Origin of the sequence: Staphylococcus sp. FSL W8-1270, from assembly GCF_038007165.1 — a bacterium.
GTDB lineage: Bacteria > Bacillota > Bacilli > Staphylococcales > Staphylococcaceae > Staphylococcus > Staphylococcus hominis.
Map to the genome: position 1 here is coordinate 1,094,207 of NZ_JBBOWQ010000001.1, position 57,671 is coordinate 1,151,877.

A 57,671-nucleotide genomic window follows, 5' to 3' on the forward strand; every position below is an offset into this window, starting at 1 on the left:
TTATTTTTTGACATTCGTAAAATATCGTTCAGTCGTTATGACCAAAGGTTTATGCTAAAATATAATTAAACTCATTCTGGAGGTTTAAAATTTGAATAAATTAGTATTGATAGATGGCAATAGTTTAAGTTTTAGAGCTTTTTACGCATTGCCACTTTTATCTAATAAAGCAGGTATTCATACAAATGCGATTCTTGGGTTTGCCAAATTACTCGAAAAAATTATCAGAGAAGAACAACCTACACATTTCTTAGTAGCCTTTGACGCAGGTAAGACTACTTTTAGACATTCTAAATATAGTGAATACAAAGGTGGACGTCAAAAAACACCACCCGAATTAAGCGAACAATTCCCCTATATTCGACAATTGTTAGATGCTTATCATATTAAACATTATGAATTAGAAAACTACGAAGCAGATGACATTATTGGTACATTAAGTAAAGAAGCAGATCAAAATGATTTTGAAACTATTATTGTAACTGGAGATAGAGACTTAACACAGTTAGCAACTCAAAATGTGACTATTTATTATACTAAAAAAGGGGTCACAGACGTTGATCACTATACTCCAGAATTTATAGCAGAAAAATATAATGGTTTAAAACCAATACAAATTATTGATATGAAAGGTTTAATGGGAGATAGTTCAGACAATATCCCCGGTGTGGCTGGAGTAGGAGAAAAAACAGCAATTAAACTTTTAAATCAATTTGATTCTGTAGAAGGTGTCTATGAGAATATTGATAAAGTATCTGGTAAAAAATTAAAAGAAAAGCTTGAACTTAGTCATGAAGATGCATTAATGAGTAAAGAGCTTGCTACAATTAATCGACATAGTCCAATAGAAGTCACTTTAAATGATACGAAATTAAATGATATCAAGGATAATCATGAAAAAATTGAACTTTTCAAGAAATTAGAATTTAAACAATTATTAGCAGATATAGATAATGAAGCATCTGAATTTGAGCAAGAACAAAAACAAGTTTCTTTTGATATTTTGCCTACATTTGAATATGTTGATTTTAATCATCTTGATGAAGCAGTGATTCATTTCGAAATAGATGGTTCTAATTATTTAAAAGATGATATTTTAAAGTTTGGATTTTATGATAAAGAACGTTATATCGTAATTGATGCAGATAATATTAAAGATTATCCAGAACTTATTAAATGGTTGGAAAATGAAAATTCTAAAAAGGTAGTTTATGATGCAAAGAAAACATTTGTTATAGCACACAGATTAAATATTAACATTCAAAATATCGTTTTTGATACGATGTTAGCAAGCTACATTATTGATCCATCACGAACGATTGATGATGTCTATTCGGTTGTAACAAATTATCATCAAACTTATGTTAAGGAAGATGTGTCTATTTATGGGAAAGGTAAAAAGCGACAAGTTCCTAATGCTGAAATTTTAAATACGCATATTGCATCTATTACTAAATCTATTGATGCTGTTAAACCGTTAATGGAAAAAGAACTAGAATCACATCAACAAATGAATTTACTAAAAGATTTAGAACTTCCGCTAGCACGTATTTTAAGTAAAATGGAAGAAATTGGTATTTATACAGATGTAAATGATTTACAACGCATGCAACAAGAATTACAAGAGAAGTTAGAATTGTTAGTTCAGCGTATTCATGATGCAGCAGGTGAAGAATTTAACATTAATTCGCCTAAACAACTCGGTGTTGTTTTATTTGAAACATTAAAACTACCTGTCATTAAAAAAACAAAAACAGGTTATTCTACAGCAGTCGATGTTTTAGAACAGTTACAGAATGAACATCCTATCATTAATGATATTTTAGAATATCGTCAATTAGCTAAATTACAATCTACTTATGTGGAAGGTTTACAAAAAGTCATTAGTAATGATCAGCGTATACACACTCGTTTTAATCAAACATTAGCACAAACTGGACGATTATCTTCAGTTGATCCTAATTTACAAAATATACCGATTCGACTTGAAGAAGGGCGTAAAATACGTAAAGCATTTAAACCTTCATCTGAAGACAGTGTTATTTTATCTGCTGATTATTCTCAAATTGAATTACGTGTCTTAGCGCATATTACACAAGATGACAGTTTAAAAGAAGCATTTATTCATGGACAGGATATTCATACTGCTACAGCACGAAAAGTATTTGGTGTTGAAGCGGAGGAAGTCACTGATTTAATGCGTAGACAAGCCAAAGCTGTAAATTTTGGAATCGTTTATGGTATTAGTGATTATGGCTTAAGTCAAAGCTTAAATATAACTCGTAAAGAGGCAAAAATATTTATTGATGATTATTTAGCAAGTTTCCCTGGAGTTAAGCAATATATGAGTGACATTGTAAAGGATGCTAAAGCAAATGGCTACGTTGAAACATTATTGCATCGTAGACGTTATATTCCTGACATTACTAGTCGTAATTTTAATTTAAGAGGTTTTGCAGAACGAACAGCAATGAACACTCCAATTCAAGGAAGTGCAGCCGATATTATTAAACTTGCTATGGTGGAATTTGATAAGCAAGTTCAACATACGTCTTACAAAGCTAAATTACTTTTACAAGTACACGATGAATTAATATTTGAAGTACCTAAATCTGAAGTTGAAGAATTTAGTTTATTTGTTGAAGATATAATGGAGCATGCATTAGACCTAGATGTTCCATTAAAAGTAGACTCTAATTATGGTGCTACTTGGTATGATGCGAAATAGAAAGAGGAATGAATAATGCCAGAATTACCAGAAGTTGAACATGTTAAAAGGGGAATAGAACCTTTTATTGTAAATACTACAATTAAAAGTATTTCATTTTCTAAAAAAGTAATTGAAGGTAAAAGTCAGAATAAAGAAACGATTATCAAAGGAATGAATTTAGATGGTTTTCGTTTGAATTGCGAAGGCTATAAGATAATTAAAGTCGAACGAAGAAGTAAATATATTGTTTTTTATATTGAAAAGCATAATCGTAAACGTGTGTTACTTAGTCATTTAGGTATGGCTGGTGGATTTTTCATTGTCAATCACCTATCTGAGATAGCAATTCCCAACTATCGTAAACATTGGCACGTGATTTTTCATTTAAATAATGGAAAAAAATTAGTGTTTTCAGATATACGTCGATTTGGTGAGATTAGAAACCTAAATTCCTTTGAAGATTATCCTTCATTTTTAGAAATAGCGCCTGAGCCTTTTGACGAAGAAGCGTTACAACATTTTAATCACTATTTATCTCAAAAAAAAGTAGCCAATAAACCTATTAAACAGATGTTACTGGATCATAAAATCGTAGCAGGATGTGGAAATATCTATGCTTGTGAAGCGTTATTTAGAGCAGGTATCCATCCTGCTAGAAAAGTAAAAGATACGTCTCATCAAGAAAGACAAATGCTCTTTTATTATGTACAAGAAGTTTTAAAAGAGGGTATTGATAATGGTGGAACCAGTATTTCAGATTATCGTCATGCAGACGGAAAAACTGGACAAATGCAATTACATTTAAATGTATACAAACAAAAGACATGTAAAGTATGTGGCCATGATATTGAACAAAAGGTTATAGCATCTAGAAACAGTCATTTTTGCCCATATTGTCAGAAATAAATAAAGTGAGCGGTGATATAAATGCCTAAAGTAATTGGATTAACAGGTGGAATAGCTACCGGAAAGTCAACAGTTTCTAAATTATTATCAGAATATGGATTTAAAATTGTCGATGCAGATATAGCTTCAAGAAAAGCAGTAGAGAAAGGATCAACTGCTTTGGAACGAATAAAAGAAACGTTTGGCGATGAAGCAATCACAAGTGACGGAGAAATGAATCGACAATACATTGGAGAATTAGTATTTAATCATCCAGAAAAACGATTAGAACTTAATGAAATTATTCATCCTATTGTAAGAACGATTATGGAACAAGAAAAGGAACAGTATGTACAACAGGGATATGATGTGATTATGGATATTCCGCTTCTGTTTGAGAATGATTTACAAGATACTGTGGATGAAGTTTGGCTCGTCTACACATCAGAAAGTGTACAAATTGAACGTTTAATGAAACGTAACAATTTAGACTTGGTTCAAGCAAAAGCGAGAGTTCATAGTCAAATATCAATTGATAAAAAAAGCAGAATGGCTGATCATGTTATAGATAATTTAGGAAGTAAATCTGAATTAGAAACCCTTCTTAAACAACTATTGATTGAAAAAGGATACATTCATGAATAATATAAAAAAAGAGTTTAGGGCTTTATTTTAAGTCTTAAACTCTTTTTATTTATACAATAAAATATATTAGTTATATAAACTTAAAATGTAAAAGTAAAAAATATTACATTATTTTCGGTAAACGCTTTCAATAGAAATCTATTATGTTATACTAATTTTATAAAGTATAACATATAAAACAAGGGGTGCTTTAAATGTCAACAAATATTGCAATTAATGGAATGGGTAGAATAGGAAGAATGGTTTTAAGAATTGCATTACATAATGAAAATTTTAATGTGGTTGCGATTAATGCAAGCTATCCACCTGAAACAATTGCACATCTAATTAACTATGATACAACGCATGGACGTTATGATAAAAAAGTAGAACCAATTGATGATGGTATACGTGTTGATAACCATGACATTAAGTTAGTGTCAGATAGAAATCCTGAAAATTTACCATGGGAAGATTTAAATATAGATATCGTAATTGAAGCAACTGGAAAATTTAATCATGGTGATAAAGCAGTTGGACATATTCGTGCTGGAGCTAAAAAAGTATTACTAACTGGTCCATCTAAAGGTGGAGAAGTTCAAATGATTGTTAAAGGGGTAAATGATGACAAATTAGATGTTGAAAAGTATGACATTTTCAGTAATGCTTCATGTACGACAAATTGTATAGGACCAGTTGCTAAAGTTTTAAATGATCAATTTGGTATTGTCAATGGATTAATGACTACTGTTCATGCAATTACTAATGATCAAAAAAATATTGATAATCCTCATAAAGATTTACGTAGAGCACGTTCATGTAATGAAAGTATTATTCCAACTTCTACTGGAGCAGCAAAAGCATTAAAAGAAGTTTTACCAGAATTAGAAGGTAAACTTCATGGGTTAGCTTTACGTGTGCCTACAAAAAATGTTTCTTTAGTTGATTTAGTTGTAGATTTAGAAAAACCGGTAACTGTTGACGAAATTAATAATGCATTTCGTCATTCAGATTTAGATGGTGTTTTAGAAGTAGAACATGCACCTTTAGTGTCTGTCGATTTTAATACAAATCCACATTCAGCTATTATCGATGCTGAGAATACAATTGTAATGGATGATCATAAGGTGAAAGTGATTGCTTGGTATGATAATGAATGGGGTTATTCTAATAGAGTAGTAGAAGTAGCTGAAATGATTGGTGAACAACTAGTAGAAAAGTCTACTGTGACTGCAGTTTAAGCTTTTAATAAATAAAAGATTGTTAATTTTAGAGTTGATAGCCTAATCTAATGTCCTTGATTTTATAGATTAAAACATTATAAAAACATTAAATAATTTTTTTAATGAGTCATATATAGGAAAGTGAAAAAAGAATTTATATTGAATTCTATTTCACTTTCCTTTTTATATTCTATTATAGGTTTAGACAGCTAAGTTGTATCAATTTATTATCAATACATATGAGTTCTTTTGTCATAAATCGTTTTTATAGTATAATGGAGCATAATCTATTCAAGAGGGTGACAGATATGAAATGCCCAAAATGTAGTGCCACACATTCACGTGTGGTAGATTCAAGACATGCTGATGAAGCTAACGCAATACGTAGAAGACGTGAATGTGAGAATTGTGGGACAAGATTTACAACATTTGAACATATTGAAGTGAGTCCACTTATTGTGGTCAAAAAAGATGGAACACGTGAACAATTTTTAAGAGAAAAAATATTAAATGGTCTTGTAAGATCTTGTGAAAAAAGACCAGTTAGATATCAACAATTGGAAGACATTACTAATAAAGTAGAATGGCAATTACGCGATAAAGGTCATACAGAAATTTCATCTAGAGATATAGGTGAACATGTAATGAATTTGCTCATGCATGTAGATCAAGTCTCTTATGTACGATTTGCGTCAGTATATAAAGAGTTTAAAGATGTGGATCAATTATTAGCATCGATGCAAGGTATTTTGGATGATAACAAACGGAGTGATTCATAAATGAGTTTTAAATCTTATGAGTATGGTTTAAGTCCACACGATGGATTTAAAGTATATCGACATTTTTTCTTTAATCATCAACAATTAGAGATATTAAATCGATTGTACATACCGTTAATTGGCTTTAAAGCTATTGGTGTATATCATTTCATGAACCAATTTGTCGATGAAGTTGAAGATACCATTCTCACACATTACACTATCATGAATGAGCTTAAAATAAATTTATTAGAATTCCGTGAATATATGGATTTACTTGAAGGCATTGGGTTAATTAAAACATTTGTAAAACATGATAGTAATCAGTCTATGTTTATATATGAATTGATTCAACCTCCAACTGCATACCAATTTTTTAATGATCCAATGTTATCTATATACCTATACAATGAAGTTGATAATCGAAGATATAAAGATTTAAAAGCGTATTTTGAAAAAAATGAACCAGATTTAAACGCATTTCAACAAGTAACGCGCAAATTTACTGATGTATTCAAAGTTCCACATAAAAATATATCTATTGATGCTTCAACAATTCAAAAGGAAAATCATTCAGCTACTATAGATTTAGATAATGAATCATTTGACTTTGATATGTTGAGAGATATGTTACAACATCATTTTATAAGTGGAGAAATTATCACTAAAGAGGCAAAACAATTAATTTTACAATTGGCTACTTTATATGGGTTAACGCCTACTTCTATGAAACGAATCATTCTTAACTCTATCACACAAAATCAAACGTTATCATTTGAAGAGATGAGAAAACAAGCAAGGTCTCATTACTTAATTGAGCATCAACAACAGCTTCCTAAGTTACAAACTAAAGCTAATCCTTCTAATCATTTAGAACAATCACAGAGTCCAAATGAGACTACTGATGATATAAAGGAAAGTGATAGTTGGTTTAAGTTATTAGAAGACACAAGTCCTATCGATATGTTAGCGTCTTGGTCAGAATCAGAACCAACTTTACAACAAAAAAGAATGGTAGAAGAGTTAATAGAGCGTGAAAAACTGTCATTTGGTGTAATTAATATTTTATTACAATTTGTAATGCTTAAGAATGAAATGAAACTTCCTAAATCCTATATATTTGAAATCGCTTCAAATTGGAAAAAGTTAGGTATTAAAACTGCACAACAAGCATATGATTATGCGCTGAAAACAAATCAACAAATCAATGATAGTATAACTAAAAAAACAAAACGTCAGTATAAACAACGTGACGTTGCATCAATAGAAAAAACACCAAAATGGTTAAAAAATAAAAACCAACAAGATGAAAAACCAAACAATAATGATGCGCAATTTGAAAAAGATCGAGAAGCGTTTCGTGCTCAATTAGAACAAGATTGGGAGGATTAGATGAAACCATTTAGTAAACTTATAAAAAATCAAGATAATTTAAACAAAAGAATTGCTAAAATAAAAAATCAAGTCATTAATGATTCTGATGTTAAGCAATTTTTAAATCAACACCAGTCAGAACTTACTAATGAAATGATTGATAAAGATTTAAATGTACTTCAAGAATATAAAGATCAACAAAAACACTACGATGGTCACGATTATGCACACTGTCCAAACTTTGTTAAAGGTCATATTCCAGAATTATATATAGAAAATGAGCGTATTAAAGTTCGTTATCGATTATGTCCATGCAAAATTAAATACGATGAAGAACGTTTAAGTTCACAACTCATTACTGCCCATCACATGCAACGAGATACGTTGAATGCAAAAGTTAAAGATATCTATACCAACGATAGAAGTCGACTTGAAATAGCTATGGAAGTTAACGATATTTGTAAAAAGTTAGTTAACGGTGAACGCGTTAAGGGTCTTTATATACATGGCCCTTTTGGAACAGGCAAATCTTTTATTTTAGGAGCTATCGCAAACCAGCTTAAGTCAAAACATGTGCCATCTACAATAGTATATTTACCTGAATACATTCGTATACTCAAAGGTGGTTTTAAAGATGGAAGTTATAATGAAAAGTTAGAGCGTATACGAGAAGCAAATATTTTAATGTTAGATGATATCGGAGCTGAGGATGTCACAACGTGGGTAAGGGATGAAGTGATAGGTCCCTTATTACATTACCGTATGGTTCATGAGTTACCAACATTCTTTAGTTCAAATCTAAATTTGGAAGAATTAGAACATCATTTATCTATTTCAAACAAAGGGGCAGAAATAACGAAAGCTGCTCGAATTATCGAACGTATCAAAAGTTTAGCAAATGAATTTTATTTAGATGGGAAAAATTTACGAAATAATTGAAATTTACAATGTGTGATGTATAATAAAGATAAATCTAAATCGTTGAAATAAATGAAGATATGGTAATTTAATCTCTATCATACAGCAAGCCAACAATTGATGAGAATTTGGTTGATATATTAAATTATTACTCCTTCATATTTAGATGCTGGTAATCAGTATCCGGCTCAAGACCGTTATCTTATGAAGAGATATCTAGAATACATCTAGATAACTAGGGTGGTACCGCGACGAACTCGTCCCTTTTATAGGGAGGAGTTTTTTTATTTTCTTCAGCGATCATAGAATAAAATTTATGGAGGGTTTCGATATGGAACAAATTAATATTAAGTTTCCAGATGGCAATTCAAAATCATTTGACAAAGGAACTACTACAGAAGACATTGCACAATCAATTAGTCCTGGACTTCGAAAAAAAGCAGTAGCAGGAAAATTTAATAATCAACTCATTGATTTAACTCGTCCACTTGAAGAAGATGGGGCAATTGAAATTGTTACACCTGGTAGTGATGAAGCTCTAGAGGTATTACGTCATTCAACTGCTCATTTAATGGCTCAAGCATTAAAACGAATTTATGGAGATGTTAAATTCGGCGTTGGCCCAGTGATTGAAGGTGGTTTTTACTACGACTTTGATATGGATAAAAAAGTATCATCAGATGACTTTGAAAAAATCGAAAAAACAATGAAACAAATTGTTAACGAAAATTATAAAATTGAACGTAAAGTGGTTACTCGTGAAGAAGCAAAAGATTTCTTTAAAGATGATCCATATAAATTAGAATTAATTGATGCAATTCCTGAAGATGAGAATGTAACATTATACAGTCAAGGTGAATTTACAGATTTATGCCGTGGTGTTCATGTACCATCAACTTCAAAAATTAAAGAATTTAAACTACTTTCTACTGCAGGTGCATATTGGCGTGGAGATAGTGACAATAAAATGTTACAACGTATATATGGTACTGCTTTCTTTGATAAAAAAGATTTAAAAGCACATTTAGAAATGTTAGAGGAACGTCGTGAACGTGATCATCGTCGTATTGGTAAAGATTTAGAATTATTTACAAATAATCAACTTGTTGGTGCTGGTCTTCCACTATGGTTACCAAATGGTGCAACAATTCGCCGTGAAATTGAACGTTATATTGTAGATAAGGAAGTAAGCATGGGATATGATCATGTATATACTCCAGTTCTAGCTAACGTTGAACTTTATAAAACTTCAGGTCATTGGGATCACTATAGAGATGATATGTTCCCACCAATGAAATTAGATGAAACTGAAGAAATGGTATTACGTCCAATGAACTGTCCACATCATATGATGGTTTATAATAATAAACCACATTCTTATCGTGAATTACCAATTCGTATTGCTGAATTAGGTACTATGCATAGATATGAAGCAAGTGGTGCAGTATCAGGCTTACAACGTGTAAGAGGTATGACTTTAAATGATTCTCATATCTTTGTACGTCCTGACCAAATTAAAGATGAATTCAAACGCGTTGTTCATATGATACAAGATGTTTATGAAGACTTTGGTTTTGAAGATTACACTTTCAGATTAAGTTACAGAGATCCTGAAGATAAAGAAAAATATATGGATGATGATGACATGTGGAATAAAGCTGAGTCTATGCTTAAAGAAGCAGTAGACGAAATGGGCTTACCATATGTTGAAGCCATTGGAGAAGCAGCATTCTATGGTCCTAAATTAGATGTTCAAGTTAAAACTGCAATGGGTAAAGAAGAAACCCTTTCAACTGCACAACTTGATTTCTTACTACCTGAACGATTTGATTTATCTTATATTGGTAGTGATGGTGAAAATCACCGTCCTGTTGTTATTCATCGTGGCGTAGTTTCAACTATGGAACGTTTTGTAGCTTTCTTAACTGAAGAAACTAAAGGTGCTTTCCCAACATGGTTAGCTCCAAAACAAGTTGAGATTATTCCAGTAAATGTAGATTTACATTATGACTATGCGAGAAATTTACAAGATGAATTAAAATCTCAAGGTGTTCGTGTAGAAATTGATGATCGTAACGAAAAAATGGGCTATAAAATTCGTGAGGCACAAATGCAAAAAATTCCTTATCAAATTGTAGTAGGAGATAAAGAAGTTGAAAACAACGAAGTAAATGTTCGTAAGTATGGCTCACAAGATCAAGAAACAATGGAAAGAGATGAATTTATCTGGAACTTAGTAGATGAAATTCGTCTAAAAAAACGTAGATAGTCTTGATAAAATAATATCCTTAATGTATATTACAAAGTAGTTAAATAAAAATGAGTTAGAGGTTGCATCTTTAAAAAGTAATACTTCAGAAGTTGATATGGAACGTATGTTGAAAGTATGAAAGGTAAAGATGCCGAAACAAATGATAACCATACTTATGATTTGTTGGGACAGTTATCGAATAGAAACTGTACTGTCACAGTTTGTGATGTGCTACCGATATAGATTAAGTAATGGGTGCATATCTTAACGGTATGTACCTATTTTTTAATTTGTAATTTGATTTACATATCATTTATAAAAATTAAATATGTTAATTATCTTCACATAACAAATAAATACTTAGCTAACCTCTACATTAAGAAAGGGAGCTTATATGAGTAAAGTTGAAAATCAAGATAGTGGTATGAAGAGAGGGTTAAAAGATCGTCACATCTCCATGATTGCAATGGGAGGCTGTATTGGTACAGGCCTATTTATGACATCAGGTGGTGCTATTCACGATGCCGGTGCATTAGGTGCGCTTATTGCATATGCAATTATTGGCGCCATGGTATTCTTTTTAATGACTTCTTTAGGAGAAATGGCTACGTATTTACCTGTTTCGGGTTCATTTAGTACCTATGCAACACGATTTGTAGATCCATCATTAGGATTCGCATTAGGTTGGAACTATTGGTTTAACTGGGTAATTACTGTAGCGGCAGATGTAACTATTGCAGCGCAAGTCATTCAGTATTGGACACCTATGGCAGGGATACCAGCATGGGTATGGAGTTGTATCTTTATAGTTATTATTTTCGCATTAAACTCTTTATCTGTAAGAGTATATGGTGAAAGTGAATATTGGTTTGCACTTATAAAAGTCATTACAGTAATTATTTTTATAATTATTGGTATTTTAACTATATTAGGAATTATGGGTGGACATTTTGTAGGATTTGAGACATTTACTAAAGGTGATGGGCCAATCCTAGGTGGAAACCTTGGCGGTAGTTTACTTTCAATCCTAGGTGTATTCTTAGTTGCTGGTTTCTCATTCCAAGGTACTGAATTAATAGGTATTACTGCTGGAGAATCTGAGAATCCAGAACGTGCTGTCCCAAAAGCAATTAAACAAGTTTTCTGGAGAATATTACTATTTTACATTTTAGCCATCTTTGTTATTGGTATGTTAATTCCTTATAATAGTAATGCTTTAATGGGTGGAGATAACGATATTGCAACATCTCCATTTACGCTTGTCTTTAAAAATGCAGGATTAGCATTCGCTGCTTCATTTATGAATGCAGTTATTTTAACCTCAGTATTATCAGCTGGTAATTCAGGGATGTATGCATCAACACGTATGTTATATTCAATGAGTAAAGATAAATTAGCTTTCGCTTCATTTGGTAAAACGAATAAACACGGCGTGCCATATTTATCATTAATTGCTACTGGTGTACTTGTAGTCGTTATTTTCTTAGTACAAAAATTAAGCGGAAATGCTTATGAATATATTGTAGCTGCCAGTGGTATGACAGGGTTTATTGCTTGGGTAGGTATTGCAGTAAGTCATTATCGCTTTAGACGAGCATTTAATGTTCAGCATCATCGTAAATCAGAATTGAAATATAAAGCGAAATGGTTCCCATTCGGTCCAATATTTGCAGGTATATTGTGTGTGATTGTGATTGTTGGACAAGATGTAGATTTCATTAAAACAGGGCACTTTGATCTTAATCGATTTATTATTACGTATATGGGTATTCCAGTATTTTTAGTATTCTTTATTTATCATAAATTAAGATATAAAACTAAAAAAATACCTCTTGAAGAAGTTGATTTAAGCCAAGATGTCTCAATGAATGAAGTAAAACATCACTAATTTTAAAAAACAATTGACATGCTTAATAAAACTTGATATGATTAGTATCGTTGATTACGAAACGAACCAAGTAGAAACACCCGTTTCTCACCTGTAGCGACGCAAAAAGCTGTTGGCAGGTTAATCATGTCACACAATTATTGTGTATGAGTGAAGAGCGGGCAAATATTGTCCGCTCTTTTTGCTTGGGAAAATTTCGTAAAATTTTGGGAGGTGTCAACCATAGCAAAAGATCAAACGCAAGTTAACGAAAAAATTCGCGCAAAAGAATTACGTTTAATTGGCCAAAATGGTGACCAAATTGGTGTTAAATCTAAAAGAGAAGCTCTTGAGATGGCTGAAAGAGTTGAATTAGATTTAGTAGTTGTTGCACCAAATGCTAAACCACCTGTTGCAAGAATTATGGATTATGGTAAATATAAATTCGAACAACAGAAAAAAGAAAAAGAAATGAAGAAAAAACAAAAAGTTATCAATGTTAAAGAAATTCGTTTAAGTCCAACTATTGAGGAACACGATTTCCAAACTAAGTTGAAAAATGGACGTAAATTCTTAACTAAAGGTGACAAATGTAAAGTTTCTATTCGTTTCAGAGGTCGTGCAATTACACACAAAGAAATTGGTCAACGTGTTTTAGAAAAATTTGCAGACGAATGTAAAGATATTGCCACTGTTGAACAAAAACCTAAAATGGAAGGGCGCCAAATGTTTATTATGTTAGCGCCTATAAACGAAAAATAATTTACTTTTATTAGGAGGAAATGAATCATGCCAAAAATGAAAACTCACCGTGGAGCAGCTAAACGTGTTAAAAGAACTGGTTCAGGTCAATTAAAACGTTCTAGAGCTTTCACATCTCACTTATTTGCAAATAAAAATACTAAACAAAAACGTAAATTACGTAAAGCTAAACTAGTATCTAAAAGCGATATGAAACGCGTAAAACAATTATTAGCTTACAAAAAATAATTAATATTACTTTCGAACGATGATAAAGCGATATATTTAAGGAGGAATTTAACATGCCACGAGTTAAAGGTGGAACAGTAACAAGAGCACGTCGTAAAAAAACGATTAAATTAGCTAAAGGTTACTTCGGTTCAAAACATACATTATATAAAGTAGCAAAACAACAAGTGATGAAATCAGGTCAATACGCATTCCGTGACCGTCGTCAACGTAAACGTGATTTCCGTAAATTATGGATTACACGTATTAATGCAGCTGCACGTCAACATGACATCAGCTATTCTCGTTTAATGAACGGTTTGAAAAAGGCTGACATTAACATTAACCGTAAAATGCTTTCTGAAATTGCTATTTCAGACGATAAAGCTTTCGGTGAATTAGTATCAAAAGCTAAAGATGCTTTAAAATAATTAATATTTAAAAGCCAATAAGGTAACTATAAAACCTTATTGGCTTTTTTATTTACTTTTATTCATCAAATATTCTTTAATAGAATTATGATAAGTAAACGAACCAGTTAAATATCATTGTGATTTAAATCATTGGTTTGTTAAACTATTAAAAAAGAATATTAATTTCAAGGAGTTAACTATGTCTAAATTTGATGAACAAATCATCGTCGTATCAAGAGAATTATTATTTGATAATGAAAAAAATGCATTTAATGGATTCTTATCGAAAAACGATGTTCAAGGTGAAGAAATATTTAATACGTTTAAAAACTATGAAGTAAAAAGACGTGGAGATATGGAAGAAGATCCATCTTATAAACAACTTATTTCATATTGTCTTTTAGAAAATGAAAATGATGAAATCTTAGTATATCAACGTTTAAGTGGTGGCGGAGAAGAACGCTTACACGGACAGTCTTCAGTGGGTGTTGGTGGACATATGAATAATGTTGTTGGTGCCGATTCAATTAATGAAGTTTTAAGAGTGAATGCACAAAGAGAACTTAATGAAGAAGTAGGATTATCTGAAGATAGATCTCAAAATATGGAATATATTGGTTTTATTAATGATGATACTAATGCAGTAGGTAAAGTTCATATAGGTGTTGTTTTCAAAATTAAGGTGAAATCTAGTGATGTAGAAGTTAGAGAAACTGACACTTTAAAAATTAATTGGGTATCACAAGATGAAATAAATGATTTAAATCATTTTGAATCATGGAGTGCGTTAATTTTAAAAGATTTAAAATAAAGGGGGCTCAATATGTCTGATATTATCCCTTTTCCTCAATCAAAGCAAAAATTATATCATAATATTTTAAATGCACAACAACAAAATAAATATAAAGAAATGTATCAATTGTTTGATATATATGAAGCCTCATTCGAGTTAGATAATCAATTATCTTTGATTAAATGTGACATGTTAAATGAATTAGGGTTATATTTAGAATTAAGAGAAGAAGCAATTATTTTCTTAAAAAAAGGTATACCTCATTACGACGAACTAATTATTTTCTATATTAAAGCATTAATAGGTTTAAATCAGAATTATGAAGCAATTGAAGTCATTAATCAAATCATTAACGAAGTGAAAGAACATAAAACTAGAATGGCACTCTTTCCATTAAAAGAATATGCCCAATCTAAATTAGATGAAGACAAGAAACTTTCTAGTCAATTATTATCAGAATTTACTAGTTTAGATTTAAATCGTCAAACTAAATTAATGATTAAACTCATTGATAACGGACATTATGAATTCAGAAAGACGGTTGCTTTTTTATTATCTAATCAAGTAGAATCTTATAATTTAAAAAGTCTCATGCTTGAGTATTTACGTTTTTCAAATTATGATAGTGAAATAAAAATTGAGAAGTATGGTTATGAAGTCAACATCCTCCCTACAACATTAAAAGGTTTAGAACACACAGATATGAAAACTACTGTTATTCCCAAAGTTCTCGATAGATTAGAAAATGGAGCTTTGAATATACAAAATGAAGCTCAGTATGTGATGAATAATCATTCAATAAAACTATATCCACTTGATATATTTTCACTTTTTAATGAAGAAGATTGGATAATAGCTTATGATGTTTATTTTAAGTCAATGATTGGTATAGAAGTAAGTGAAGCAAATCAAGAATTATTAACATTAATTTATCAGTTAGATAATTAAATGTGAGCAAATCATTTTAGTTTACTTAAATGATTCTGTAAAGTTGAATTACTATTTAAAATCCCCTATAAAACATTGTTTGTGTCCATATTGGACCTATGATATAATAGGGAAGTTGAAAAAATTAAAAATGTAAGCATGGAGGTATTTATACATGACAGCAACTTGGGAAAAAAAAGAAGGTAACGAAGGTTTATTAAAAGTTACTGTTCCAGCAGAAAAAGTAAATAAAGCATTAGATCAAGCATTTAAAAAAGTGGTTAAACAAATTAACGTGCCTGGTTTCCGTAAAGGTAAAGTGCCTCGTCCAATTTTCGAACAACGTTTTGGCGTTGAAGCATTATATCAAGATGCAGTAGATATTCTTTTACCTGAAGCTTATGGTGAAGCCATTGAAGAAACTAAAATCAATCCAGTCGCTCAACCTGAAATTAATGTAACTCAAATTGAAAAAGGTAAAGATTTCGAATTTGAAGCAACAGTGACTGTTGAACCTGAAGTTAAATTAGGAGATTATAAAGGTCTTGAAATTGAAAAACAAGATTCTGAATTAACTGATCAAGATTTACAAGATGAAATTGATCATAGTTTAGGTCATTTAGCTGATATGGTTGTTAAAGAAGATGGTGCAGTTGAAGAAGGAGACACTGTAAATATTGACTTTGATGGTTATGTAGATGGCGAACAATTTGAAGGTGGCCAAGCTGATGGTTATGATTTAGAAATCGGTTCAGGTTCATTTATTCCAGGATTTGAAGATCAATTAGTAGGCGTTAAAACTGGAGAAGAAAAAGACGTTGTTGTAACATTCCCAGAAGAATATCACGCTGAAGAATTAGCTGGTAAAGAAGCTACATTCAAAACTAAAGTAAATGAAATTAAATACAAAGAAGTACCCGAATTAACTGATGAAATTGCAAATGAATTAGATTCAGATGCTAATTCAGTAGATGAGTATAAAGAAAACTTACGCAAACGTTTATCAGAACAAAAAGCACAAGATGCTGAAAATGTGGAAAAAGAAGAAGCAATTAATAAAGTAACTGAAAATACAACAATTGATATTCCACAAGCTATGATTGACACTGAATTAGATCGTATGGTTCAAGAATTTGGTCAAAGAATCCAACAACAAGGTTTAGACTTACAAACTTACTTCCAAATTTCTGGTCAAGATGAATCTCAATTAAGAGAACAAATGAAAGATGATGCAGAGCAACGTGTTAAAACAAACTTAACATTATCAGCAATTGCAGATGAAGAAAATATCGAAGTCACAGATGAAGATATTGATAAAGAATTAGAAAAAATGAGCAGTCAATTTAATATCTCAGTAGAAGATATTAAACAAACTCTTGGTAATACTGATATCATTAAAAATGATGTACGTATTCAAAAAGTAATTGACTTATTAAGAGACAATGCTAAATATGTTGATTCAGCTAAAGAAGATAAAAAAGAAGACAAATAATAAACTTTTAAATTGATATAAAGTTTAAAAATAAGTAGCAGGTGCATCATTATATGTATCTGCTACTATATGTTTTAAGCATTTTAGTTGTTAACTATCAATTTGCATTGTAGAATGCTATCTAGTATAGTCGTTTAAGGATAGAGGTGTAAATGAATGTTTAAATTTAATGAAGATGAAGAAAATTTAAAATGTTCTTTCTGTGGTAAGGACCAAGATCAAGTTAAAAAATTAGTAGCAGGTAGTGGTGTATACATTTGTAATGAATGTATCGAACTATGTTCTGAAATTGTTGAAGAAGAATTAGCTCAAGCTACTTCAGAAGAATTTACTGAATTACCGACGCCTAAAGAAATTATGGACCATTTAAATGAATATGTTATTGGCCAAGAAAAAGCTAAAAAATCTTTAGCAGTGGCAGTTTACAATCATTACAAACGTATTCAACAATTGGGTCCAAATGAAGATGATGTTGAGTTACAAAAAAGTAATATCGCCTTAATTGGACCAACGGGTAGCGGTAAAACATTACTTGCACAAACACTTGCTAAAACATTGAATGTACCATTTGCTATTGCAGATGCAACAAGTTTAACTGAAGCAGGTTATGTTGGTGATGATGTTGAAAATATTTTATTACGTTTGATTCAAGCTGCTGATTTTGACATTGATAAAGCAGAAAAAGGAATTATTTATGTAGACGAAATTGATAAAATTGCTAGAAAATCTGAAAATACATCAATTACGCGTGATGTTTCTGGTGAAGGTGTACAACAAGCATTACTTAAAATCTTAGAAGGTACAACAGCAAGTGTACCACCTCAAGGTGGCCGTAAACATCCTAACCAAGAATTGATTCAAATTGACACAACTAATATTCTATTTATATTAGGTGGTGCGTTTGATGGTATTGATGAAGTCATTAAACGCCGTTTAGGTGAAAAAGTTATCGGTTTTGCTAGCAATGAAGCAGATAAGTATGATGAAGAAGCTTTATTAGCACAAATTCGTCCTGAAGATTTACAAGCATATGGTTTAATTCCAGAATTTATTGGACGTGTACCAATAGTTGCTAATTTAGAAACATTAGATGTTGAAGCGCTTAAAAATATTTTAACGCAACCTAAAAACGCGTTAGTTAAGCAATATACAAAAATGTTAGCTCTTGATAACGTTGAATTAGAATTTACTGAAGAAGCTTTGGCAGCAGTCAGTGAAAAAGCAATTGAACGAAAAACTGGAGCACGTGGATTACGATCAATTATAGAAGAATCTTTAATTGATATTATGTATGATGTACCTTCAACAAGTGATGTTGCTAAAGTTGTAGTAACTGCTCAAACAATTAATGAGGAAATCGAGCCTGAAATGTATGATTCAGAAGGTAATTTATTGAACGGTACTAAAACTTCAGCTTAATTATCAACCATATAATAAGGAAGTGGTGATAGAATTCATTTGAGTTCGAAACTGCTTCCTTATTTTTATACATATCATTTTTTTAAAATTTTAGATTTTTAAACATTTATATTATAATAAAGCAGCTATAATAATGAAGAGGTGTTTGAATATGAATATTAACCCAAATAATATAGAATTAATGATTAGTGCAGTGAAAGAAGAACAATATCCTGAAACCAATTTAACTGAAATCGCTTTAAGTGGACGTTCTAATGTGGGTAAGTCCTCTTTTATTAATAGTATGATTGGTAGAAAAAATATGGCTCGTACTTCACAACAGCCTGGAAAAACGCAAACTCTAAACTTCTATAATATTGATGAACAACTTATTTTTGTTGATGTTCCTGGATATGGATATGCAAAAGTAAGTAAATCACAGCGTGAAAAATTTGGGAAAATGATAGAAGAGTATTTAACTAAACGAGAAAATCTAGGTTTAGTCATTCAACTTGTAGATTTACGACATAATCCTACCGAAGATGATGTATTAATGTATAATTATTTAAAACATTTCGATCTGCCAACACTAGTCATTTGTACTAAGGAAGATAAAATTGCGAAAGGTAAAGTTCAAAAACATATAAAAAATATAAAACAAAAATTAGATTTAGATCCAAACGATACAATTATAAGTTACTCTTCTATTCAAAATTCTAAACAGCAATACATTTGGGATATTATTGCTAATTATATAAATTAAAAGAAATATCTTGTAATTAAGTGACGAAATTTTGACTTCACATTAGAATGTTTCTAATTTATTTGAGCATCAAACTTAAATTCATTCTAAAATGTGTTATACTAACGATATTGTTAGTATATGGAGGGCGTTATAAATGCATTTTATTGCTATTAGCATAAATCATCGTACTGCTGATGTAGCTTTAAGAGAGCAAGTTGCTTTTAGAGATGATGCCTTACGATTAGCCAATGAAGATTTATTCGAAACTAAAGCAATTTTAGAAAATGTAATATTATCGACATGTAATCGTACAGAAGTATATGCTGTAGTGGATCAAATTCATACAGGACGATATTATATTCAACGATTTTTAGCTCGTTCATTTGGATTTGAAGTAGATGATATTAAAGCAATGTCTGAAGTTAAAGTGGGGGACGAAGCAGTAGAACATCTATTGCGTGTAACTTCAGGTTTAGATTCAATTGTGTTAGGAGAAACACAAATTTTAGGCCAAATGCGTGATGCATTTTTCTTAGCGCAAGATTTAAAAACAACTGGAACTATCTTTAATCATCTATTTAAACAAGCAATTACTTTTGCTAAAAAAGCACATAATGAAACAGATATCGCAGATAATGCTGTAAGTGTTTCATATGCTGCTGTGGAATTATCAAAAAAAGTATTAGGTAAATTAAAAAATAAACATGCTGTTATTATTGGTGCAGGTGAAATGAGTGAATTGTCGTTATTAAATTTACTCGGCTCAGGCATTAATCATATTACAATTGTAAATCGAACAGAAAGTAAAGCTAGAATTTTAGCTGAAAAACATCAAGTTAGTTATGATAAGCTAGAATCTTTACCTAGTTTATTAACTTCAACTGATATTGTTATTAGTTCTACTAGTTCACCAGATTATATTATTACTAAAAGTATGATTAATCAGGCACTATCATATAGAAAATCTAAATTATTATTATTAGACATTGCAGTACCACGAGATATTGAACCATGTCATAATTTAAGTGATGACGTATTTAATTATGATGTAGATGATTTAAAAGGTTTAGTTGATGCTAATTTAAAAGAACGACAAATGGCGGCTGAAGCTATTTCTAATGAAATTCCTGCTGAAATTAAAGCACATAATGATTGGGTAAATATGTTGGGTGTAGTTCCTGTAATAAGAGCTTTACGTGAAAAAGCAATGACTATTCAAGCTGAAACAATGGATAGTATCGATAGAAAATTACCGAATCTATCTGAACGAGAACGAACAGTCATTTCTAAACATACTAAAAGTATTATTAATCAAATGTTGAAAGATCCAATTAAACAGGCTAAGGAATTGAGTAACGATAAAAAAAGTAATGAAAAATTAGAGCTATTTCAAAATATATTTGATATTGAAGCCGAAGATCCTTATAAAGCAGTGAAAGAACGAAAAAAAGAAAAGGAACTTTCAGTACGACATATCTTTAGTTTTGAATAAGCATATTAAAATGGTGATAATATGCAAGAAACGCTATTTATTAGATTTCATGAAATTATATTAATTGTATATTTAATTAGCATTCTTTGTTATTTTATAGACTTTGTTCGGAAGAGTCATAAGATTAGAGTACTTGGAATTTATGCCTTAGGGATTGTTTGGTTTTTACAAACAATCTCTTTGTCTATGTATATTACTTCGCATAGTGATGTATTGTTTAATTCCATATTTGATGTTTTTTTCTTCTTGTCATGGATGATTATTTCTATTTCTCTAGTTTTAAATATTATTAAAGTTCTAAGTTTTTCTGTGTTTTTTTTGAATGTAATTGGATTTATCTTATTAACGATGAATACATTTAGACCTGAACACTATACAAACAGTATACAAAAAGTACAAGTTATAAATGAATTATTACTTGTACATGTAGGGCTTGCAGTATTGAGTTATGCTTTTTTTGCACTTGCATTTGTAAATGCATTGCTATATATCATTCAATATAAAAACCTTAAAGAAAAAAACTTTAATCAGAAATATTTTAGAATTGGCAGTGTAGCAACTCTTGAAAAAATTATATTTTTTTCAACTTTGGGCGGTTTAGTAATATTAATATTGAGTGTAATTTTAATTGCTCAATGGGGAATCTATGCGGTTGGTATAGCAATATTTAAAGATCCGAAGGTTATGTTGTCTGTCATTATTACGCTTCTTTATACAGTATATATCGTTATGTATTTAAAAAAGAAAATCATCTCAATTAATTTAATTTATTTTAATATTATGATATTTTGCCTATGTATGGTGAATTTATTCTTCACTACTCATTTTAATTAAAAGAAAACTTATGTAGGAGGCCTTGTTTATGCGTAAATTAGTTGTGGGTTCACGTAGAAGTAAACTTGCTTTAACACAAAGTAAACAATTCATTGATAAATTAAAAGCCATTGATCCATCTTTAGAAATCGAAATTAAAGAGATTGTCACAAAGGGAGATCGAATTGTGAATCAACAACTATCTAAAGTTGGAGGAAAAGGCCTATTTGTTAAAGAGATTCAAAATGAACTATTTAACAACGATATCGATATGGCAATACACTCATTAAAAGATGTTCCTAGTATTATTCCAGAAGGTTTAACATTAGGTTGTATTCCTGATAGAGAAATACCATTTGATGCCTATATTGCCAAAAATCACGTACCATTAGAAGAACTTCCTAAGAATAGTATAGTTGGTACAAGTTCATTAAGAAGAGGTGCACAAATATTATCTAAATATCCTCATCTAAAAATTAAATGGATTCGTGGTAATATTGATACACGTTTAAATAAATTAGAAACAGAAGATTATGATGCGATTATTTTAGCAGCAGCAGGACTCAAACGTATGGGTTGGTCTGATGACGTAGTAACAACTTATTTAGATAAAGACACATTACTACCTGCAATCGGTCAAGGTGCTCTTGGCATTGAGTGCCGTAGTAACGATATTGAACTTCTCGAGTTACTTCAAAAAGTTCACAATAATGAAGTTGCAAATTGTGTAACGGCCGAACGAACATTTTTAGCTGCAATGGATGGAAGTTGTCAAGTTCCAATTGGTGGATATGCGAATTATAACAATAACAATGAAATTGAGTTTACAGGCTTAATCATGACACCAGATGGTAAGGAACGTTATGAACATACTGAAGTAGGAACTGACCCTGTAAAATTAGGGAACAGAGTAAGTGAGATACTTAAAGAACAAGGTGCGTATGAAATTATAAGAAAATTAAACGAAGAAGCATCACATTAATACTAAATCTTAGTAGAGGTGTTACAGTTAGATGAAACCAGTGATAGTTATGACGCAAACGAGTAAAGTACAGAGTGATATGGTAGAAGTCATTCATAAGCCATTTATTAAAATTCAATCACTTGAATTTGATACTCAACTCTTGCATGATAATTATGACTGGCTTATTTTTTCTTCAAAAAATGCCGTACATTTATTTTATAAATATTTAGAGTACGTGAATGTAAAACATATTGCAGTAGTAGGCGCTAAAACTGCGCAGTTATGTAAACAATTAGGTATAAATATAGATTTTATACCTAACGATTATTCTCAAGAAGGTTTATTAGAAGGATTAAATCTAGAAAAATCTTCTATTTTAATTCCGAGCAGTGCACAGGCAAGACCAAAATTGCAACAAACTCTCGCTGAACATAATAATGTTGTGAAAATTGACTTGTATACACCTATAGCGGATAGAGAGAATATTATTGAAGTTATCAATCTAATTCAACATAATCAAGTTGAAGCATTAACATTTTCAAGTTCATCTGCAGTGCGTTATTATTTTAGTGAGGCATTTCCTAAGCATTTTAAAAATTACTATGCTATAGGTCAACAAACTGCAAATAGCATTAGAGCCTATGGTTATGAACCTTATATTGCAGATAAACAAACTTCTGAAGCATTAATAAACACATTTTTAGAAAGTAGGAATAAATAATGAAATTCGATAGACATAGAAGATTACGCTCTTCAGCTACAATGAGAAGTTTAGTAAGAGAAAATCATGTTAGAAAAGAAGATTTAATTTATCCAATTTTTGTAGTAGAAAAAGATAATGTTAGAAGCGAAATTAAATCGTTACCTGGTGTATATCAAATAAGTTTAAATCTATTAGATGATGAAATTAATGAAGCATATGATTTAGGTATTAGAGCGATTATGTTCTTTGGCGTACCTAATGAAAAAGATGATGTGGGTTCTGGTGCATACGATCATAATGGCATTGTTCAAGAGGCAACACGTAGAGCAAAAAAACTTCATAAAGATTTATTAATCGTTGCTGATACTTGTTTATGTGAATATACGGATCATGGTCATTGCGGTATCATTGATGATCATACGCATGATGTTGATAATGACAAATCTTTACCATTATTAGTTAAAACAGCAATTTCTCAAGTCGAAGCTGGCGCTGACATTATTGCTCCAAGTAATATGATGGATGGTTTTGTTACCGAAATTCGACAAGGTTTAGATGAAGCTGGTTATTATAATATTCCAATTATGAGCTATGGCATTAAATATGCTTCTAGTTTCTTTGGACCATTTAGAGATGCTGCAGATTCAGCTCCTTCATTTGGAGATAGAAAAACGTATCAAATGGATCCAGCTAATCGTTTAGAAGCACTAAGAGAATTAGAAAGTGACTTAAAAGAAGGCGCAGACATGATGATTGTCAAACCAGCTTTAAGTTATTTAGATATTGTTAGAGATGTAAAAAATAACACTAATATTCCTGTTATTGCTTATAATGTTAGTGGTGAATATGCTATGACTAAAGCAGCATCTCAAAATGGTTGGATAGATGAAGAACGTGTGGTTATGGAACAAATGGTATCAATGAAACGTGCGGGCGCAGATATGATTATTACTTATTTCGCGAAAGATATTTGTCGTTACTTAGATAAATAATGGTTAAGGAGGAACAAGTTAATGACTTATGAAAAATCACAAGAAGCAATGCGCATTGCTGAAACACTTATGCCTGGTGGTGTCAATAGCCCTGTAAGAGCATTTAAATCAGTAGATACACCAGCAATTTTTATGGATCATGGTGAAGGTTCGAAAATTTATGATATAGATGGCAATGAATACATTGATTATGTATTAAGTTGGGGACCATTAATTTTAGGTCATAAAAATAAACAAGTCATTAGTAAATTACATGATGCTGTAGATAAAGGCACTAGTTTTGGTGCTTCAACACTAGAAGAAAATAAATTAGCTGAACTTGTTATTGAAAGAGTGCCTTCAATTGAAAAAGTAAGAATGGTTTCTTCAGGTACTGAAGCTACTTTAGCGGCATTAAGACTGGCTAGAGGTTACACTGGTAGAAATAAAATTGTTAAGTTTGAAGGATGCTATCACGGACATAGCGATTCATTGCTTATCAAAGCAGGTTCAGGTGTAGCAACTTTAGGTCTTCCAGATTCACCAGGAGTACCTGAAGGCACAGCTAAAAACACAATTACAGTACCTTATAATGATTTAGATGCGATTAAAGTAGCATTTGAAAATTATGGAGATGATATTGCTGGTGTGATAGTAGAACCAGTTGCAGGAAATATGGGTGTTGTACCCCCTAAAAAAGGTTTCTTAGAAGGATTAAGGGAAGTCACTAAAGAATATGGTTCTTTACTTATCTTTGATGAAGTCATGACAGGTTTCCGTGTAGGGTATAACTGTGCTCAAGGTTATTTTGGTGTGACACCAGATATCACATGCCTAGGAAAAGTGATTGGCGGTGGCTTACCTGTAGGTGCTTTTGGAGGCAAAAAAGAAATTATGGATAAAATTGCTCCAGTAGGTAATATTTATCAAGCGGGAACTCTATCTGGTAATCCTTTAGCAATGACAAGTGGTTATGAAACACTAAGTCAATTAACGCCTGAATCATATGAGTATTTCCAAGAATTAGGCGATATATTAGAAAAAGGACTTAAAGAGGTATTTGCTAAACACAATGTTCCTATTACAGTAAATAGAGCTGGTTCTATGATTGGTTATTTCTTAAATAAAGGACCTGTAACCAACTTTGAAGAAGCGAATCAAAGTGATTTAGAGTTATTTAGTAATATGTATAGAGAAATGGCTAAAGAAGGCATATTTTTACCACCTTCTCAATTTGAAGGAACATTCTTATCTACCGCACATACCAAAGAAGATATTGAAAAAACGATTCATGCTTTTGATAATGCATTAAGTAGAATTGTTTAATATTTAAAAGTTAATATAATAAAAGTGGAACAAAGATGAGATAATATCATCGTTCCACTTTTTTTAATTTAAATGCTTTTAATCTAGAAAGAAGTGATGATTTTTGAGGCGAATTTGGCTAAATAATATTATATTATTAATAATAGCGATGATCATGAGTTTAATATTAAAATTATCTCATATGCTTTTACCCTTTATGTTTGGGCCCATTATAGCCTCAATTATTGTGGTTAAAGTACTAAAACTAAATATTAAATGGCCTTTTTGGATTAGTCAGATTGGCTTAATATTACTTGGAGTACAAATAGGATCTACGTTTACGTCACAAGTCATTAATGATATCAAAAATGAGTGGTTAACCATTGTGACGGTGACTGTTTTACTCATCACGTTATCATTATTGATTGCTTATTTTTTCAAAAAAATTGCAAGAGTTAATACTGAAACTGCTATCTTGAGTGTAATACCTGGCGCTTTAAGTCAAATGTTAATTATGGCTGAAGAAGATAAAAAAGCGAATATCTTAGTAGTAAGTTTAACCCAAACTTCTAGAGTTATTTTTGTAGTCGTACTTGTACCACTTATTTCTTTTTTATTTAGCAATTCATCATCAAGTGAAGAGATGATTCATAAAGCTACACCATTAACAAGAGCTTTAAATGTGCCCCAAATTGCTTTAATTATGATTGCTATAGCTTTTGTTTATTTCTTAATGTCAAAAATAAATTTTCCAACAAAACAATTACTCGCTCCAATTGTCGTTTTAATTGTTTGGAATTTATCAACTCATCTGACTTTTACTTTAGATAATTATATTCTTGCTTTTGCACAAGTGATTTATATGAGTAGAATTGGTTTACAAATTGCACATTTATTAGGTGATTTAAAAGGTCGCATTGCTATAGCAATTATGTATCAAAATATAAGTTTAATTTTAGGATCATTTTTGATGGTCTTTATTGTTCATTTGTTTACTCATAATTCATTAAACGAATTATTTTTAGGTGGAGCTCCTGGAGGTATGAGTCAAATTGTACTAGTTGCCATAGCTACTGGTGCAGATGTTGCTAAGATATCAAGTTTTCATATCTTTAGGATATTTTTTATATTATTTTTAGTAGCACCAATAATTAATTACTTTTTAAAACGAAAAAAAAGTGATAATCAATCATAAGGAGTAGAACTACGAATTCAAAATAATCTGTTCTACTCCTTTTAATATTTAATGATTAGGTTTTGAAGGACATCCTTCTAAGTGAGCATCATATAGACCAGCCGCTTCCATAAACGAGAATACAGTCACAGGTCCTAAAAATTTAAAACCATAAGCTTTTAAATCTTTTGAAAGTTGTTTTGCTCTTTCATCAACTGTAATACGTTCTGAGGGAGTTTTATAGTGCAAGTCAATAGGATGTCCATCAACATATGACCATAAAAACTTACTGAAGCTACCATATTCTTTTTCAATTTGTAAATAACCCTTAGCTTGAGATACTATGGCTTCTAATTTCTTTCTATTATGTACGATATTTGGAAAGGTCATTAAAGCATTAATATCTTTCTCTGTCATTTTAGAAATTTTTATAGGATCAAATTGATGAAATGCTTTTTCATAAGCCTCTTTCTTTTTTAATATAGTTAACCAAGATAAACCAGCATGTTGAGATTCAAGTGCAAGTAATTTGAAAAGTGAAAGACTATTAAAATCTGGTTGTCCCCATACTTTATTATGATAATCTAAATAAATAGGGTCTGTAGTTCCAAAGGCACATGCGTTCATAAATATTCCTCCAAAAGATTGACTTATCATTGTTTTCTATTATACTATTAATTAGTAATTAAATATATTTTTTGGGAAGAGTACGTTTGATACTTATCAAAGAGAGCATATGGACGGTGTAAATATGTATAATGATCAAACTGAAGGTAGCCCACAAGTTCTTTTATTGAATACACATATAATAGTAGATAGAAGCGTGTATGAGCGTTAATCATAAATAAGTGCAAGAAGATATGGAGGTATCGTCTTGAATTTAGGTGGTACCACGGAGCATCCGTCCTATATATTAGGAAGGATGCTTTTTTATTTTAGGAGGTTATTTCAATGAAAATGGAATCAAAGTATAATCCTCGTGAAGTTGAAGCGGGGCGTTATGAAGAATGGGTAAAAAATGAATACTTTAAACCTCTAGAAGATGAATCTAGAGAAGCATATACAATTGTTATTCCGCCGCCGAATGTGACTGGTAAATTACATTTAGGACATGCTTGGGATACAACATTACAAGATATTATTACTCGAATGAAACGTATGCAAGGATACGATACGCTTTATTTACCTGGTATGGATCATGCGGGTATTGCAACACAAGCTAAAGTAGATGCTAAATTAAAAGAACAAGGTATTTCTCGTCATGATATAGGACGTGAAAAATTTTTAGAACATGCTTGGTCTTGGAAAGAAGAATATGCATCTTTTATTCGTAAACAATGGGCTAAATTAGGCTTAGGTCTTGATTATAGTAGAGAACGTTTTACTCTTGATGACGGCTTAAGTAAAGCGGTTAGAAAAGTATTTGTTGATTTATATAATAAAGGAATTATTTATCGTGGAGAGCGAATTATAAATTGGGATCCAGTCGCACGTACAGCATTGTCAGATATAGAAGTGATTCATGAAGATGTGCAAGGTCATTTTTATCATTTTAAATATCCTTATGCTGATGGTAATGGATATATTGAAATTGCCACAACTCGTCCTGAAACAATGTTAGGGGATACTGCTATAGTCGTTAATCCAAATGATGAACGTTATAAAGATGTCATAGGAAAAAAAGTGATTTTACCAATTATAGGTAGAGAATTACCAATTTTAGCAGATGAGTATGTTGATATTGAATTTGGTAGTGGAGCTATGAAAGTTACACCTGCACATGATCCTAATGACTTTGAAATTGGTCAGAGACATCATTTAGAAAACATTATTGTAATGGATGAAAATGGAAAAATGAATGACAATGCATCTCAGTATGCTGGTTTAGACCGTTTCGAATGTCGTAAAAAATTAGTAGAAGATTTAAAAGCTCAAGATTTAGTGATTAAAATTGAAGAACATATGCATTCTGTAGGTCATTCAGAACGTTCTGGTGCAGTAGTAGAACCTTATTTATCTACACAATGGTTTGTAAAAATGAAACCACTTGCGCAACAAGCACTAGATAATCAAAAAACAGATAATCGAATTGATTTTTATCCACCACGTTTTGAAAATACATTTAATCGTTGGATGGAAGAAATTAGAGATTGGACTATTTCTAGACAATTATGGTGGGGTCACCAAATTCCAGCTTGGTATCATAATGAAACAGGTGAAGTATATGTTGGAGAAGAAGCACCTGCTGATATCGAAAATTGGACTCAAGATGAAGATGTGTTAGATACATGGTTCTCAAGTGCGTTATGGCCATTCTCAACTTTAGGTTGGCCTAATGAAGAAGCAAAAGATTATCAACGTTACTATCCAACGAATGTTCTTGTAACCGGTTATGATATTATCTTCTTCTGGGTAGCAAGAATGATTTTCCAAGGATTAGAATTTACTGGTAAACGACCATTTAATGATGTACTTCTTCATGGTTTAGTAAGAGCTGAAGATGGTCGTAAAATGAGTAAATCACTTGGTAATGGTGTAGATCCAATGGATGTCATCGAAAAATACGGAGCAGATAGTTTACGCTACTTCTTAGCAACTGGTTCTTCTCCAGGTAATGACTTACGTTATTCTACCGAAAAAGTTGAATCTGTATGGAACTTTATTAATAAAATTTGGAATGGTGCTCGCTTTAGCTTGATGAATATTGGAGAAGACTTTAAAGTGGAAGACATTGATTTATCTGGTAATTTATCTTTAGCGGATAAATGGATTTTAACACGACTAAATGAAACAATAGAGACCGTTACTAATCTGAGTGAAAAATATGAATTTGGTGAAGTTGGACGTGCTTTATATAACTTTATTTGGGATGAATTCTGTGATTGGTATATTGAAATGAGTAAAATACCAATGAATGGTGAAGATGAAGCTCAAAAACAAACAACACGTTCTGTTCTAAGTTATACACTTGATCAAATAATGAGAATGCTACATCCATTTATGCCATTTGTAACTGAAAAAATTTGGCAAAGTTTACCGCATGAAGGAGAAACAATTGTAAAAGCAGCATGGCCGACAGTTAAAGAAGAGTTTGTGTTTGATGAAAGTAAACAGACAATGGAACAATTAGTTGAAATTATTAAATCTGTGAGACAATCACGCGTAGAAGTAAACACACCACTTTCTAAATCAATCCCTATTCTCATTCAAGCTAAAAATGAAGAAATTAAAACAATCTTAGAAAAAAATGCGGATTATATTCATAGATTTTGTAATCCAAGTGAATTAACCATCGATACAAATGTAGATATTCCTGAAAAAGCGATGACAGCGGTAGTAGTTGCTGGTAAAGTCATTTTACCGTTAGAAGGACTTATTGATATGGATAAAGAAATTGAACGTTTAGAGAAAGAGTTAGACAAACTTCAAAAAGAATTAGACCGTGTTGATAAAAAATTATCAAATGAGAATTTTGTTAATAAAGCACCTGAAAAAATTATAAATGAAGAGCGCGAAAAACAACAAAAATATCAAGAAAAATATAATGGTGTTAAAAACAGAATTGAACAATTAAAAGCATAGGAGAATTGTCAATGAATTACCTAGATAGCTTATATTGGATACATGAGCGCACTAAGTTTGGTATTAAACCTGGTGTTAAAAGAATGGAATGGATGCTTAACCACTTAAATAATCCTCAATTAAATATTCGCGGTATTCATGTGGGTGGAACAAATGGTAAAGGTTCTACAGTAGCTTATTTAAGAGCTGCATTAGTTGAGAATGGATATGAAGTTGGAACATTTACTTCTCCTTTTATTGAAACGTTTAATGAACGAATTAGTTTAAATGGTTATCCGATCTCAAATGACGAAATAGTTGAATTAGTAAAGCGAGTTAAACCAGTAAGTGAAGCGTTAGAACAAGAAACCGAACTCGGTTCTGCAACAGAATTTGAAATTATAACAACAATGATGTTTTTATATTTTGGAGAGATACATCCTGTAGATTTTGTTATTGTAGAAGCGGGACTAGGAATTAAAAATGATTCAACTAATGTGTTTACTCCTATTCTTTCAATTTTGACAAGTATAGGATTAGATCATACTGATATTTTAGGAAGTACGTATTTAGATATCGCAAAAGATAAAGGTGCTATCATAAAACCTAATGTACCCGTCATCTATGCAGTCAAAAATGAGGAAGCTTTAAAATACATTAGAGATTTAGCGGAAAATCAGAATGCAAAGCCAATTGAACTAGATAGAGAAATCATTATTGTATCTGAAGATGATGAATTTACTTATAGATATAAAGATTATGAGTTAGAAACAATCATCTTAGATATGATAGGTGATCATCAAAAAGAAAATGCTTCATTAGCTATTACAGCTTTAATAGAGTTGAACGAAGAAAATATTATTGAATTAGATTTTAATAAAATGATTGATGCTATTGAAAGTGTTTGTTGGACAGGACGTATTGAGCAAGTTAAAGAAAAACCTCTTATTATTATTGACGGAGCACATAATAATGAAAGTGTTGAAGCATTAGTTTCAACAATCAAAAATTATTATGATTTTGAGAAAATGGATGTTTTATTTTCAGCCATTAAAGGTAAACCTGTAAACGAAATGTTAAGTAAATTACAAAATTTAGCTGGTACATTTTATTTTACTGAATTTGATTTTCATAAAGCCTTATCTAAACAAGAATTACTTGAGAGTATAGATGCTGATAACATCGAATATATTGATGATTATGTAGATTTTATAAATCATTATGATGGTGAGGGCTTATTGATTACAGGCAGTTTATATTTTATAAGTGAAGTAAAATCGAAAGTTGAATTTAATTCATAATATATAGTATGTTAAATATCTAAATATAGCTATGAAGAAAGTTACAAATTAAACTTCTTCATAGCTTTTTTATTAGTTATATAATTGATAGATTAAGAGTGGACTGATTATTTTTAATAAAGGTTTTATTCATTTTATTGAATTTAAAATGCTTTAAAGAAGATATATTTATTTATTGAAATGAATTTAATCTAATCCTCGTTATTCCATTTACTTAGACCATATTTTAGTTATAATGAATGATATGAGGTGATCAGTATAATAGTATTATTAGCATTTACGTGTAGTGTAATATTTAGTTTTTTATATCAATTTTCAAGTATAGAGAAAGTGAATCTTCAATATTTCAAGCGACGATCACAATGTGATTATTGTCATACATCATTAAAGTGGTTTGATACTATACCATTATTAAGTTTCATATTCTTAAAAGGACGCTCGAGATGCTGTTCAAATCCTTTAAAACGCTCCTATATTATAGGTGAAATATTATCGTTTCTTATTGTCCCATATTTAATATTTATCGATATACATATAAATTATTCTCTCTTTATATTAACTTGTTTAATGTTGATAACGATGTCTCTAACCGATATTCAAACATTAACAATCAACAGTAACTTAATCCTCGTTTTTTTCTTTGTCGGTATCTATATTTCTTCATTACATTTGATTTCATTTATATTTATTTTCTTTCTATTACATACATTTTTTCTGTTAAATTCTAAAAGTATAGGGTACGGTGATATTTTATTACTTAGTATACTTTCTATATTTTATACTTATGAATTTATACTTCATCTAATATTATTAACTTGTGCAATTGGTCTTATGTTTTATATCATCTTGTTTCGTTTTAAGATACGTAAAATCCCACTTATTCCTTTTATTTCAATCTCATATATTTTATTAATTAATTTTTCCAACAATATTATGTAACTAATAAAGAAAAGGTGATGTTTTTGAAAATTAAAGATATGGCCAAAAGTGAGCTTCCTAAAGAGAGACTCATTCAATATGGTGAAAAAAGTTTGTCTAACAGTGAATTATTAGCAATTTTAATTAACACTGGACGACAAGGGGTTTCAAGTATTGATATTGCAAATGAAATGATTAATAAAGTAAATAATTTAAAAGAATTAAAATTACTTTCAATACATGATTTGTTAAAAATAAAAGGTATAGGATTGCATAAAGCAGTGACACTAAAAGCCGCTTTCGAATTGGGAGAAAGAATAAATAAACGTAATTCAATTGAAAAAGTAAAGATTAAATCTCCTAAAGATGTCGCAGATATGATGATGTCTAAAATGAAAGATTTAACTCAAGAGCATTTAGTTGCTTTATTTTTAAATACTAAAAATATAGTGATAAAAGAAGAAACTATATTTATAGGAACATTAAACTCTTCAGTGATACACCCAAGAGAAGTCTTTAATGCTGCCATTAGAGCTTCATGTAATGCAGTAATTGTGATTCATAATCATCCATCTGGAGATGTGACGCCTTCAAAAGAAGATATTGCTACTACCATTAGACTTAAAGAATGTGGACAAATTCTTGGCATTGAATTACTTGACCACATTATTATCGGTGATCAAAAATTTACTAGTTTAGTAGAGGAGGGGTATTTCGTATAAAAGATTAAAAATTATTTATAGTCTCATTGTTAAAATTTTAGTATAATAAGCCTTAATTATATATTTAGAGGTGTATGATGACTTTAATTTTAATCATAGGGGTGTTAATACCTATTATTTACATAATGAGATTGAATATTAAACAAAAAACAATTCGTTTAAAAGAAACGCTTAATACCGTGTTATTATCGATTGTTGGTATTACAATTTTTTCTTTTATTGGAGTATTCGTCAACCATACGCATACTCAATTATATATTTTACTCATTAGTGATATAGTAACTGGAACGATATTTGGGTTACTATTAGCAACAATATATAAAATTTATGAATACTTGTCTCAAAGCAATCGTAAATAAAGCTAGTTAACTTTTCATACAATACAATCATAAACGAATTAATAAAGGGTAGATTGTATTAATTACATTGAAAAGTAACTAGCTTTTTCATTATCTTATATAAGCTGAAAGCACATTAAAATTTTCTAAAATCCAAAGAACACCTTGATAGGCTAAATACAGTCCGAGAATAATAAAAGCAGCAGAGATTAAAAATCTTAAAAGTGCAAATCCTACTTTAAAAAGTATAACTGCAAGCAAGATAAGTAAAATAATTGTAAGAATGTTCATTTCTCACACTCCTCTAAATTTATTTTACGAGTGATATTAATTATTATAATATATTTTAAGAAAATGTTAATCAGTCTTAAGAATTTACTTAATTTACTTCTTTAGACCGATGGATAAAATCTATTTTATATTTATAATAATTTAGATTTAAAATTGGAGGGATTTTATTGCGAATGGTTTTTAGTATTTTTAAAAATATAGTAGCAGTTATTGCAATCCTTAGTATTGTTTATTTTGCATTAAAATATGCCCCGTTTTTAAGAGAACAGGACTGGAATCCTATGAATCAACCTACCAATAACCAATTCGAGCTCTTGCCAAGTAATCAAACATCAACACCAGTGCCTACTAATGGAAAAAGTTATACTATAGAAGAAAATCATTTACTTCAGAATATTCCTGCTAGTCAAACAAAAAATGTGTTTAAATTTATAGATAAAAAAGAATTTATGGAAGTTTCAGGTATAGTTAGAATGGGATATAATGATAATTACATTGTAGGGCAAAGAGATAATGAATTTATCATCTATAAATTCGGAAGTGATACGATTAAAGTCTTTAGTACGGAAATTGAAATGGAACAGGAATTAAATCGCCTAGGACAATCAATCACTTTAAAACCTCAGAATGAGTATTAAAAAATATAATTTGAAAAAAATAAATAAATGCGTTAATGTCTAAAATAGATACAATAATCTTTTGAAGGTTGGTGTAATGTATGTCTGAACAATCTAAAGAAAAACAGGCAAATGAACAAGCAAAAGCACAAAATTTATTTTCTAAATGGAGAAAAGACGAAACGCTCTATGAAGAAGATAAAAAAGATAAGCCGAATAAAGAATCGTAAAATTAAATAAGATGACATTTGATAGGAGCAAGTACTAGAATTCAATGAAGATTCTAACTTGTTCCTTTTTTTCTTTGAAGATAATATTTAATATTATTCTTTATTTCAATCCTAGAGTAATATAAAATAGAATATAATAATTTAAAATAAATAGTAGAGGTGTTATGAGTGTTAAATTTTTTTAAAAATAACAAGTTAATTGTTGTTTTTTGTGCAATAATTATTTTTATTGCATTGATTGGTTTGTCCATTCGTTCACAAACTCAATCACCTCCTGAGCAATATGTGGGGGACTCAGTGTCATTTGGTCAGAGAGTAATTAGTTACCCTGTCAATTTTGTGACTGGAGCTATAGGTAACTTCTTTCAATCTAACAAATCAAATCATAATGAAGTTAATCAATTAAAAGCAAAAAACGAAGCATTAGAAGCGGAAAATAAAAACTTAAAAAAAGAACTTGATATGACTGATGCTTCAAAATACGATGCAATTTCAGGTGCCATCATAGCACGTAATCCAGATCAATGGATGAATACTGTGATTATTGATAAAGGTAAAAAAGCTGGTGTAAGCAATAATATGGCAGTGTTTACTAGTGATGGTTTAATTGGAAGAGTAACTAGAGTGAATCAATTTTCTTCTCAAGTTGATTTACTTTCAACGAATACAAGAGCTGGAAAACTATCAGTCAATATTCAACATCACTCTAAAAATGTTTTTGGATTAATTGATCACTATGATAATAAAACTCAGGAATTAATTATTAGTAATATCAATAATAAGGATAAAATTTCAAAAGGTGACAAAGTAGTAACAAGTGGATTAGCCGATCAATTGCCAAGTGATTTATACATAGGAGAAGTGACGAAGGTAGAAAATGATGAATATGGTTTAGCAAAAGAAGTGAGGGTGAAAACTGGAGCAAATTTATCAGATATTCAACATGTATACATAGCGAAAAAAAGTAATAACACGGATTTCAATGAAAGAGAGACTCGATAATGAAAGCGTTCGTTTATATAATGATCGGTATCATCGTTTTTTATCTTGATACACTTATTGGTTTGGTTATTCCTTTTCATATAGGCAACCTAACATTTATCTTAGTTCCTCATTTAACTCTAATGTATTTATTACTTTTATCAATTTATAGACCATTTATGGTCACATTATTACTAAGCATTTTTTTAGGTATGATAACTGATATCTACTTTGGCAGTGTATATGGTTTATATTTGTTTGGTTATATATTCTTAATAACAATATTTAATAAGTTCTTGAAGATTTTTTACCGAGACTATATTATGGTATATTGGTTCAGTATCATTGGTGTAATGATTCTTGAAATATTTGTAGCAATTATATATTCTGTTATTAGCTATGTAGAATTTGATTTACTAAACTTTATATTACTACGTATTATCCCAACACTTATATTAAATATTATTTTATTAATTATTTTGATGCCTATATTCTTTAAATTCTTTAAAAAGCCAATATAATAGATTGACATTGAATATAAGTAATGGTAAGATGCAATAGTTGAGTAGTTTTATAGCTACATACAACCGCTCAAATACAGGTTTAAGCGTTAAAATGTTATATTTTATCACCTGTATATGGCGTGACTTATAATTATAGGAGGTGCAAGGTATGTTTGCTATTATCGAAACAGGCGGTAAACAAATTAAAGTAGAAGAAGGTCAAGAGATCTTCGTTGAAAAATTAGATGTTAATGAAGGTGATTCATTCACATTTGATAAAGTATTATTTGTAGGTGGAGATTCAGTTAAAGTTGGTGCTCCAACTGTTGAAGGAGCTACAGTAACTGCTACTGTGAACAAACAAGGTCGCGGTAAAAAAATTACTGTTTTCACTTACAAACGTCGTAAAGATTCAAAACGTAAAAAAGGTCATCGTCAGCCTTATACTAAATTAACAATTGATAAAATCAACGCTTAATTATGATTACTGTTGATATTTCAATTAATGATGAAGGTAAAGTAACAGACGTCATCATGGATGGCCATGCTAATCATGGTGATTATGGCTATGATATTGTTTGTGCAGGGGCTTCAGCTGTTCTTTTTGGAAGTGTGAATGCTATTTTAAGTTTAACTTCTGAAAATCCGGATATTGATTATGATGATGACGGTGGTCATTTTCACATTAGATCAGTAGACACTAACAATGAGCAAGCACAATTAATTCTTCAAGCAATGCTTGTGTCTTTACAAACGATTGAAGATGAATATAATGAAAATATAAGATTAAATTATAAGTGAGGTGTATCCCGATGTTAAAATTAAACTTACAATTCTTCGCATCTAAAAAAGGGGTAAGTTCTACAAAAAACGGTCGTGACTCAGAATCAAAACGTTTAGGTGCTAAACGTGCAGACGGTCAATTCGTAACAGGTGGCTCAATTTTATATCGTCAACGCGGTACTAAAATTTATGCTGGTGAAAATGTAGGTCGTGGTGGCGATGATACATTATTCGCTAAAATCGACGGCGTTGTTCGTTTCGAACGTAAAGGTCGCGACAAAAAACAAGTTTCTGTATATGCAGTAGCTGAATAATTTTTGTCTAATTAACACCAGAAGTGAAGACTTCTGGTGTTTTATTTTTGTTTAAAAATGATTATAATAGAATCTAACGTTTTAGAGTTAATGATATAATATTAGCGATGAATTAATAAAATATATAAAAAGAGGTGAGATATATGTTTGTCGATCAAGTAAAAATATCTCTAAAAGCAGGCGATGGAGGTAATGGTATTACTGCTTATCGTAGGGAAAAATATGTACCATTTGGTGGCCCTGCTGGTGGCGATGGAGGTAAAGGTGCTTCAGTCATTTTTGAAGTTGATGAAGGTTTAAGAACACTTTTAGACTTTAGATTTCAACGTCATTTTAAGGCTAAAAAAGGTGAAAATGGTCAAAGTAGTAATATGCATGGTAAAAATGCGGAAGACTTAGTTTTAAAAGTGCCTCCTGGTACCATTATTAAAAGTGTAGAAACTGAAGAAGTTTTAGCAGATTTAGTTGAAGAAGGTCAACGTGCAGTTATTGCTCGTGGAGGTCGTGGAGGTCGTGGAAATTCACGTTTTGCAACCCCTCGAAATCCAGCTCCAGACTTTAGTGAAAATGGAGAACCTGGAGAAGAACTAGATGTTACCTTAGAATTAAAGCTACTTGCTGATGTGGGACTCGTTGGATTCCCAAGTGTAGGGAAATCAACATTGTTATCTATTGTATCTAAGGCAAAACCTAAAATTGGAGCTTATCATTTTACAACAATTAAACCAAATTTAGGTGTGGTTTCAACACCTGATCATAGAAGTTTTGTGATGGCGGATTTACCAGGTTTAATTGAAGGAGCTTCAGAAGGAGTCGGTTTAGGTCATCAATTTTTACGTCATGTTGAAAGAACAAAAGTTATTGTTCATATGATAGATATGAGTGGTTCTGAAGGAAGAAATCCACTTGAAGATTATCAAATCATCAATAATGAACTGATAAATTATAAACAAAGATTAGAAGATAGACCTCAAATTATAGTGGCAAATAAAATGGATATACCGGAATCAAACGATAACCTAGAATTATTTAAAAAAGAAATTGATGAAGATGTAACTATTGTTCCAGTTTCTACAATTACAAGAGATAATATTGATCAATTACTATATACAATTGCTGATAAATTAGAAGAAGTAAAAGATATTGATTTTAGTGTAGAAGAAGACGAAGATGCAGGTGTTAATCGCGTATTATATAAACATACACCATCTCAAGATAAATTTACGATTACAAGAGATGATGATGGTGCCTATGTAGTAAGCGGTAATGCAATCGAACGCATGTTTAAAATGACAGACTTTAATAGTGATCCAGCAGTAAGACGTTTTGCACGTCAAATGCGCTCTATGGGTATTGATGATGCATTAAGAGAACGTGGATGTAGTAATGGTGATATTGTTAGAATACTTGGGGGAGAATTTGAATTCGTCGAATAGGAGGGCTTTTTAGTGGACAGCAAAGATTATAAAAAGTTTTATTTAATACGTGAAGACGTTTTACCAGAATCAGTGGTTAAAACGCTTAAAATTAAAGACGCTTTAAAAAATGATGCCACACTGTCCATTTATGAAGCAGTTAAGCAGTTTAATCTATCAAGAAGTGCTTTTTATAAATATAGAGATACTATTTTTCCTGTAGATGAAAAGATTTTTGAACACCGTGAATTCACCTTAATTCTCTATGTTAATGATATAGTAGGAATGCTTGCTCAAGTATTACAAACTATTTCAAAATTAGCGTTATCCGTTTTAACTATTCATCAAAGTGTTCCAATGGAAGAAAAAGCAACGATTACACTCTCTTTGAGTGCAAAAGATCAATCATTATCAATAGAAAAGGTCATGGGCACTTTGAGAAATATTCAACATGTTTATAAAGTTGAATTAATTAGTATGAGTATGTAAGGAAGGTATCTATGTACGCTTATATAAAAGGACATTTATCTCAATTGTTTCCAACACATATTGTTGTAGAAACGTCTAATGGTATCGGTTATGAAATTCAAACTCCAAATTCATATCGATTTCAAAAATATTTAAATCAAGAATGTAAAGTCTTTACTTCACTGATTGTAAGAGAAGACGCACAATTATTATATGGTTTTATTAGCGAAGAAGAAAAAGAGATGTTCTTAAGCTTAATAAAAGTTACAGGTATAGGCCCTAAATCAGCTTTAGCTATTCTAGCAACAAGTACACCTAACGAAGTTAAACGTGCAATTGAAAATGAAAATGATACTTATCTAACTAAATTTCCTGGTATAGGTAAAAAGACTGCACGACAAATTGTATTAGATTTAAAAGGTAAAGTTAAGATTACAGAAGAGACTAGTGAGACCTTATTACAGGTTGAGGGACAAGTTGAAGAAAATGACAATATAATTAAGGAAGCGTTATTAGCGCTTGCAGCTTTAGGATACTCTAAGAGAGAGCTTTCTAAAGTTGAGAAAGTGCTTAATAAAACATCCATCCACTCTGTTGATGAAGCAGTTAAGATTGGTTTAAAAACGCTTATATCTTAATATTATGAACGATAACTGGGGGGATAAATATGGATGATAGAATGGTAGATCAATCATTACACAATGAAGAATCTTCTTTTGAATTCTCACTCAGACCAACTAAATTAAAACAATATATTGGGCAATCATCAATAAAGAATAATTTAGAAGTTTTTATAAAAGCGGCTAAACTAAGGGATGAGCCATTAGATCATGTATTACTTTTTGGTCCTCCAGGATTAGGTAAAACAACACTTTCAAATATTATTGCTAATGAAATGGAAGTCAATATAAGAACTGTATCTGGTCCATCATTAGAGCGACCCGGAGATTTAGCGGCAATTTTATCAGGTTTACAGCCTGGAGATGTTTTATTTATTGATGAAATCCATCGCTTAAGTAGTGTAGTAGAAGAAGTTTTATACTCTGCTATGGAAGATTTTTTCTTAGATATTATTATCGGTAAAGGTGATGAAGCACGTAGTATACGTATTGATTTACCACCTTTTACTCTAGTAGGCGCGACAACACGTGCTGGAAGTCTAACAGGCCCTTTAAGAGATCGATTTGGTGTTCATTTAAGATTAGAGTACTATTCGGAATCAGATTTAAAAGAAATCATTATTCGAACTGCTGAAGTATTAGGTACAAAAATTGATGATGAAAGTGCAGTTGAGCTTGCTAAGCGTTCAAGAGGAACACCTCGTGTTGCAAATCGACTACTAAAAAGAGTAAGAGATTTTCAACAAGTAAATGAAGATGAACAAATTTATATCGAAACAACAAAGCAAGCTCTAAACTTATTACAAGTGGATGATGAAGGCTTAGATTACATTGATCATAAAATGATGAATTGTATTATTAATCAATATAATGGAGGTCCTGTGGGACTGGATACGATAGCAGTGTCAATTGGAGAAGAACGTATTACAATCGAAGATGTCTATGAACCCTTTTTAATACAAAAAGGATTTATAGAACGAACACCAAGAGGTAGAAAAGCGACACCATTTGCCTATGAACATTTCAAAAAAATTAAAGAATGAGGGAATAATATGAACGTTGAGGAGTTTGATTATCATTTACCTGAATCATTGATTGCTCAGACACCTTTAAAAAATAGAGATCAAAGTAGATTACTTGTGCTAGGTAGAAAGACCGGAAATATTGCACATAAACACTTTACAGATATTATGGATTATTTTGAACCTGGAGATACATTAGTATTAAATGATACACGTGTTATGCCAGCACGTTTATTCGGTTTAAAAGAAGAAACAGGTGCAAAGGTAGAAATGTTAATGCTTACTAGAATAGAGGACAATGACTGGGAAGTATTATTAAAACCAGCAAAACGTATTAAAGTAGGTAATACTTTATCATTTGGTAACGGCAAAATCATTGCTGAATGTATAAAAGAATTAGAACAAGGTGGGCGCATTATGCGTTTACATTATGAAGGTATTTTAGAAGAACGCTTAGATGAGTTAGGTGAAATGCCTTTACCACCTTATATTAAAGAACGTTTAGATGATCCGGATAGATATCAAACTGTGTATGCTAAAGAAAATGGTTCCGCTGCAGCGCCTACTGCAGGGTTACATTTTACAGATGAGCTTTTACAGAAAATAAAAGACAAAGGTGTCAATATTGCATTTATTACACTACATGTTGGCCTAGGTACCTTTAGACCAGTAAGTGTGGAGGATATTGATGATCATGAAATGCATAGTGAGTACTATCAAATGACTAAAGAAACGGCAGATATGCTGAATAAAACTAAAGAAAATGGGCATAGAATTATTTCTGTAGGTACGACGTCTACTAGAACGTTAGAAACAATTCGTCGTGATCATGAACAATTTGTCGCTACAAGTGGTTGGACAGATATATTTATTTATCCAGGGTTTGAATATAAAGCAATTGATGGGTTAATTACTAATTTTCATTTACCCAAATCAACATTAGTGATGTTAGTCTCTGCTTTTAGTAGTCGTGAATACATTTTGAATGCTTATAAAGAAGCGGTAAAACTTAAATATAGATTCTTTAGTTTTGGAGATGCAATGTTAATAATTTAATGAATGAGAGGTACAGATTATGCCAGCAGTAACTTATGAGCACATTAAAACATGTAAGCAATCAGGTGCACGTTTAGGGATTGTTCATACACCCCATGGCTCATTTGAAACACCCATGTTTATGCCAGTAGGTACGAAAGCAACAGTTAAAACAATGAGTCCAGAAGAGTTAAGACAAATTGAAGCTAGAATTATATTAGGAAATACGTATCATTTGTGGTTACAACCTGGAAATGATATTATCAAACAAGCTGGGGGCTTACATAAGTTCATGAATTGGGATGGCCCTATTCTTACAGATTCTGGTGGTTTCCAAGTGTTTAGTTTGAGTAATCTTAGAAAAATATCAGAAGAGGGTGTCGAATTTAGACATCATACAAATGGCTCTAAGTTGTTTTTAAGTCCAGAAAAATCAATGCAAATTCAAAATGACTTAGGTTCAGATATTATGATGGCATTTGATGAGTGTCCGCCTATGCCTGCCGAATATAAATACGTAAAAGATTCAATTGAACGTACAACAAGATGGGCTAAACGATGTCTTGAAGCACATCAACGTCCAGAGGACCAAGCATTATTTGGTATTATACAAGGTGGAGAGTACAAAGACTTAAGAGAACAAAGTGCTAAAGAACTTGTATCATTGGATTTTCCTGGATATGCTATTGGTGGTTTATCTGTAGGTGAACCAAAACCAGTGATGTACGATATGGTTGAACATACGGTTCAATTTATGCCAGAAGACAAACCAAGATACTTAATGGGAGTAGGATCACCTGATGCATTAATAGAATGTAGCATTCGCGGTATGGATATGTTTGATTGTGTGTTGCCAACACGCATAGCTAGAAATGGAACATGCATGACATCTCAAGGACGATTGGTTATAAAAAATGCTAAATATGCAGATGATTTTAGTCCTATAGATGCGAATTGTGATTGCTATACTTGTAAGAATTATACACGTGCATATATTAGACATCTAATTAAAGCAGAGGAAACGTTTGGTATCCGTCTTACTACTATTCATAATTTACATTTTCTGCTAAAATTAATGGAAGATATTAGACAGGCCATTCGAGAAGATCGTTTATTAGATTTTAAAGAAGAATTTTTCGAACAATATGGGCTAAATGTAGAGAACCCTAAAAACTTTTAATAAGGAGAACAATATAATGAATGTTTCAGCATTAATCTTGCCTATAATTTTAATTATAGTATTTTATTTCTTTTTAATTAGACCGCAACAAAAACGTGCGAAAGAACATCGTGAAATGATTAGTCGTATCGAAGCAGGTCAAAAAATTACAACTATTGGTGGAATCAAAGGAACTGTTAAAGCTGTGGATGAAACAGCAGTTGTAATCACAGTAAATGGTCATGGTACTGAAATGACATTTGAAAAACCTGCGATTAAACAAGTTGACCCATCATAAATTATAATAACAAGACATTCCAGACAACAAATTGTCGTGGAATGTTTTTTTATTAACTAGCTATCGTGATTACACTAATAAAAAGGTTATGTTAAGATAGATAAGTCTTGTCACATAGATGTAATCTTTAATTCACTTGCACATGGTTTATTAAAAGATTATTCTAATTACATAATTAAATAATGAGGTGTTCATGTGAAAAAAACAAGTAGAATAATTGCATTCATACTCATTGTAGCGCTACTATTTGTAGGTATGGGCTTTACATATAAGAATGTAGTTAAGAATGTAAATCTAGGTTTGGATTTACAAGGTGGTTTTGAAGTATTATATCAAGTTAAACCACTTGGCGGTGATGGTAAAATCGATGATAAGGCTTTACAATCTACTGCTCAAACTTTAGAAAATCGTGTTAATGTATTAGGCGTATCTGAGCCTCATATTCAAGTTGAAGACCCTGATAGAATTAGGGTACAGCTCGCAGGGGTAAAAAATCCTGATGAAGCTCGGAAAATTTTGTCTTCACAAGCAAATCTGACTATACGTGATGCTAATGATCATGTTAAATTAACAGGTAAAGATATTGTACAAGGTTCTGCAAAACAAGAATTTAAACAAGGTACAAACGAACCTGCAGTCACTTTTAAATTAAAAGACCGCGCGAAATTTAAAAAAGTTACAGAAGAAATTTCTAAAAAACAAGAAAACATGATGGTAGTGTGGTTAGATTATAAAAAAGGTGATAGCTATCATAAAGAGTTGGATAAACCTGAAGATAAACGGAAATACGTTTCAGCCGCTTCGGTGGATCAACCTATTAATTCAGACAGTGTAGAAATTTCAGGTGGCTTCCAGGGTCAACAAGGCGTAGAACGTGCTAAGCAAATTGCAGAATTGTTAAATGCAGGTTCATTACCAGTTGATTTAAAAGAAGTTTATTCTAATTCTGTAGGTGCACAATTTGGTCAAGATGCATTAGATAAAACAATCTTTGCATCAATGATTGGTGTTGCAATTATCTATTTATTTATGGTAGGTTTTTACAGATTACCAGGTATTGTGGCAGTGATTGCTTTAACAGTATATGTTTATTTAACATTAGTAGCATTTAACTTTATTTCAGGTGTACTTACATTACCAGGTTTAGCTGCCTTAGTATTAGGTGTAGGTATGGCTGTAGATGCAAATATCATCATGTATGAACGGATTAAAGATGAACTTAGAGTAGGACGAACGCTTAAACAGGCTTATTCTAAAGCAAATAAAAGTTCTTTCTTAACGATTTTTGATTCAAACTTAACAACTGTTATAGCAGCAGCAGTGTTATTCTTCTTTGGTCAAAGTTCAGTTAAAGGATTTGCTACGATGTTATTATTAGGTATTTTAATGATATTCATCACAGCTGTCTTTTTATCAAGAGGACTATTATCACTTTTAGTTTCTTCTAATTACTTTAAGAAGAAATATTGGATGTTTGGTGTAAATAAAAATAATCGCCATGATATCAATGAAGGTGTAGATGTTCATGACTTAAAAACAGCTTTTGAAAAATGGAATTTTGTTAAATTAGCAAAACCATTAATTGGAGTAAGTATTTTAATTTTAGTAATTGGTATAATTATTCTAAGTATATTTAAACTTAACTTAGGTATTGATTTCTCATCTGGTACAAGAGTAGATCTTGATTCTGATACGAAGTTATCTCAAACGAAAGTTGAACGTACGATTAAAGATGTTGGTTTGACACCTGATCAAATTCAAATTAATGGTAATGACAATAAACAAGCAACAGTTCAATTTAAAAATGATTTATCTAAAGATGAAACTTTGAAACTTAATAAAGTCATTAATGATCAATATGGTCATAAACCGACAGTGAACACAGTCTCTCCAATGATTGGTCAAGAGTTAGCTAAAAATGCAATGAAAGCATTAATTTATGCAGCTATTGGTATTATTATCTATGTTTCATTAAGATTCGAATGGAGAATGGGGCTTTCTGCTGTCTTAGCATTACTTCATGACGTATTTATTATCATTGCTTTATTCAGTTTATTAAGACTTGAAGTAGATATTACATTTATCGCTGCAATCTTAACGATTGTAGGTTACTCAATAAATGATACAATTGTTACTTTCGACCGTGTAAGAGAAAATCTTCATAAAATTAAAGTCATAACAGAACCTCATCAAATCGATGATATTGTTAACCGATCTATTAGACAAACGATGACTCGTTCTGTTAATACAGTTCTTACAGTCGTTGTAGTAGTTATCGCCATACTGATCTTTGGTGCATCAAGTCTGTTTAACTTCTCATTAGCATTACTTATTGGATTATTATCTGGTGTATTCTCTTCTATCTTTATTGCAGTTCCACTATGGGGCATCATGAAGAAACATCAGTTGAAAAAATCTGAGAACGGTAAGCTTGTAGTTTATAAAGAGAAAAAATCAAATGATGAAAAAATCTTAGTATAATTAAATACATGATATAAAATTAGTGGAAGAAACAAAAGAATTCTAATTGAATTCAGTGTTTCTTCCTCTTTTTATTTATTCTTTTTTTAGGTATAATTGCTTGTGGAAAAAGGAAGGATAACTTTATGATTCAATCTAAATATAAATGGCTTTATGAAGCACCTAAACAAGATATATCGTCTGAGATTATTAAGGAATTTAATTTATCTCCTATTGTAAGAAAGATTTTAGAAAGTAAATCGATTACACAGTATGATGAGATAAATACATTAATTAATGGTACAAATAAAAAGCATGATTCATGGCTAATGAGTGATATGCGAAAAGCTGTTGATCGAATTAATTTAGCGATTGATAAACATGAAAGAATATTAGTATATGGAGACTATGATGCTGATGGCGTAACATCTACAACGATATTAGTTCAAACACTGCAAAAATTGGGCGCTGAAGTCGGTTGGTATATTCCTAATCGATTTAGCGAAGGTTATGGTCCAAATAAATATGCCTTTCAAAATGCTTACGATGAAGGCGTATCACTTATTATTACAGTTGATAATGGAATACAAGGTCATGAAGAAATTGAAATGGTACAAGCATTGGGAGTCGATGTAATTGTTACAGACCATCATGAAATAGGCCGTACATTACCAAAAGCATATGCCATTATTCATCCTATGCATCCAGAATTTGAATATCCATTTAAATATTTATGTGGAGCTGGTGTCGCATACAAATTATCGCAATGTTTAATAGATCATCCTCCAGAATATTTCATAGCGCTTGCAACTATTGGGACGATTGCAGATTTAGTGTCACTGACTGATGAAAACAGAACGATTGTTCAAGAAGGTCTTAAATATTTAAATCAATCCTGTCCATTTCAAATTCAATCATTATTAAATCAAGCAGGATTTAATGATGAAATAGATGAAGAAACAATTGGTTTCATTATTGGACCTCGTTTAAATGCGGTAGGTAGATTAGAAGATGCGTCATTAGCAGCGGAATTACTGATGGCAGAAGATTCTGAAGAGGCGAATTTTTTAGCTGAACAAGTAGAAGCTTTTAACATTGAACGTAAAGATATTGTCGCTCAAATAACAGAAGAAGCACTATTGATGGCTAATGAAAAAGTTGAAAATGGCGACAAATTTTTACTTTTAGCTAAAGAAGGATGGCATGAGGGAGTATTAGGTATTGTGGCTTCAAAAATTGTAGAAACTTATGCTTTACCCACTCTTATTTTAAATATAGATTTAGAACAACATCATGCAAAAGGTTCAGCTAGAAGTATTGAACAAGTGTCTATGTTCGAAATTTTAAGTGCACATCAAGACTTGATATCTAAATTTGGTGGTCATCATATGGCAGCTGGAATGACGATGGAGATTGATAATATTGATGCATTATCAAAAGGATTAAATGAATGGATGGTTCAGCTTTCTAAACATACTTCTTTAGAACCAACAAAACATATTACGACTAAACTTTCAGAAGATGACATTACTGTATCAAATATTCATGATATTAAAATACTGAAACCGTTTGGTACTGATTTTGAAAAACCTTTATTTGAATTGGATGATACAGAAGTTAATGACGTTAAAGCGATTGGAAAAGATAAAAATCATTTAAAATTAGTAACTGGTCAAGCTAAATTACAACATTTATTTTGGAAAAATGGTGATTTAATGACACAAATAGAATTAGGCCAACCTGTCAATATCATAGGACATTTACAAATAAATAAGTGGAATAACAATCAGACACCTCAAATGATGATACAAGATTTAGCGACTCAAAATGAGCAAATATTAGATTATAGAAGTAAACGTAAACAACTTAATATTGATACGTCATCTAATAATGTTGCTTTTGTCATTCATTCTAAAAAAGAGAAGTTAGGTGAGAATTATTTCCACTACGGTGAAACAATTGATTCATCATATAATACGATTGTGTTTCGTGATTTACCAACTGATTTAGATAGTGTTACACAATCTCTAAAATATTTAGAATACTCACAACTCTATTTAGTATTACACCATCAACATTCAATTTATTTTGAGGGGTTACCGAGTGCTCATCTATTTAAACAAAGTTATAGGGCACTATTTACTAAGAAAGAAATGAACTTAGAAAAAGAAGGGTTACAATTATGTCAATACTTAAATATTAAGCCAAATACTTTAAAGTTTATTTTAAAAGTATTTCTTGACCTAAGTTTTATTTACGAAGAAAATGGTATAATTAAAATAAATGATAATCCAAGTAAACAATCTATTGAGTCGAGTCAAGTTTATAAATCGAGACAGTCAAGAATTGAAGTTGAAAAATTAATGCTTTATGATGACTTTTCACATCTTAAGAATTGGATTAAAGCTCAAAAAGCGTAACGCATAGGAGGAAATTTTTAAATGGATTTAAAGCAATACGTATCTGAAGTACAAGACTGGCCTAAACCAGGTGTTAGTTTCAAAGATATTACAACTATTATGGACAATGGTGAAGCATACGGTTATGCAACTGATCAAATTGTAAAGTATGCAAAAGATCGTAACGTTGATATTGTAGTAGGCCCTGAAGCAAGAGGATTTATTATTGGCTGTCCAGTTGCGTACTCAATGGGAATTGGATTTGCACCTGTAAGAAAAGAAGGAAAATTACCACGTGAAGTTATTCGCTATGAATACGACTTGGAATATGGGACAAATGTTTTAACAATGCATAAAGATGCAATTAAACCAGGACAACGTGTTTTAATCACTGATGATTTATTAGCGACAGGTGGAACAATCGAAGCGGCTATTAAATTAGTAGAAGAATTAGGTGGTATTGTTGTTGGAATAGCTTTTATTATTGAATTAAAATATTTAAATGGTATGGAAAAAATTAAAGACTATGATGTCATGAGTTTAATTTCTTACGATGAATAGTCATTAATTTAGTAACTAGATTAATATATATTAAAGCGAGTGTAGGAATTCAGATTGAATACTATCTCGCTTTTTTTATTATCGTTGCATCATCATTAATCTAATCACATTTATTTATTTAAAAACTTGTAGTATTATATAACTATTATTTAAACCAAAGTTAATCTTTTAGAGATTTTAATACTTTTGTTAAAATTACATTAATACTCACGCATCTTTAATTAATAGGAGTGGTACTCGGATTAATTAAGTAATGAAAAGAAATTTCTTGATTTTCAATGATTCGGTTATCGGTAGAGTATTTGAAATATTAAAAAGTCGGGGTGTCATATATTGAATAACGAGTATCCATATAGTGCTGATGAAGTACTAAATAAAGCTAAATCCTATTTATCAGCAGATGATTATCAATATGTTTTAAAAAGTTATCATATTGCTTATGAAGCACATCAAGGACAGTTTCGAAAAAATGGGCTACCTTATATCATGCATCCAATTCAAGTAGCAGGTATATTAACAGAAATGCGCTTAGATGGACCAACAATTGTAGCTGGCTTTTTACATGATGTGATAGAGGATACACCATATACATTTGAAGACGTAAAGAATATGTTTAATGAAGAAATTGCACGAATTGTAGATGGTGTAACTAAGTTAAAAAAAGTTAAATACCGTTCTAAAGAGGAACAACAAGCTGAAAATCATAGAAAGTTATTTATTGCGATAGCTAAGGATGTTCGTGTCATATTAGTTAAATTAGCTGACCGCTTACATAATATGAGAACGTTAAAAGCAATGGCTAGAGAAAAACAAATTCGTATTTCAAAAGAAACATTAGAAATCTATGCACCTTTAGCGCATCGTCTAGGTATTAATACCATTAAATGGGAATTGGAAGATATTGCGTTACGTTATATTGATAGTGTACAGTATTTTAGAATTGTTAATTTAATGAAGAAAAAACGTAGTGAACGTGAAGCATATATTCAAAATGCTATGGATAAAATTCAAACTGAAATGAATAAAATGAATATCCAAGGTGAAATAAGCGGTCGCCCTAAACATATTTACAGTATTTATCGTAAGATGGTAAAACAAAAAAAACAATTTGATCAAATATTTGATTTATTAGCTATACGAGTGATTGTGAATTCAATTAATGATTGTTATGCTATTTTAGGCTTGGTTCATACATTATGGAAACCGATGCCAGGTCGTTTTAAAGATTATATCGCTATGCCAAAGCAAAATATGTATCAATCATTACACACTACTGTTGTTGGACCTAATGGTGATCCTTTAGAGATTCAAATTCGAACATTTGAAATGCACGAAATTGCTGAGCATGGGGTGGCAGCGCATTGGGCATATAAAGAAGGTAAAACAATAAATTCTAAAACACAAGATTTCCAAAATAAACTTAACTGGTTAAAAGAACTTGCAGAAACTGACCATACATCTTCAGATGCACAAGAATTTATGGAATCACTTAAATATGATTTACAAAGTGATAAAGTATATGCGTTTACGCCTGCAAGTGATGTGATTGAATTACCTTATGGCGCAGTCCCTATTGATTTTGCTTATGCCATCCATAGCGAAGTGGGTAATAAAATGATTGGCGCAAAAGTCAATGGTAAAATTGTGCCTATTGATTATATGCTTAAGACAGGCGATATTATTGAAATTCGCACAAGTAAACATTCATACGGTCCAAGTAGAGATTGGTTGAAAATTGTTAAATCATCTGGAGCAAAAAGTAAGATAAAAAGTTTCTTTAAAAAGCAAGATCGTTCTTCTAATATAGAAAAAGGTAAATTTATGGTAGAAGCGGAAATTAAAGAACAAGGTTATCGAGTTGATGAGATTCTAACAGAAAAAAATATTGAAGTCGTTAACGAAAAATATCATTTTGCCAATGATGACGATTTATATGCTGCAGTAGGTTTTGGTGGTGTTACTGCTTTACAAGTAGTGAATAAATTAACGGAAAGACAGCGTATACAAGATAAACAAAAAGCATTAAATGAAGCACAAGAAGTCATTAAAACGTCACCAATTAAAGAAGATATCATTACTGATAGTGGGGTTTATGTCGAAGGATTAGAGAATGTTTTAATCAAATTATCTAAATGTTGTAATCCAATTCCTGGTGATGATATTGTTGGATATATCACTAAAGGACATGGTATTAAAGTTCATAGATCAGATTGCCCAAATATTAAAAATGAAAACGAGAGATTAATTAATGTCGAATGGGTTAAATCAAAAGATTCAACACAACGTTATCAAGTAGATTTAGAAGTCAATGCATATGATCGAAATGGGTTACTCAATGAAGTGATTCAAGCCGTAAATTCAACCGTAGGAAGTATTATTAAAATGAATGCACGATCTGATATTGACAAAAATGCAATTATTACAATTAGCGTTATGGTTAAAAATGTAAATGATGTATTTCGTGTAGTTGAAAAACTTAAACAATTGAGTGATATTTATACAGTTTCTAGAGTATGGAATTAAAAGAGGTGCTAAGATATGAAAATAGTTGTACAAAGAGTAAAACGAGCATCTGTCACTAATAAATCTATTCATAACCAAATTGAAAAAGGTTATTGTTTATTAGTAGGTGTTGGGAAAAATTCGACGGAATCTGATATAGAAGTATTAGCGAAGAAAATTATTAATGCACGTTTGTTTGAAGATGATAACGGAAAATTAAATTTAAATATTCAACAAATTAATGGTGCGATTTTATCTATTTCTCAATTTACACTTTATGCAGAAGTTAAAAAAGGTAATAGACCAGGTTTCTCACAATCCATGCGACCTGAAGATGCCAAAATATTATACGATAAGTTTAACTCTGAACTTCAAAAGTATGATATTGATGTTCAAACTGGTGAATTTGGGACAGATATGGAAGTAGAAATTATTAATGATGGTCCCGTAACGATTATATATGAAAGTCAGGATGGCAAAGTAATATGAATAAATTAGATACATGGTTAACCAAACATGATCTAAAAAATATGTTGACGTTAGTAGTAGTGTTATTATTTATTCTTTTTATAATATTAATATTTATGTTTATGAATCATAATGATCAAGATAGTAATAGACTAACAATAACAGAAGATGCTGAAATAAGAACAGGACCTAATGCAGGATATCCGGTGATATATAAAGTTGAAAAAGGAGATAGTTTTAAAAAATTAAAGACGTCAGGAAAATGGATTGAAGTCCAAAATGCTAAAGGAGATGAAAAAGGATGGGTTGCTGGTTGGCATACGAGTTTGAATATTAAAGCTGATGTCAGTAAACAGGAAAATCCTTTTAAGAATAAAACTGTGGTGCTTGATCCTGGTCATGGAGGGAGTGATCAGGGAGCCTCAAGTTCCACGGCTCTTAAATCTCTCGAAAAAAACTATACTTTGAAAACAGCACTTGAATTAAAACGTGCATTAGAAAAAGCAGGAGCGCATGTTAAATTGACGAGAACAGATGATAGTTATGTAAGCTTAGATAATAGAAAAGCGACAGGTGATGTATTTATAAGTATTCATAATGATTCATTAGATAGTCATAATGCTAATGGCGCTACTGTATATTGGTATCAAAATAGTCAAGAAACATTAGCAGAAGTATTAAATGCGAATATTCAAAAAAAGTCATTACTTTCTAATCGTGGTGTTCGTCAACAAAATTATCAAGTTTTAAGACAAACGAATAAACCAGCTGTGTTACTTGAATTGGGCTATATAAGTAATCCTACCGATGAAAAAATGATTAGAAATCAATTACATAGACAGGTTGTAGAAGAAGCGGTTGTAGATGGATTAAAACAATATTTTGCTTCATAATACTTGCAAACTTTTCCTAAAATCGGTATCATAATCAGTGAACTTTATAAATAATACCGTTTGTATTCTTGAAAAGACTAATGAAATAGTGAACAATCATATTGATTGTGAAGAGAAGTAATCCTAGGCTGAAAGATTATACTAGTACATTGGTATCTTTGAACACAAGAAAAGGTGCTTTGATAAAATAAAGCCGGTTTGCGTACGTTACACGTGATGAGTGGAGAATATTTTTATTCTCAATTAGGGTGGCAACACGGCATATCGTCCCTTATATAGCATGAAGCTATATAAGGGACTTTTTTATTAAAGAAATTTAATAGTTAACAACAATTTAGAAGGAGTGATTGTATGATTAAGATTCCTAGAGGAACGCAAGATATTTTACCTCAAGAGTCTGCAAAATGGCGATATATTGAAAATAAATTAGATGAATTAATGAAATTATACAATTATAAAGAAATACGTACACCAATATTTGAAAGTACTGACTTATTTGCAAGAGGTGTAGGAGATTCTACTGATGTCGTTCAAAAAGAGATGTATACGTTTAAAGACAAAGGCGATAGAAGTATTACATTAAGACCTGAAGGAACTGCAGCAGTCGTGCGATCATATATTGAAAATAAAATGCAAGGTGAACCTAATCAACCTATTAAGCTCTACTATAACGGACCAATGTTTAGATACGAACGAAAACAAAAAGGACGTTATCGCCAATTTAATCAATTTGGTGTAGAAGCAATAGGAGCAGAAAATCCAAGTATTGATGCAGAAGTATTAGCAATGGTAATGCATATATATGAATCATTTGGTTTAAAACATTTAAAGCTAGTGATTAATAGTATAGGAGATCAAGCATCTCGTAAAGAATATAACGAAGCATTAATTAAGCATTTTGAACCTGTCATTGATACATTCTGTAATGATTGTCAATCACGTTTGCATACAAATCCAATGAGAATCTTAGATTGTAAGGTTGATAGAGACAAAGAAGCAGTGAAACATGCTCCAAGAATTACAGATTACTTAAATGATGAATCAAAGGCATATTATGAAGCAGTTAAACATCATTTAGATCAACTAGGTATCAATTATGTTGAAGATCCTAATTTAGTGCGTGGACTTGATTATTATACTCATACGGCATTTGAACTCATGATGGATAATCCAAATTATGACGGTGCTATTACTACACTATGTGGTGGAGGTCGTTATAATGGACTTCTTGAGTTATTAGATGGTCCTAAGCAAACAGGAATAGGTTTTGCCCTTAGTATTGAACGATTACTTCTTGCACTTGAAGAAGAAGACATAGAATTGAATGTGGATGAAGATTTCGATTTATTTGTCGTAACGATGGGTGAAAAAGCAGAACAATATAGCGTGAAACTTTTAAATGATTTAAGAAAACATGGCGTGAAAGCTGATAAAGATTACTTAAATCGAAAAATTAAGGGACAAATGAAGCAAGCTGATCGTTTAAATGCTAAATATACGATTGTAATAGGTGACCAAGAGCTAGACAATAATAAAATTGATGTTAAAGAAATGTCTACAGGTGAAACAAAAACAATTCAATTAAATGAAGTAGTTAGTTTCTTTAATAAAGAAAAGGAGAATAAATAATGGGTAAAAGAACAACATATTGTGGTTTAGTAACTGAAGAATTATTAGGTCAGAAAGTAACACTAAAAGGTTGGGTTCATAACCGACGCGATTTAGGTGGCCTTATTTTTGTTGATTTACGTGATAGAGAGGGAATTGTACAAATTGTATTTAATCCAGATTTTTCAAAAGAAGCTCTATCTATTGCTGAAACTGTAAGATCAGAATATGTAGTTGAAGTTGAAGGTTCAGTAACTAAAAGAGACCCAGAAACAGTTAATCCAAAAATTAAAACAGGTCAAGTAGAAGTTCAAGTATCTAATATTCGTATAATTAATAAATCAGCGACACCACCATTTTCAATTAATGAAGAAAATCAAAGTGTTGATGAAAATATTCGTCTTAAATATCGCTATTTAGATTTAAGACGACCAGAATTAGCTCAAACATTTAAAATGAGACATCAAACGACTCGATCAATTCGTCAATATCTTGATAATAATGGTTTCTTTGATATTGAAACACCCGTATTAACAAAATCTACACCAGAAGGTGCGAGAGACTATTTAGTGCCATCGCGTGTACATGAAGGCGAATTTTACGCTTTACCACAATCACCACAGTTATTTAAACAATTATTGATGATTAGTGGTTTTGATAAATACTATCAAATTGTAAAATGTTTCCGTGATGAGGATTTACGTGCTGATCGTCAACCTGAATTCACACAAGTAGATATCGAAATGAGTTTTGTTGATCAAGAAGATATTATTCAAATGGGCGAGGAAATGCTTTCTAAAGTTGTAAAAGATGTAAAAGGTATTGATATTCAAACACCATTCCCTCGTATGACATATGATGAAGCAATGAAACGATATGGTTCTGATAAACCAGATACACGTTTTGGTATGGAATTGCAAGATGTGTCTCAATTAGGAAAAGAAATGGATTTCAAAGTGTTTAAAGATACTGTAGAACACGACGGAGAAGTTAAAGCAATCGTTGCTGAAGGTGCTGCAGATAACTATACACGTAAAGATATGGATGGATTAACAGAATTTGTAAATATCTATGGTGCTAAGGGTCTAGCTTGGGTGAAAGTTGTAGATGAAGGCTTAAGTGGTCCGATAGCAAGATTCTTTGAAGAAGAGAATGTTAACACATTAAAAGAATTAACAGGTGCTAAACCTGGAGATTTAGTAATGTTTGTTGCAGATAAGCCAAATGTTGTTGCACAAAGTTTAGGTGCACTTCGAATTAAAATTGCAAAAGAATTAAAATTAATTGATGAATCAAAATTAAACTTCTTATGGGTAACAGATTGGCCTTTATTAGAATATGATGAAGATGCTAAACGTTATGTTGCTGCGCATCATCCGTTTACATCACCTAAAGAAGAAGATATTGCTAAACTAGATTCTGAACCTGAAAAAGTTCAAGCAAATGCTTATGACGTTGTATTAAATGGATACGAATTAGGCGGTGGATCAATCAGAATATCTGATGGAGAATTACAAGAAAAAATGTTTGAAGTTTTAGGATTTACTAAAGAACAAGCTAGAGAGCAATTTGGTTTCTTATTAGATGCCTTTAAATACGGCGCACCACCACATGGAGGCATCGCTTTAGGTCTAGATAGACTAGTTATGTTACTCACAAATAGAACTAATTTACGTGATACTATCGCTTTCCCTAAAACTGCTTCTGCAACTTGCTTATTAACGGATGCACCAAGTGAAGTATCAGATAAACAATTAGAAGAATTATCATTAAGAATTCGTCATTAATCTTCATTTTTAAAATAGAATAATTTAGTGCTAAATTGGGACGGGAATTGAGTTTCTGTTCCAATTTTTATATACACTAACTTAAATTTTAAATAACAATAATTATATTATGTAAACTTATATATTTAAAAATATTTTAAAAATAAACATCCTCATACAATATTTAAGGATTTATTTAATAAGCTCTTTATGATAAAATATGTCTATAAGATAGTCATCTGTGTTGTTCGTATGTTTGCTTTTTATTTGGGCCTAACACTTTTTGATCAGGGAGCCCAATAGGTTTTCTTGCAGCGCACACGCCTCATTTGGAGGACTTGCAAAACAAGAAACAGGGCACCCACCTGTATATAGCAGGCCGAATGATCAAGCTTTTTATAACTACGGCAACTACGGACTCTATCGGTACGTAAGGCTTTAGGCCTTACGTATTTTTTTTTGCTTTTTTCTGTTAATATAGTATTAATATTTGCTAAGTAAAGGAGTTAATTATGAAACATCAATTTTCTAGAAATGAATTAGCCTATGGACAAGAAGGACTAGATTTACTAAAAGACAAGACAGTAGCGGTCTTAGGGGTAGGTGGAGTTGGTTCATTTGCTGCTGAAGCTTTAGCAAGAACTAACATTGGTCACATTATTCTTATTGATAAAGATGACGTAGATATCACTAATGTAAACCGTCAAATTCATGCATTAACTACTACCATAGGTCAAAGTAAAGTAACATTAATGGAAGAACGAATTAAACTCATCAATCCAAATTGTAAAGTTACACCTCTTCACATGTTTTATACTGAAGAGACATATGAAGATATTTTTAATAATTACAATATTGATTATTTTATCGATGCAAGTGACACGATTATATACAAAGTTCATTTAATGAAAGAATGTTTAGATAGAGGAATCAAGTTGATTTCAAGTATGGGCGCTGCGAATAAAATAGATCCAACACGTTTCAAAATTGCTGATATTTCAAAAACATATATGGATCCAATGGCAAAAATTATTCGTAACAAGTTGAAAAAACTTGGAATAAAAAAAGGTGTTCCTGTTGTTTTTTCAGATGAGAGTCCAATAGTTATTCGTGAAGATGTTAAGAAAACTGTTGGAGATGCAAATGCAATAAATCGAAAAGGTCAAATGCCTCCATCATCGAATGCATTTGTACCAAGCACAGTAGGTTTAATTTGTGCAAGTTATGTCGTAAATGATATTTTAAAAGATATTCCTGTACGTAGAATTAAAGATAAAGGTAATAACTAACAAAAAACCTATGGAAGAGATGAATGAAGTATTATCATCTTTTCCATAGGTTTTATTAGTTTTTATGATTTAAATTATCATACACTATTTTAAATTGTTGTTCACTTTTAGAAGTTGTTTTTGGTTCATAATATATTTTATTTTTTAAAGCGTCAGGTAAATATTGCTGTTTAATATAACCATTCTCATAATCATGAGGATATTTATAACCGATAGATCGGCCTAAGTCTTTTGCTCCTTGATAGTGACCATCACGTAGGTGATTAGGTATTTGACCAACTTTGCCTTTTCTGATATCACTTAATGCACTATCAATTGCTTTTATAGCTGAATTAGACTTAGGAGATAGTGATAATTCAATTACTGCTTGACTTAGAGGA

Annotated in this window: 55 protein-coding genes, 1 other RNA gene, 1 riboswitch and 3 other annotated features (1 of these 60 cut by a window edge); of the genes, 53 read left to right on the plus strand and 3 right to left on the minus strand. The window is 31.1% G+C overall.

Annotated elements, in window-relative coordinates:
• The first annotated feature begins 91 nt into the window (after window positions 1–91).
• The 24 genes from polA (at window position 92) to NSU06_RS05670 (ending at window position 26,790) form a co-directional block, all read left to right on the plus strand.
• The gene (polA, locus tag NSU06_RS05555; RefSeq protein WP_049379578.1) at window positions 92–2,728 is read left to right on the plus strand and encodes a DNA polymerase I; all 2,637 of its coding nucleotides are present in this window, start codon (window positions 92–94) and stop codon (window positions 2,726–2,728) included.
• A 15-nt stretch (window positions 2,729–2,743) separates the two neighbouring features.
• The gene (mutM, locus tag NSU06_RS05560) at window positions 2,744–3,616 is read left to right on the plus strand and encodes a bifunctional DNA-formamidopyrimidine glycosylase/DNA-(apurinic or apyrimidinic site) lyase (RefSeq protein WP_049379577.1); all 873 of its coding nucleotides are present in this window, start codon (window positions 2,744–2,746) and stop codon (window positions 3,614–3,616) included.
• A gap of 21 nt (window positions 3,617–3,637) precedes the next feature.
• The gene (gene coaE / locus NSU06_RS05565) at window positions 3,638–4,240 is read left to right on the plus strand and encodes a dephospho-CoA kinase (RefSeq protein ID WP_049379576.1); all 603 of its coding nucleotides are present in this window, start codon (window positions 3,638–3,640) and stop codon (window positions 4,238–4,240) included.
• Window positions 4,241–4,434: 194 nt separating this feature from the next.
• The gene (gap, locus tag NSU06_RS05570) at window positions 4,435–5,460 is read left to right on the plus strand and encodes a type I glyceraldehyde-3-phosphate dehydrogenase (RefSeq protein WP_049379575.1); all 1,026 of its coding nucleotides are present in this window, start codon (window positions 4,435–4,437) and stop codon (window positions 5,458–5,460) included.
• 290 nt (window positions 5,461–5,750) lie between these two features.
• Entirely contained in the window at window positions 5,751–6,221 is a 471-nt protein-coding gene (gene nrdR / locus NSU06_RS05575) for a transcriptional regulator NrdR (protein ID WP_017176137.1), read from the plus strand.
• Entirely contained in the window at window positions 6,222–7,592 is a 1,371-nt protein-coding gene (locus tag NSU06_RS05580; RefSeq protein ID WP_049379574.1) for a replication initiation and membrane attachment family protein, read from the plus strand.
• Window positions 7,593–8,513, plus strand: coding sequence for a primosomal protein DnaI (gene dnaI, locus NSU06_RS05585; RefSeq protein ID WP_048761548.1), 921 nt, complete (start codon window positions 7,593–7,595; stop codon window positions 8,511–8,513).
• 310 nt (window positions 8,514–8,823) lie between these two features.
• Window positions 8,824–10,761, plus strand: coding sequence for a threonine--tRNA ligase (gene thrS, locus NSU06_RS05590; RefSeq protein ID WP_049379573.1), 1,938 nt, complete (start codon window positions 8,824–8,826; stop codon window positions 10,759–10,761).
• Window positions 10,762–10,809: 48 nt separating this feature from the next.
• A riboswitch (Lysine riboswitch) is annotated at window positions 10,810–10,985 on the plus strand.
• Window positions 10,986–11,137: 152 nt separating this feature from the next.
• Window positions 11,138–12,631 (plus strand): amino acid permease, encoded by a 1,494-nt coding sequence (locus NSU06_RS05595; protein WP_049379572.1) that lies wholly within the window; start codon window positions 11,138–11,140, stop codon window positions 12,629–12,631.
• A gap of 62 nt (window positions 12,632–12,693) precedes the next feature.
• Window positions 12,694–12,821 (plus strand) — a sequence feature (ribosomal protein L20 leader region).
• Between the two features lie 23 nt (window positions 12,822–12,844).
• On the plus strand, window positions 12,845–13,372 hold the full coding sequence (gene infC / locus NSU06_RS05600; RefSeq protein ID WP_029376817.1) for a translation initiation factor IF-3: 528 nt from the start codon (window positions 12,845–12,847) through the stop codon (window positions 13,370–13,372).
• Between the two features lie 27 nt (window positions 13,373–13,399).
• Window positions 13,400–13,600: a 50S ribosomal protein L35 gene (gene rpmI / locus NSU06_RS05605; RefSeq protein WP_002448990.1), complete on the plus strand. Its 201-nt coding sequence runs from the start codon at window positions 13,400–13,402 to the stop codon at window positions 13,598–13,600.
• A gap of 53 nt (window positions 13,601–13,653) precedes the next feature.
• On the plus strand, window positions 13,654–14,010 hold the full coding sequence (rplT, locus tag NSU06_RS05610; RefSeq protein ID WP_002448983.1) for a 50S ribosomal protein L20: 357 nt from the start codon (window positions 13,654–13,656) through the stop codon (window positions 14,008–14,010).
• A gap of 181 nt (window positions 14,011–14,191) precedes the next feature.
• Window positions 14,192–14,803: an NUDIX domain-containing protein gene (locus NSU06_RS05615; protein WP_017176142.1), complete on the plus strand. Its 612-nt coding sequence runs from the start codon at window positions 14,192–14,194 to the stop codon at window positions 14,801–14,803.
• Window positions 14,804–14,815: 12 nt separating this feature from the next.
• Window positions 14,816–15,733, plus strand: coding sequence for a hypothetical protein (locus NSU06_RS05620; RefSeq protein ID WP_017176143.1), 918 nt, complete (start codon window positions 14,816–14,818; stop codon window positions 15,731–15,733).
• A gap of 154 nt (window positions 15,734–15,887) precedes the next feature.
• Window positions 15,888–17,204, plus strand: coding sequence for a trigger factor (tig, locus tag NSU06_RS05625; protein ID WP_017176144.1), 1,317 nt, complete (start codon window positions 15,888–15,890; stop codon window positions 17,202–17,204).
• Between the two features lie 156 nt (window positions 17,205–17,360).
• Window positions 17,361–18,623 carry an ATP-dependent Clp protease ATP-binding subunit ClpX gene (gene clpX / locus NSU06_RS05630; RefSeq protein ID WP_002448985.1) on the plus strand — a complete coding sequence of 421 codons (1,263 nt, stop codon included), beginning with the start codon at window positions 17,361–17,363 and terminating at the stop codon, window positions 18,621–18,623.
• 151 nt (window positions 18,624–18,774) lie between these two features.
• Window positions 18,775–19,365 carry a ribosome biogenesis GTP-binding protein YihA/YsxC gene (yihA, locus tag NSU06_RS05635; protein WP_002448982.1) on the plus strand — a complete coding sequence of 197 codons (591 nt, stop codon included), beginning with the start codon at window positions 18,775–18,777 and terminating at the stop codon, window positions 19,363–19,365.
• A 136-nt stretch (window positions 19,366–19,501) separates the two neighbouring features.
• The gene (gene hemA / locus NSU06_RS05640) at window positions 19,502–20,839 is read left to right on the plus strand and encodes a glutamyl-tRNA reductase (protein ID WP_002488006.1); all 1,338 of its coding nucleotides are present in this window, start codon (window positions 19,502–19,504) and stop codon (window positions 20,837–20,839) included.
• A 21-nt stretch (window positions 20,840–20,860) separates the two neighbouring features.
• On the plus strand, window positions 20,861–21,673 hold the full coding sequence (ccsA, locus tag NSU06_RS05645) for a cytochrome c biogenesis protein CcsA (RefSeq protein ID WP_002448932.1): 813 nt from the start codon (window positions 20,861–20,863) through the stop codon (window positions 21,671–21,673).
• A gap of 28 nt (window positions 21,674–21,701) precedes the next feature.
• Window positions 21,702–22,634 carry a hydroxymethylbilane synthase gene (gene hemC / locus NSU06_RS05650; protein ID WP_017176145.1) on the plus strand — a complete coding sequence of 311 codons (933 nt, stop codon included), beginning with the start codon at window positions 21,702–21,704 and terminating at the stop codon, window positions 22,632–22,634.
• Between the two features lie 31 nt (window positions 22,635–22,665).
• Complete coding sequence (locus NSU06_RS05655; protein ID WP_002448958.1) at window positions 22,666–23,337, plus strand: uroporphyrinogen-III synthase; 672 nt, start codon at window positions 22,666–22,668, stop codon at window positions 23,335–23,337.
• Window positions 23,337–24,311 (plus strand): porphobilinogen synthase, encoded by a 975-nt coding sequence (gene hemB, locus NSU06_RS05660; RefSeq protein WP_002448944.1) that lies wholly within the window; start codon window positions 23,337–23,339, stop codon window positions 24,309–24,311. The genes NSU06_RS05655 and hemB overlap by 1 nt, the downstream gene beginning before the upstream one ends.
• A gap of 21 nt (window positions 24,312–24,332) precedes the next feature.
• Window positions 24,333–25,616: a glutamate-1-semialdehyde 2,1-aminomutase gene (gene hemL / locus NSU06_RS05665; protein ID WP_017176147.1), complete on the plus strand. Its 1,284-nt coding sequence runs from the start codon at window positions 24,333–24,335 to the stop codon at window positions 25,614–25,616.
• Window positions 25,617–25,719: 103 nt separating this feature from the next.
• Window positions 25,720–26,790 carry an AbrB family transcriptional regulator gene (locus NSU06_RS05670; RefSeq protein WP_070436591.1) on the plus strand — a complete coding sequence of 357 codons (1,071 nt, stop codon included), beginning with the start codon at window positions 25,720–25,722 and terminating at the stop codon, window positions 26,788–26,790.
• A gap of 48 nt (window positions 26,791–26,838) precedes the next feature.
• Here NSU06_RS05670 and NSU06_RS05675 read toward each other — a convergent pair whose 3' ends face one another.
• Entirely contained in the window at window positions 26,839–27,396 is a 558-nt protein-coding gene (locus NSU06_RS05675; RefSeq protein ID WP_002448956.1) for a DNA-3-methyladenine glycosylase I, read from the minus strand.
• A gap of 58 nt (window positions 27,397–27,454) precedes the next feature.
• Window positions 27,455–27,681: a binding site (T-box leader), on the plus strand.
• A gap of 39 nt (window positions 27,682–27,720) precedes the next feature.
• On the opposite strand from NSU06_RS05675, the gene NSU06_RS05680 reads away from it, so the two are divergent.
• The 5 genes from NSU06_RS05680 (at window position 27,721) to NSU06_RS05700 (ending at window position 33,630) form a co-directional block, all read left to right on the plus strand.
• On the plus strand, window positions 27,721–30,351 hold the full coding sequence (locus tag NSU06_RS05680; RefSeq protein WP_002449015.1) for a valine--tRNA ligase: 2,631 nt from the start codon (window positions 27,721–27,723) through the stop codon (window positions 30,349–30,351).
• A gap of 11 nt (window positions 30,352–30,362) precedes the next feature.
• Window positions 30,363–31,631, plus strand: a complete 1,269-nt coding sequence (locus tag NSU06_RS05685) for a bifunctional folylpolyglutamate synthase/dihydrofolate synthase (protein WP_070436592.1) — start codon at window positions 30,363–30,365, stop codon at window positions 31,629–31,631.
• Window positions 31,632–31,880: 249 nt separating this feature from the next.
• Window positions 31,881–32,570: a prepilin peptidase gene (locus NSU06_RS05690; protein ID WP_002487997.1), complete on the plus strand. Its 690-nt coding sequence runs from the start codon at window positions 31,881–31,883 to the stop codon at window positions 32,568–32,570.
• Window positions 32,571–32,593: 23 nt separating this feature from the next.
• Complete coding sequence (gene radC, locus NSU06_RS05695; protein WP_017176150.1) at window positions 32,594–33,271, plus strand: RadC family protein; 678 nt, start codon at window positions 32,594–32,596, stop codon at window positions 33,269–33,271.
• A 77-nt stretch (window positions 33,272–33,348) separates the two neighbouring features.
• Complete coding sequence (locus tag NSU06_RS05700) at window positions 33,349–33,630, plus strand: hypothetical protein (RefSeq protein ID WP_017176151.1); 282 nt, start codon at window positions 33,349–33,351, stop codon at window positions 33,628–33,630.
• A 90-nt stretch (window positions 33,631–33,720) separates the two neighbouring features.
• Here NSU06_RS05700 and NSU06_RS05705 read toward each other — a convergent pair whose 3' ends face one another.
• A complete protein-coding gene (locus NSU06_RS05705; RefSeq protein ID WP_002455241.1) occupies window positions 33,721–33,900 on the minus strand; it encodes a hypothetical protein in 180 nt (59 codons plus the stop codon).
• Between the two features lie 167 nt (window positions 33,901–34,067).
• On the opposite strand from NSU06_RS05705, the gene NSU06_RS05710 reads away from it, so the two are divergent.
• The 24 genes from NSU06_RS05710 to NSU06_RS05825 all read left to right on the plus strand — a co-directional run bounded on the left by NSU06_RS05710 (window position 34,068) and on the right by NSU06_RS05825 (window position 57,291).
• Window positions 34,068–34,538 carry a DUF4930 family protein gene (locus tag NSU06_RS05710; RefSeq protein ID WP_079335373.1) on the plus strand — a complete coding sequence of 157 codons (471 nt, stop codon included), beginning with the start codon at window positions 34,068–34,070 and terminating at the stop codon, window positions 34,536–34,538.
• An 80-nt stretch (window positions 34,539–34,618) separates the two neighbouring features.
• A complete protein-coding gene (locus tag NSU06_RS05715; RefSeq protein ID WP_017176153.1) occupies window positions 34,619–34,747 on the plus strand; it encodes a hypothetical protein in 129 nt (42 codons plus the stop codon).
• 168 nt (window positions 34,748–34,915) lie between these two features.
• Complete coding sequence (mreC, locus tag NSU06_RS05720) at window positions 34,916–35,749, plus strand: rod shape-determining protein MreC (protein WP_017176154.1); 834 nt, start codon at window positions 34,916–34,918, stop codon at window positions 35,747–35,749.
• Complete coding sequence (mreD, locus tag NSU06_RS05725; protein WP_017176155.1) at window positions 35,749–36,249, plus strand: rod shape-determining protein MreD; 501 nt, start codon at window positions 35,749–35,751, stop codon at window positions 36,247–36,249. The genes mreC and mreD overlap by 1 nt, the downstream gene beginning before the upstream one ends.
• Window positions 36,250–36,303: 54 nt before the next feature.
• Window positions 36,304–36,387, plus strand: a sequence feature (ribosomal protein L21 leader region).
• Between the two features lie 13 nt (window positions 36,388–36,400).
• Window positions 36,401–36,709: a 50S ribosomal protein L21 gene (rplU, locus tag NSU06_RS05730; protein ID WP_002448968.1), complete on the plus strand. Its 309-nt coding sequence runs from the start codon at window positions 36,401–36,403 to the stop codon at window positions 36,707–36,709.
• A gap of 2 nt (window positions 36,710–36,711) precedes the next feature.
• On the plus strand, window positions 36,712–37,032 hold the full coding sequence (locus NSU06_RS05735) for a ribosomal-processing cysteine protease Prp (protein ID WP_017176156.1): 321 nt from the start codon (window positions 36,712–36,714) through the stop codon (window positions 37,030–37,032).
• 11 nt (window positions 37,033–37,043) lie between these two features.
• Window positions 37,044–37,328 carry a 50S ribosomal protein L27 gene (rpmA, locus tag NSU06_RS05740; RefSeq protein ID WP_002449010.1) on the plus strand — a complete coding sequence of 95 codons (285 nt, stop codon included), beginning with the start codon at window positions 37,044–37,046 and terminating at the stop codon, window positions 37,326–37,328.
• A gap of 143 nt (window positions 37,329–37,471) precedes the next feature.
• Window positions 37,472–38,764 carry a GTPase ObgE gene (obgE, locus tag NSU06_RS05745; RefSeq protein ID WP_019835431.1) on the plus strand — a complete coding sequence of 431 codons (1,293 nt, stop codon included), beginning with the start codon at window positions 37,472–37,474 and terminating at the stop codon, window positions 38,762–38,764.
• Window positions 38,765–38,776: 12 nt separating this feature from the next.
• A complete protein-coding gene (locus NSU06_RS05750) occupies window positions 38,777–39,232 on the plus strand; it encodes an ACT domain-containing protein (RefSeq protein WP_017176158.1) in 456 nt (151 codons plus the stop codon).
• 11 nt (window positions 39,233–39,243) lie between these two features.
• A complete protein-coding gene (gene ruvA, locus NSU06_RS05755; protein ID WP_017176159.1) occupies window positions 39,244–39,849 on the plus strand; it encodes a Holliday junction branch migration protein RuvA in 606 nt (201 codons plus the stop codon).
• Between the two features lie 29 nt (window positions 39,850–39,878).
• Window positions 39,879–40,874, plus strand: a complete 996-nt coding sequence (gene ruvB, locus NSU06_RS05760; protein WP_017176160.1) for a Holliday junction branch migration DNA helicase RuvB — start codon at window positions 39,879–39,881, stop codon at window positions 40,872–40,874.
• A gap of 9 nt (window positions 40,875–40,883) precedes the next feature.
• Entirely contained in the window at window positions 40,884–41,909 is a 1,026-nt protein-coding gene (queA, locus tag NSU06_RS05765) for a tRNA preQ1(34) S-adenosylmethionine ribosyltransferase-isomerase QueA (protein ID WP_017176161.1), read from the plus strand.
• Window positions 41,910–41,928: 19 nt separating this feature from the next.
• A complete protein-coding gene (tgt, locus tag NSU06_RS05770; protein ID WP_017176162.1) occupies window positions 41,929–43,068 on the plus strand; it encodes a tRNA guanosine(34) transglycosylase Tgt in 1,140 nt (379 codons plus the stop codon).
• Between the two features lie 16 nt (window positions 43,069–43,084).
• Window positions 43,085–43,345, plus strand: a complete 261-nt coding sequence (gene yajC / locus NSU06_RS05775) for a preprotein translocase subunit YajC (RefSeq protein ID WP_002448938.1) — start codon at window positions 43,085–43,087, stop codon at window positions 43,343–43,345.
• 195 nt (window positions 43,346–43,540) lie between these two features.
• Window positions 43,541–45,826: a protein translocase subunit SecDF gene (gene secDF / locus NSU06_RS05780; RefSeq protein WP_049382001.1), complete on the plus strand. Its 2,286-nt coding sequence runs from the start codon at window positions 43,541–43,543 to the stop codon at window positions 45,824–45,826.
• Window positions 45,827–45,951: 125 nt separating this feature from the next.
• Window positions 45,952–48,225: a single-stranded-DNA-specific exonuclease RecJ gene (gene recJ, locus NSU06_RS05785; RefSeq protein WP_049420489.1), complete on the plus strand. Its 2,274-nt coding sequence runs from the start codon at window positions 45,952–45,954 to the stop codon at window positions 48,223–48,225.
• A gap of 21 nt (window positions 48,226–48,246) precedes the next feature.
• Entirely contained in the window at window positions 48,247–48,765 is a 519-nt protein-coding gene (locus NSU06_RS05790; protein WP_019835427.1) for an adenine phosphoribosyltransferase, read from the plus strand.
• 333 nt (window positions 48,766–49,098) lie between these two features.
• Window positions 49,099–51,288 (plus strand): RelA/SpoT family protein, encoded by a 2,190-nt coding sequence (locus tag NSU06_RS05795; protein WP_017176166.1) that lies wholly within the window; start codon window positions 49,099–49,101, stop codon window positions 51,286–51,288.
• A 15-nt stretch (window positions 51,289–51,303) separates the two neighbouring features.
• Window positions 51,304–51,756 (plus strand): D-aminoacyl-tRNA deacylase, encoded by a 453-nt coding sequence (dtd, locus tag NSU06_RS05800; protein WP_049382003.1) that lies wholly within the window; start codon window positions 51,304–51,306, stop codon window positions 51,754–51,756.
• The gene (locus NSU06_RS05805) at window positions 51,753–52,628 is read left to right on the plus strand and encodes an N-acetylmuramoyl-L-alanine amidase (protein WP_049382004.1); all 876 of its coding nucleotides are present in this window, start codon (window positions 51,753–51,755) and stop codon (window positions 52,626–52,628) included. Before dtd ends, NSU06_RS05805 begins: the two co-directional genes overlap by 4 nt.
• Before the next feature lie 351 nt (window positions 52,629–52,979).
• Complete coding sequence (hisS, locus tag NSU06_RS05810) at window positions 52,980–54,257, plus strand: histidine--tRNA ligase (protein ID WP_145428799.1); 1,278 nt, start codon at window positions 52,980–52,982, stop codon at window positions 54,255–54,257.
• On the plus strand, window positions 54,257–56,023 hold the full coding sequence (gene aspS, locus NSU06_RS05815; RefSeq protein ID WP_070436596.1) for an aspartate--tRNA ligase: 1,767 nt from the start codon (window positions 54,257–54,259) through the stop codon (window positions 56,021–56,023). Before hisS ends, aspS begins: the two co-directional genes overlap by 1 nt.
• Before the next feature lie 212 nt (window positions 56,024–56,235).
• A non-coding RNA gene (ssrS, locus tag NSU06_RS05820) (6S RNA) lies at window positions 56,236–56,426 on the plus strand.
• Between the two features lie 88 nt (window positions 56,427–56,514).
• Complete coding sequence (locus tag NSU06_RS05825) at window positions 56,515–57,291, plus strand: tRNA threonylcarbamoyladenosine dehydratase (RefSeq protein ID WP_002455249.1); 777 nt, start codon at window positions 56,515–56,517, stop codon at window positions 57,289–57,291.
• A gap of 55 nt (window positions 57,292–57,346) precedes the next feature.
• On the opposite strand, the gene NSU06_RS05830 is transcribed toward NSU06_RS05825, so the two are convergent.
• Window positions 57,347–57,671: the 3' end of a replication-associated recombination protein A gene (locus tag NSU06_RS05830; RefSeq protein WP_054105784.1), read on the minus strand. The gene runs 944 nt beyond the window's last position; only the last 325 of its 1,269 coding nucleotides appear in the window; its start codon lies off the right edge, out of view; it ends in the stop codon at window positions 57,347–57,349.

Coding starts and splice junctions, on each gene's coding strand:
- NSU06_RS05700 (WP_017176151.1), top strand. CDS start 33,349: ATGACTTTAATTTTAATCATAGGGGTGTTAATACCTATTATTTACATA.
- rplT (WP_002448983.1), top strand. CDS start 13,654: ATGCCACGAGTTAAAGGTGGAACAGTAACAAGAGCACGTCGTAAAAAA.
- NSU06_RS05705 (WP_002455241.1), bottom strand. CDS start 33,900: ATGAACATTCTTACAATTATTTTACTTATCTTGCTTGCAGTTATACTT.
- ccsA (WP_002448932.1), top strand. CDS start 20,861: ATGCAAGAAACGCTATTTATTAGATTTCATGAAATTATATTAATTGTA.
- clpX (WP_002448985.1), top strand. CDS start 17,361: ATGTTTAAATTTAATGAAGATGAAGAAAATTTAAAATGTTCTTTCTGT.
- tgt (WP_017176162.1), top strand. CDS start 41,929: ATGCCAGCAGTAACTTATGAGCACATTAAAACATGTAAGCAATCAGGT.
- NSU06_RS05675 (WP_002448956.1), bottom strand. CDS start 27,396: ATGAACGCATGTGCCTTTGGAACTACAGACCCTATTTATTTAGATTAT.
- hemC (WP_017176145.1), top strand. CDS start 21,702: ATGCGTAAATTAGTTGTGGGTTCACGTAGAAGTAAACTTGCTTTAACA.
- NSU06_RS05715 (WP_017176153.1), top strand. CDS start 34,619: ATGTCTGAACAATCTAAAGAAAAACAGGCAAATGAACAAGCAAAAGCA.
- NSU06_RS05595 (WP_049379572.1), top strand. CDS start 11,138: ATGAGTAAAGTTGAAAATCAAGATAGTGGTATGAAGAGAGGGTTAAAA.
- ruvA (WP_017176159.1), top strand. CDS start 39,244: ATGTACGCTTATATAAAAGGACATTTATCTCAATTGTTTCCAACACAT.
- NSU06_RS05615 (WP_017176142.1), top strand. CDS start 14,192: ATGTCTAAATTTGATGAACAAATCATCGTCGTATCAAGAGAATTATTA.
- rplU (WP_002448968.1), top strand. CDS start 36,401: ATGTTTGCTATTATCGAAACAGGCGGTAAACAAATTAAAGTAGAAGAA.
- obgE (WP_019835431.1), top strand. CDS start 37,472: ATGTTTGTCGATCAAGTAAAAATATCTCTAAAAGCAGGCGATGGAGGT.
- gap (WP_049379575.1), top strand. CDS start 4,435: ATGTCAACAAATATTGCAATTAATGGAATGGGTAGAATAGGAAGAATG.
- hemB (WP_002448944.1), top strand. CDS start 23,337: ATGAAATTCGATAGACATAGAAGATTACGCTCTTCAGCTACAATGAGA.
- thrS (WP_049379573.1), top strand. CDS start 8,824: ATGGAACAAATTAATATTAAGTTTCCAGATGGCAATTCAAAATCATTT.
- NSU06_RS05620 (WP_017176143.1), top strand. CDS start 14,816: ATGTCTGATATTATCCCTTTTCCTCAATCAAAGCAAAAATTATATCAT.
- ruvB (WP_017176160.1), top strand. CDS start 39,879: ATGGATGATAGAATGGTAGATCAATCATTACACAATGAAGAATCTTCT.
- NSU06_RS05685 (WP_070436592.1), top strand. CDS start 30,363: ATGAATTACCTAGATAGCTTATATTGGATACATGAGCGCACTAAGTTT.
- NSU06_RS05805 (WP_049382004.1), top strand. CDS start 51,753: ATGAATAAATTAGATACATGGTTAACCAAACATGATCTAAAAAATATG.
- NSU06_RS05680 (WP_002449015.1), top strand. CDS start 27,721: ATGAAAATGGAATCAAAGTATAATCCTCGTGAAGTTGAAGCGGGGCGT.
- dnaI (WP_048761548.1), top strand. CDS start 7,593: ATGAAACCATTTAGTAAACTTATAAAAAATCAAGATAATTTAAACAAA.
- yajC (WP_002448938.1), top strand. CDS start 43,085: ATGAATGTTTCAGCATTAATCTTGCCTATAATTTTAATTATAGTATTT.
- NSU06_RS05735 (WP_017176156.1), top strand. CDS start 36,712: ATGATTACTGTTGATATTTCAATTAATGATGAAGGTAAAGTAACAGAC.
- NSU06_RS05825 (WP_002455249.1), top strand. CDS start 56,515: ATGAAACATCAATTTTCTAGAAATGAATTAGCCTATGGACAAGAAGGA.
- NSU06_RS05580 (WP_049379574.1), top strand. CDS start 6,222: ATGAGTTTTAAATCTTATGAGTATGGTTTAAGTCCACACGATGGATTT.
- hisS (WP_145428799.1), top strand. CDS start 52,980: ATGATTAAGATTCCTAGAGGAACGCAAGATATTTTACCTCAAGAGTCT.
- nrdR (WP_017176137.1), top strand. CDS start 5,751: ATGAAATGCCCAAAATGTAGTGCCACACATTCACGTGTGGTAGATTCA.
- mreD (WP_017176155.1), top strand. CDS start 35,749: ATGAAAGCGTTCGTTTATATAATGATCGGTATCATCGTTTTTTATCTT.
- NSU06_RS05790 (WP_019835427.1), top strand. CDS start 48,247: ATGGATTTAAAGCAATACGTATCTGAAGTACAAGACTGGCCTAAACCA.
- aspS (WP_070436596.1), top strand. CDS start 54,257: ATGGGTAAAAGAACAACATATTGTGGTTTAGTAACTGAAGAATTATTA.
- rpmI (WP_002448990.1), top strand. CDS start 13,400: ATGCCAAAAATGAAAACTCACCGTGGAGCAGCTAAACGTGTTAAAAGA.
- queA (WP_017176161.1), top strand. CDS start 40,884: ATGAACGTTGAGGAGTTTGATTATCATTTACCTGAATCATTGATTGCT.
- tig (WP_017176144.1), top strand. CDS start 15,888: ATGACAGCAACTTGGGAAAAAAAAGAAGGTAACGAAGGTTTATTAAAA.
- NSU06_RS05655 (WP_002448958.1), top strand. CDS start 22,666: ATGAAACCAGTGATAGTTATGACGCAAACGAGTAAAGTACAGAGTGAT.
- mutM (WP_049379577.1), top strand. CDS start 2,744: ATGCCAGAATTACCAGAAGTTGAACATGTTAAAAGGGGAATAGAACCT.
- hemA (WP_002488006.1), top strand. CDS start 19,502: ATGCATTTTATTGCTATTAGCATAAATCATCGTACTGCTGATGTAGCT.
- rpmA (WP_002449010.1), top strand. CDS start 37,044: ATGTTAAAATTAAACTTACAATTCTTCGCATCTAAAAAAGGGGTAAGT.
- coaE (WP_049379576.1), top strand. CDS start 3,638: ATGCCTAAAGTAATTGGATTAACAGGTGGAATAGCTACCGGAAAGTCA.
- dtd (WP_049382003.1), top strand. CDS start 51,304: ATGAAAATAGTTGTACAAAGAGTAAAACGAGCATCTGTCACTAATAAA.
- hemL (WP_017176147.1), top strand. CDS start 24,333: ATGACTTATGAAAAATCACAAGAAGCAATGCGCATTGCTGAAACACTT.
- recJ (WP_049420489.1), top strand. CDS start 45,952: ATGATTCAATCTAAATATAAATGGCTTTATGAAGCACCTAAACAAGAT.
- yihA (WP_002448982.1), top strand. CDS start 18,775: ATGAATATTAACCCAAATAATATAGAATTAATGATTAGTGCAGTGAAA.